We start from the raw sequence: 46117 nt of genomic DNA on the forward strand, positions 1-46117 counted from the left end.
CCGCACCTGCGCCCCGGCGGCCACCAGCGCCCCGGCCCCGGCCCGCGCCGCGCCCCCGGCGCCCAGCAGGGCCACTGTCGCGCCCTGCAGGCTCAGCCCCGGCGCCTGCCGCGACAGGGCGTACAGCACGCCTGCGCCGTCCGAACTGTCAGCGCGCGCGCGTCCCCCGGCGAAGGTCAGGATGTTGGCCGAACCGGTCGCCCGAGCGGTGTCGCTGACCACATCGGCGGCGGCGAAGGCCTGTTCCTTGAACGGCGCGGTGACGTTGAAACCGGCCACCAGCCCGGCGCGCCCGGCGGCGATCAGGGCCTCGAACCCTGCCGCATCGGCGGGGGCGAAGGGGACATAGGCGGCGTTCATCCCCGCCGCCGCCAGCCAGGCGTTGTGGATGACAGGGCTGAGCGAATGCGCCACCGGCTGTCCGGCGACGCCCCCGACCACGGCCGCGCCCGTGACCCGGCTCATGTCAGCAGCACTCCGGCCCGGCGCAACTCGGCCAGCACCGGCCACAAGGGCAGGCCCAGGACGGTGAAGAAGTCCCCCTCGACCGCCTCGAACAGCTGCGACCCCATTCCCTCCAACCGGTAGGAGCCGACGCAGGCCAGCAGGCCTTGCCCCTCGGCCGCCAGATAGGCGTCCAAGAAGGCGTCGGAAAAGTCGCGCATCCGCATCGCGACGCTGTCCACACCCGACCACACCACGGCGCCGTTGACGGCCAAGGCCGCGCCTGAATGCAGATGATGGGTCCGGCCGCGCATGGACTTCAGCCGGTTCCGCGCCTCGTCCAGCGACTTCGCCTTGGAAATCAGGCCGCCGTCGAAGGCCAGGGTCTGGTCCCCGCCCAGCACCCAGGCCTCGGGATCCAGCCGCGACATGGCCAGCGCCTTGGCCCGCGCCAGCTCCACGGCCAATTCAGCGGCGTCCAGATGGGCGTGGGCCCTCTTGATCGCGTCCTCGTCGACCTCGGCCGTGCGGACGGTGAAGTCGACCCCGGCCTCGGCCAGCATGGCCCGGCGCGCGGCGCTGCCGGACGCCAGGATCAGGCGGGTGTCGGTCCGGTCGCTCACCAGGTCGCTCCGATACGGTGGGTGCGGCGTTCGCTCAACAGGTTGACGATGGCGGCGGCCGTCTCCTCGACCGAGCGACGGGTCACGTCGATGGTCGGCCAGCCGCGCCGCTCGAACGCCCGACGCGCCTTGATCGTCTCGTCCCGCACCGCCTCATGGTCCACATAGTCGGACGCCCGGCTGGCGTTCAGCCCCTCCAGCCGGTTGCGGCGGATCTGGACCAGCCGCTCGGGCGACACCGTCAGGCCGATGACCAGCGGGTTCTTCAGCGCGACCAGACGCTCTCCGTCCTCCTGGCCTGGCACCAGCGGCACATTGGCGGCGCGGATGCCCCGGTGCGCCAGATAGATGCAGGTCGGCGTCTTGGAGGTGCGGCTGACCCCGCACAGCACCACGTCGGCGCCCTCCAGCTGTTCGACCGTGCCCTGGCCGTCATCGTGGGCCATGGCGAAGTCCAGCGCCGAGATGCGGTTGAAATAGTCGTGGTCCAGCGTGTGCTGGGCGCCCACGCGCGTCGACAGGCTGGCCCCCAGATAGCGCGACAGGGCCCCGACCAGCGGGTCCAGCGCGCCGATCTGCGGCATATCCAGGCGGCGACAGCCTTCCTCCAGCTGTTCGCGCAGCTCGCGATCCACCAGAGTGTGCAGCACCACGCCAGGGGCCGAGGCGACCTCTTCCAGCACCCGCTCCATCTGTTTGGGCGAGCGCACCAGCGCATAGATGTGCTCGATGGGAATGACGCCGTCGAAACGGGCCGTCACCGCCTTGGCCATGGCGTTCAGCGTCTCGCCGGTGGAATCGGACACCAGATGGACGTGGAAATAGGTCGCCAGCCTCGAGGGGCCTTGGGAACGGGCGGGGCTCATGATCGGGCCTCCCTTGTGGACAGGCGGTGGGCGACGATGAACTTTCCGGGCGCCGGCCTGGGCGCCGAAAGCCCGCGTCTGGGCGCCGATCTCTATAGCGAGGGCAGGGGCGGGCGGCGAGCGGGGATGATGCGGGATGAAAGCCGGGGTTCGGCGCCGGACTGTCCCATGGCCCGAACTGCCCTCTCGAAGCCTTGTGGAGAGTCCTAACGAAACCTTAACGGCGCCCCCGTCCAGGGTCGTCGGCGCCCGTGACGGCGCCCAGGCCGGTCTTGCGTCGAAACGCCGCCCTACCGGGATACGCCCTCGGTTATCCACGCTGTCCACCGGGAGCGCGCAGACCGTCTGAAACCCCGCGCCGGCGGGCGGGGATAACCCGGGAATGACGCGGGATGACCGGGCGTTTGTCCCCGTCATTCCACCCTCCAAGACTCTTCTACAGACCTTCTTTTAATTCTTATTTGAACAGGGAAGAGGGGCGAGGCTTGAGAGGACAGGTCCGGCCCCGTAAGGCATCCGAATGACCAAGCCCGCGCTGATCAGGGTCCTTGAGGGCCAGACGACCGAACGCCCGCCCGTGTGGTTCATGCGCCAGGCGGGACGCTATCTGCCCGAGTACCGGGCGCTGCGGGCGCAGGCGCCGGACTTCATCGCCTTTTGCCTGAACCCGGAAATGGCGGCCGAGGCGACCCTGCAGCCGATGCGGCGGTTCGGCTTCGACGCAGCCATAGTCTTCGCCGACATCCTGCTGATCCCCGGCGCCCTGGGCCAGAAGGTCTGGTTCGAGGCGGGCGAGGGGCCCCGCCTGGGCGCCCTGCCGTCGGTCGAGTCGATGCGTGACCTGGCCGCCGGGGCGGGAGAAGCGCTGAAGGCCGTCGGAGAGACGCTGTCCATCGTCCGGTCCCAACTGGAGCCCGAGCGCGCGCTGATCGGCTTTGCGGGCGCGCCCTGGACGGTCGCCACCTATATGCTGGACGGCGAGGCGCGCACCATCGGCAAGGGCGAGCGCGCCCAGGCCCGCACCTATGCCTATGCCGAGCCGGAAAAGGTCGCGGCGGTGTTGGACGTGCTGGTCGAGGCGACGGCCCATTATCTGAAGATGCAGCAGGACGCCGGCGCCCAAGTGCTGAAGATCTTCGAAAGCTGGGCCGAGGGCCTGCCCGACGATCTGTTCGAAAGCCTGGTGCTGAAGCCGCATCAGAAGCTGGTTGCCCGCGCCCGTGAGCTGGGTGTCACTGTCCCGCTGATCGGCTTCCCCCGTGGTTCGGCGGCCCTGGCCGAGCGCTATGCGACCGAATGCGACGTTCAGGCTGTGGCGCTGGACACCGCCTGTCCGCTGGCGGTCGGCAAGCGCGTGCAGGCGATCAAGCCGATCCAGGGCGCGCTGGATCCGCTGCTGCTGCGCGCCGGCGGTCCGGCCTTGGATCGCCGGGTGGATCAGTTGATTGAGGCCTGGGGCCAGGGGCCGTGGATCTTCAACCTGGGCCACGGCATCCTGCCGGACGTGCCGATCGCGCACGTCGAACAGGTGCTGAAACGGATCGGCGCCCAATGAGCCGCATCGCCGTCGTCCTGTTCAATCTCGGCGGCCCGGACGACCAGGCCTCGGTGCGGCCGTTCCTGTTCAACCTGTTCAACGACCCGGCGATCATCGGCCTGCCCGGTATCCTGCGCACGCCACTGGCCAGGCTGATCTCCAGCCGCCGGGAAAAGAGCGCCCAGGCCAACTACACCCTGATGGGCGGGGGATCGCCGCTGCTGCCCGAGACGCGGAAACAGGCGGCCGCGCTGGAAGGCCTGCTGGCCGCCCGCCGCCCGGTCGACACGGTCCGGACCTTCGTCGCCATGCGCTACTGGAGCCCCTTCGTCGCCGAGACGACGGCCGAGGTCGCGGCCTTTGCGCCGGACGAGGTGGTGTTGCTGCCGCTGTATCCGCAGTTTTCCACGACGACGACTGAGTCCTCGTTCAGGGAATGGCGCCGCACCTATCGCGGCCCGGGCGCCGAACGGGCGGTCTGCTGCTATCCCCAGGCCAGTGGGTGGATTGAGGCCCAGGCGGCCCTGATCCGCGCGGCGCTGGACCAGGCGGGCGACCGACCGGTGCGGGTGCTGTTCTCGGCCCACGGCATCCCCGAGACCCTGGTGACGAAGAAGGGCGACCCCTATCAGGAACAGGTGGAATCGACCGTCGCCGCCGTGGTTGAACGGCTGGGCCTGACCGATTGGGCCATCTGTTACCAGAGCCGCGTCGGGCCGATGAAATGGCTGGGCCCCTCGACGCCCGAGGCGCTGGAACAGGCCGGGCGTGATGGCGTCGGCGTGGTCGTGACGCCCATCGCCTTTGTCTCCGAACACATCGAAACCCTGGTCGAGCTGGACATTGAATACGCCGAGCTGGCGCATCAGAACGGCGTCGCCCCCTATATCCGCGTCCCGGCCGCAGGCGTGACGCCGGCCTTCATCGAAACCCTGGCCGACGCGGCGCTGAACGCCCTGCCGCGCGGCGGGACCGCGCCGTTCGGTCCCGGCTGCCGGGGCGACTGGAAGGCCTGTCCCCGGGATCGCGCCTGCCAAGGGAGCGTCGCATGACCGCCTATGATCTGGCCCGGGGCCTGCACATTCTGGCCGTCATCGCCTGGATGTCCGGCATGCTCTATCTGCCGCGCCTCTACGCCTATGACGCCGAACAGGCGGCCAAGCCCGAGCCGTTGCGGTCCGAGATGCAGGCCCTGCTGCGCACCTGGCAGGCGCGGCTGCTGCGCATCATCATCAATCCGGCGATGATCCTGGCCTTCGTCTTCGGCGGCTGGCTGATCTGGATCGACGGCACGGCGCGCGGCTGGGACGTGTTCCAGCAGCCGTGGATGGTGACCAAGCTGGCCGGCGTTTTCCTGCTGGCCGCCTGGCACAGCTTCCTGGCGGGCCAGCGCAAGAAGATCGCCGCCGGAACCTCGACCCGCTCGGCCCGCTTCTGGCGCATGTCGAACGAGGTGCCGTTCGTCCTGGCCATCGTGATGGTGCTGTCCGTCACACTGGAGTGGACATTCTAGGGCGCCACGCTCGCGACGCGGTCGCTCGCCGCTTGAGCGCGGGCGCGAAGGGCCACAGGCCGTGTCGGGTCGGGAGGTCCCGCAGGGCCGACGACCACGGTCCACTCATAAGCCTCCGCTTGACCTGACGGGGCGTTTCGTGGTTCCGCTGGCGGCGAACCGTGGGGCGTGATCCGCCTGCGGTCCCTCTCTTTTTGCGACGCCTGCCGGTTTGACCCGCGGGAGCCCGTCGTTTCCCCTTCGGCCGCAAGGCCGCGACTTCCAGTCCTGAATGCCCCCGGCGTCCCTTGGCGCGCGGGCGCGAGCGAGCCTGCCATGACCGACATCCGCGACACCGACCCCGATTCGCCGGAAACCGAAAACCTGGAGCCGGCCGCCGAGCCGAAGCGCCGGACCCTGTCGCTGGGCCGTGGCTCGTCCGAGCCCGAGGCCCCCGCGCCGGTGGCCGAGGCCGAGCCGGAGCGGGAAGCCGCCTCGACGCCCCAGGACTTCAGCGGCATCGACACCTCGGCCGAGGAAGACGAGGACGATGATGGCGAACCCATCGTCCCCAATGGCCGCATCACGCTTCAGGAACTGAACGAGAAGACCCCGGAAGAGCTGGTCGCCTTCGCCGAGAGCCTTGAGATCGAGAACGCCGGCAACCTGCGCAAGCAGGACCTCCTGTTCGCCATCCTCAAGACCCTGGCCGACGAAGAGGTCGAGATCATCGCCGACGGCGTGCTGGAGATCCTGCCCGACGGCTTTGGCTTCCTGCGCTCGCCCGATGCCAATTATCTTCCGGGTCCGGACGATGTTTATGTTTCTCCGTCGCAGATCCGCCGCTTCGGCCTGCGCTCGGGCGACACCATCCACGGGGCCGTGCGCGGCCCGCGTGAGGGCGAACGCTATTTCGCCCTGCTGAAGGTCGACACGATCAATTTCGAAGACCCCGAAATGGTCAAGACCAAGGTCCTGTTCGACAACCTGACCCCGCTCTATCCCGAAGAGCGGCTGCACATGGAAATCCAGGATCCGACGCTGAAGGACCGCTCGGGCCGGGTCATCGACATCGTCGCCCCGCTGGGCAAGGGCCAGCGCTGCCTGATCGTGGCGCCGCCGCGCGTGGGCAAGACGGTCATGTTGCAGAACATCGCCAAGTCGATCGAGCGCAACCACCCCGAGGTTTTCCTGATCGTCCTGCTGATTGACGAACGCCCGGAAGAAGTCACCGACATGCAGCGCACGGTGAAGGGCGAGGTCGTGGCCTCGACCTTCGACGAACCGGCCACCCGCCACGTCGCCGTCGCCGAAATGGTGATCGAAAAGGCCAAGCGCCTGGTCGAGCACAAGAAGGACGTGGTGATCCTGCTGGACTCCATCACCCGTCTGGGCCGCGCCTACAACGCCACCGTCCCCTCGTCGGGCAAGGTGCTGACCGGCGGCGTCGACGCCAACGCCTTGCAGCGGCCCAAGCGCTTCTTCGGCGCCGCGCGGAACGTGGAGCAGGGGGGCTCGCTGACCATCATCGCCACCGCCCTGATCGATACCGGCAGCCGGATGGACGAGGTGATCTTCGAAGAGTTCAAGGGCACCGGTAACTCGGAAATCGTGCTGGACCGCAAGGTCGCCGACAAGCGCATCTTCCCGGCCATCGACGTGCTGAAGTCCGGCACCCGCAAGGAAGACCTGATCACGCCGAAGGATCAGCTGACCAAGACCTATGTGCTGCGCCGGATCCTGAACCCGATGGGCCCGCAGGACGCGATCGAGTTCCTGCTCGACAAGCTGCGCCAGTCCAAGAACAACGGCGACTTCTTCCAGTCGATGAACACCTGATCGACATAACCGTGGTATGGCCGGGTGTTTCACGTGAAACGTCCGGCGTTTTCCGGAGCGACGACGATGAAGATGAACGTCGAGATCGACTGCACTCCGGCCGAGGCCCGCGCCTTTCTGGGCCTGCCCGACGTCACGCCGCTGAACGACCATCTGGTCGCCGAAATGCAGAAGCGGATGGAGGCTAATGTCGCCGCCATGCAGCCGGACGAACTGATGAAGACCTGGACCAGCTTCGGCCTGCAGGCCCAGGACCAGTTCCGCCGCCTGATGGAAGCGGCCGTCAAGCCGTAGGCTGAACCGCGACTTCGCCATGACCGACACCATCTTCGCCCTCGCCACGCCTCCCGGTCGGGGCGCCGTCGCCATCCTGCGCCTGTCCGGGCCGGGGGTGGGGGACGCGCTGTCGGCGCTGGGCGCGCGTGGGCTCAAGCCGCGTCTGGCCTCGGTCCGCGACCTGAGGCGCGGCGGCGAACTGATCGACCAGGCGCTGGTCCTGCGCTTCGTTGCGCCCCATTCCTATACCGGCGAGGACTGCGCTGAGCTTCAGCTGCACGGCGGCCGCGCGGTGATCGAGGCGGCCAGTCGCGCCCTGATCGCCCTGGGTCTGCGCCCCGCCGAACCGGGCGAGTTCACTCGCCGCGCCTTTCAGAACGGCCGCATGGACCTGGCCCAGGCCGAGGCCGTGGCCGACCTGATCGACGCCGAGACGACCGCGCAAAAGGCGCAGGCCTTGGGCCAGCTGGACGGCGCCCTGTCCGCCGCCTACGCCGGGTTCCGCCGCGACCTGCTGAAGGCCCTGTCGCTGGTCGAGGCCGAGATCGACTTTCCCGATGAAGAGGTGCCGGACAATCTGGCCCGCACCGCCGGGCCGGTGCTGGACGCCCTGGCCGCCGACCTGCGCGCCGCCCTGTCGGACGCCGATCGGGGCCGGCGGGTGCGCGAGGGCTATCGCATCGTCCTGATCGGCGAGACGAACGCCGGCAAGTCGTCGCTGTTCAACGCCTTGATCGCGCGCGAGGCGGCCATCGTCACCCCGATCGCCGGGACCACGCGCGACGTGCTGGACGCCGACATCATGATCGGCGGCTACGCCGTGACCCTGTCGGACACCGCCGGCCTGCGCGACAGCGACGACGTGGTCGAGGCCGAGGGGATCCGCCGGGCTCGCGTTCGCGCCGCTGAGGCTGACCTGCGCCTGTGGGTGCGCGCCCCGAACGAGGTGGCCAGCGCCGCCGCCGACTATGTCCGACCGGGCGATCTGGTGGTGTTGAACAAGGCCGACCTGGGCGCCGCCCCGCCCGTCGATGGGTTCGAGACCCTGACCCTCAGCACACTGACAGGGCAGGGGATGCCTGCCCTGCACGACTGGATCGCCGCGCGCCTGCAACGCGACCTGTCCGGCGCCGACTTCCCCGCCGTCACGCGCGAACGCCATCGCCGCCGTCTGACCGAGGCGCTGGCCGCCGTCGAGACGGGCCGCCAAGCGCTGGACCGCGCGCCCGAAATGGCCGGCGATGATCTGCGGCGGGCGGCCGACGCCCTGTCCCGCGTCACCGGCGCCATCGGCGTCGAGGATATCCTAGGGGAAGTCTTCTCAACCTTCTGCATCGGCAAGTAGGAACGTTTCACGTGAAACAGAGCGGGCCGCCGAGGTGGCGATCAGGCCCCGTTTCGACTATGTAGCGCCTATGAGTTCCTCCCCCGACTTCACCTTCGACGTCGTCATTATCGGCGGCGGGCACGCCGGTTGTGAGGCGGCCGCCGCCTCGGCGCGGGCCGGTGCGCGCACCGTGCTGCTGACCCAGAAGCTGGAAACTGTCGGCGAGATGTCGTGCAACCCGGCCATCGGCGGTCTGGGCAAGGGTCATCTGGTGCGCGAGATCGACGCCCTGGACGGCGTCATGGGCCGGCTGGCCGATGTGTCCGGCATCCAGTTTCGCCTGCTGAACCGCTCCAAGGGCGCGGCCGTGCGCGGTCCGCGTAGCCAGATCGATCGCCGCCTGTACCGCGAGGCGATGCAGGCCGAGCTGGCTCAAACCCCGAACCTGAGGCTGATGGCGGGCACGGCCGAGGGCCTGATTCTGAGCGGCGACCGGGTGGTCGGTGTCACGACCGGCGCGGGCGAAACGATCCGTGCCGGCGCCGTCGTCCTGACGACCGGCACCTTCCTGAACGGGGTGATCCACCGCGGCGACCTGCGCATTCCGGCCGGGCGCTATGGCGAGGATCCGTCCACCGGTCTGGCCGCCGATCTGCACGGCGCCGATCTGATGATGGGACGGCTGAAGACCGGCACGCCCGCGCGACTGGACGGCCGCACCATCGCCTGGGACCGGCTGGAAATGCAGGCGGCGGACGACGAACCCGTGCCGTTCAGCTTCCTGACCGACCGGATCACCGTGCCCCAGATCGCCTGCGGCATCACCCATACGACCGAAGAAACCCACCGCATCATCGCCGACAATCTGGGCGAAAGCGCCGTCTATGGCGGGCATCTGTCGGGGCGGGGACCGCGCTATTGCCCCTCGATTGAGGACAAGGTGGTCCGCTTCGCCGACAAGACCAGCCATCAGGTCTTCCTGGAGCCCGAGGGGCTGGACGACCCGACCGTCTATCCGAACGGCATTTCGACCTCGGTGTCGGACACGACTCAGATGGCCTTCCTGCGGACCATGCCCGGACTGGCGGCGGTTGAGGTGTTCCGTTTCGGCTACGCCATCGAATACGACTATGTCGATCCGCGCGAACTGACCCCGGCGCTGGAGGTCAAGAAGCGGCCTGGCCTGTATCTGGCGGGCCAGATCAACGGCACCACGGGCTATGAAGAGGCGGGGGCCCAGGGCCTGATCGCCGGGCTGAACGCCGCGCGCGCCGCCGCCGGTTCCGACCCGATCATTCTGGGCCGCGACCAGGCCTATATCGGAGTCATGATCGACGACCTGGTCACGCGCGGTGTGACCGAGCCCTACCGCATGTTCACCAGCCGGGCGGAATATCGCCTGACCCTACGCGCCGACAATGCCGATCAGCGGCTGACGGCCATCGGCGGGGCCGCCGGAATCGTTGGGCCTGAAAGGGCCGCCGCTTTTACCGCCAAGGCCGAAGCTCTGGCGGAAGCGACGCGTGTTTCACGTGAAACCGTCTTCACCCCGAAGGAAGCAGGGGCTTTGGGCGTCACCGTAAACGCCGACGGACAACGTCGCTCGATGCGGGACCTGTTGGCCTATCCCGGTGTTGATCTGACGACGTTTGAAGCTGTCTGCCCCGCCATCGGCGGCTGGAACGCCGCAGTGCGTGAACAGGTCGAGATCGACGCGGGCTACGCTGGCTATCTGGATCGCCAGACGGCCGAGGCCGAGGCCCTGCGTCGGGAAGAGGGGTTGGGCCTGCCCGCCGACCTCGACTACGCCACCATCGGCAGCCTGTCGAATGAGGTGAAGGAGAAGCTGGTCCTGATCCGCCCGCGCACCCTGGGCCAGGCCGGCCGGATCGAGGGCATGACCCCCGGCGCCTTGACCGCCCTGCTGGCCCACGTGAAGCGCACCGTGGAACAGGTTCAGGCGGTCGTCGCGTGAGTGCCGATCCCGTCGCCGCCTTCCGCGCCCAGACCCAGGCCACGGACCAACAGATCGCCGATCTGACAGCCTTCCTCGGCCTGCTGACCGAAGCGAATGAGGTGATGAATCTGGTCGGGCCCGACAGCCTTCCCGACTTCTGGAACCGCCACGCGTGGGACAGCGCCCAGCTGTTAGCGATCCAGCCGGACGCCCTGACCTGGGCCGATCTGGGGGCCGGCGCCGGCTTTCCCGGCGTGGTGCTGGCCATCATGCTGAAGGGGCGACCCGGCGCACATGTCTGGCTGATCGACAGTCTGGGGAAGCGGTGTCGTTTCCTGCAGTACATCGTCGATGCGCTGGATCTTCCGGCCACGGTCATCAACGGCCGGGCTGAGGCCCAGAGGATCAAGGTCGATGTCGTCACCGCTCGCGCCGTGGCGGCGATGGAAAAACTGTTGGGTTATGCACAGCCTTACCTTCAGCGCGGTGCACAAGGCCTGTTTCTGAAGGGAGAGAAAGCCGAAGCTGAGTTGCTAGAGGCGGCCAAGGTCTGGCAATTTGAAAGCGACCTGATCGTCTCGCGCAGCGACCCGCGCGGACGTATCGTTCATATCCGGAGTCTTCGCCGTGGCCGTTGAGAAGCAGACTCGCGTACTGGCCGTGTCGAACCAGAAGGGCGGGGTGGGCAAGACCACCACCGCCATCAACCTGGGAACGGCGCTGGCGGCCATCGGTGAAAAGGTGCTGATCGTCGATCTGGACCCGCAGGGCAATGCCTCCACCGGCCTGGGTGTTCCACGTGAAACGCGTCGGGTGACGATCTATGACGTCATCGTCGATGGCCGCCCCGTGGATGACGCCGCCGTTCAGACGGCGGTGCCGGGCCTGTTCATCGTCGCAGCGGACCCGGACATGTCGGGCGTCGAGATCGAACTGAGCCAGGCGGATCGCCGATCCTATCGCCTGCGCGACGCCTTGGCGAAACAGGGCGGGGATGGCCATACCCGGTACGACTATGTGCTGATCGACTGCCCGCCGTCGCTGAACCTTTTGACGTTGAACGCCATGGCGGCGGCGGATGCGGTGCTGGTGCCGCTGCAGTGCGAATTCTTTGCGTTGGAGGGGCTGACCCAGCTGATGCGGACCATCGACATGGTGCGTCAGAGCCTGAATCCGGCGCTGGAAATCCAGGGTCTGGTCCTGACCATGTACGATCGCCGCAACGCCCTGTCCGGTCAGGTCGCCAACGATGTGCGCAACCATTTCGGCGACAAGGTCTATGAGAGCGTCATCCCCCGCAATGTTCGGGTGTCCGAGGCGCCGTCGTTTGGCAAGCCGGCCCTGATCTACGACCTGAAATGCGCCGGCAGTCAGGCCTATCTGCGCCTCGCCCGCGAGGTCGTGGCCCGCGAACGTCAGCGTCGTCAGGCGCTGGCGGCCTGAAGTAACAGAACGGAATCTGCATCGTGTCCGAACGTCAGCGTGGTCTTGGCCGGGGTCTCTCGGCGCTTCTGGGTGAACCCGTCGCCGAGAGCGCGCCGGTCGACGGCGGCGCTGCGCCTGCGGGCGTGCGCGCCGTGCCGATCGAGAGCCTGAAGCCCAATCCCGACCAACCGCGCCGCCATTTCAGCGCCGAGACGCTGGAGGAATTGACCGCTTCGATCCGCGACAAGGGCGTGCTGCAGCCCATTCTGGTGCGGCCCCAACCGGGCGAGGAGGGGGTCTATCAGATCATCGCCGGCGAGCGCCGCTGGCGTGCGGCCCAGGCCGCCCGGCTCAAGTCGGTGCCGATCATCGAACGGGCCATGGACGACGTCGAGGTGATGGAGGTCGCCATCATCGAGAACGTCCAGCGCGCCGACCTGAACCCGGTCGAAGAGGCCATGGCCTATGCCGCCCTGATCTCGCGCTTCGGCCGCACCCAGGACGCGCTGGCCGGCGTGGTGGGCAAGAGCCGCAGCCACGTCGCCAACACCCTGCGCCTGATGCAGCTGCCGGATTCGGTGCTGGAGCATGTGATGGAGGACCGGCTGTCGGCCGGCCACGCCCGCGCCCTGATCACCGCCCGCGACCCCGAGGCCCTGGCCCGCGAGGTCCTGGCCAAGGGGCTGAACGTCCGCCAGACCGAGGCCCTGGCCCGCCGCTCGGCCGAGGGCCCCAGGCCGACCAAGGCCAAACCTGCGCCGTCGGGCGAGGGCGCCGCCGACATCGCCGCCCTGGAACAGGATCTGGCCGATGCCCTGGGCCTGAAGGTCGCCCTGTCGGACAAGGGCGGCAAGGGCGAACTGACCATCAAATACGCCACCCTGGAACAGCTCGACGACCTGTGCCGCCGCCTGATGCGGGGGTGAGTCCCGGGGCGCGCTAGCCTGCAGAGCAGGGGTCAGAGGGCCAAGCCACAGGCGCCTGGTAGAAGGCGGCGCCGGTTCGCTCGTTCACGACCAGAGCCCCTGATCGTTCCTGAGCACACACAGCGTAGACAACCACCGGGGCGGGGCTTTCCGTCCAGCCTGCGGCCCTGACGACGCGTTCGGCTGTGGCCGCATCCTCAGCCAAGGTCATTGCCCGGACCATCTCGGGAATTTGCGAAGTGGGAAGCCTGAAGCTCAGCGTCTGGGCGTTGCTGTCCAGATCGTGGATGTCATGCAACGCATAGGCGTCTTGCGGCACGAAAGCGGGAATCCAGCCCCTCTTGATAGCGCCGGCGAGGCGCGCGGTTTCGTAGTCGGCATAGCGCTCGTCCTTGACTTCCGAACAGGCGGCGACGGCGATGGTGGCCAGGATGGCGATGGCTCTCATCCCCTCAATCTCGCTCACCGTTCGCGGGTCAGCAATGAGCCGGGTTCGTGCTAGACTGCACTCATGACCGACCAAACCGACAAGACCAGCGCGACCGAAGCTCTGAAACGCGCCCTCGCGGCCAAGAAGGCGGGCGGCGCCGGCGGCCAGCCGGGAAACCAGAACATCGGCAAGGCGCCCGAAAAGGCCATGCAGCGCCAGGCGGCGGCGATGAACAAGCCCGCCTTCCGCAAGGCGTCGAAGCGGGGGTGATGCATACCCTCCCTCTCTCCCGATGGGAGAGGGTAAGGAGCGCTGCGATTGGCAAGGGTGAGGGGCGAAGGCTCAAGCCGACGCACGCCGCCACGCCACGGCTTACGCCGAAGGTCCCGTTGGAACCCTCATCCGGCCCTGTGGGCCACCTTCTCCCTTTGGGAGAGGGGCATGGCCTCTAAAGCCCCATCCGCCGCGCCCGGGCGGAAATCTCCAGCAGCAGGCGTTCTGCAATCAGCTGTTCGGGCATGCCCGTGGTCTTGGTGGCGACGTCGGCGGTGTTGACGCTGTCCTGGACCTCATCCAACGCCTCCAGACGCCAGCTGCGGGCCTGACGCAGCATCTCAGCCTCTTGCTTCCAGAACACGCCGGCAGCCTTGGCGGCCTCTTTGGCGCCCGCGCCGTTCTGCTGCAAGATATTGATCCGGCGCAGTTTCCCCAGGTGGATCGAGGCCATGCGCACGGCCATGACGGCGCTCTCGCCCTCGGCCAGGGCGCGGCGCAGGCCCGATTGCGCGGGCGCCGCCCGGCCGCCGAACGCCTGAAGCGCGGCGTCGGACAGGGAGGCGTCCGGCTCGACGCCCAGATGCTCGTCCAGCTCGGAGATATCGATGGTTCGGCCCGAGCCGGGGCCGATGTACAGGGCCAGCCGCTCGATCTCCTGCCGCATCAGGCCGCGTTCGCGGGGCAGGCGGGCGACGAACCGGTCCAGGGCGTCGCCGGTCAGGCCGACCTTGTCCGCCGCCAAGGCTTCGCGCGTCATCCGGGCGACGTCGCCGACCTCGTCCTCGTAAACGGCGATGCCCACGGCGCCGGACGCCTTTTCCGCCGCCTTGCGCAGGGCGGATTCGCGGCCCAAGGCCCCCGCCTCGATCACCAGCATGGCGTCGGGATTGTAGCCGCCCTCGGCGTGGACGGTCAGGGCGGCGGCCAGCGCCTTGTCCACGGCGGCCTTGGCGTCCGACAGGCGCACGCGCACCAGACGCCGTCCGCCGATCATGCTGAGCGCCGTCAGCGCCTCTTCCAGCTTGATCCCGTCGCTGTCGATGTCGGCTTCGGTCAGGAAGGTGACGTTGAACGGGTCGTTCAGGTCGGGCGTGATCGCCTTCGACAGCTGGGTCGCGCGTTCGGACACGCCGGAACGGTCCTTGCCGTGGATGAGCGCGGCGCGGACGTTGGCGTCCGGGGTCTTCAGGAAGCGGTCGACCTCGGGCCGTTTCGACAGGATCATGGCGTCAGGGCCGCCGCATCAGGGGCGAGCCGCAAGGGTCCGCATCAGGTCCAGCCGGATCAGGCGCGCCAGCTCGGCGGCGGCGCGCTCCTCGCCATCCTGCTGGGCGGCGATGGCGGCATAGGGCTGGTCGGCCGAGGCGTAGGTGACCGTGGCCGTCTGGCGCCCAGTAAGGGCCGTCCCGCCCGCCGTCGGTGTCAGGGTCCAGGCGCTGCGCACCGTCAGTTCGTAACGGGTGGCTGTGTCATCGACCCGGCGACCCAGGGCGCGACGCGACTGCTCGACCTCGGTCGTCAGGCGATAGAGGGGCTGGGCCTGGCGGTTCAGGCCCAAACTGTCCTCCAGCTGTTCGCGCAGGCGATAGCCCAGCCGGTCATCCGGGGTGCTGACCGCGATCCGCGTCAGGTCGCCCGAGACGCCGCCGTCGCCGTACAGGGGCGTGAAGCCGCAGGCCGAGGCCAGCAGGCTCGCGCCGCTCAGCGCCAGCACGACCCGCGGCCGACGCATCAGCCGGCCACCAGATTGACGATACGGTCAGGCACCACGATCACCTTTCGGACGGTCAGGTTGTTGGCCGAAAGGTAGGCCTGAACCGTCGGATTGGCGAGAGCCGCCGCCTCGACCGTCGCATTGTCCGAGCCGCGCGGCAGGACGACCTCGCCCCGACGCTTGCCGCCGATCTGGACGGGCAGGGTGACCTCGTCGTCGGCCGCCAGGGCCGCGTCGAACACCGGCCAGGGCGCGTCCAGCACCATGCCGTCCTGTCCTATCCGGGCCCAGCATTCCTCGGCCAGGTGCGGGGTGAAGGGGGCGATCAGGCGGGCCAGGGCCGACAGGGCGGTCGCCCGGGCCTCGCCGCCGGCCTTGTCGTGCTGACGGATGGTGGCAAGGAAGGCGTACAGCTTGGCGATGGCCGAGTTGAAGCGGAAGCCCTCGACCCCCTCGGTCACGGCCTTGATGGCCTTGTGCGTCTCGCGGATCAGGCTGGTGTCCTGGGCCTCGTCGCCGGCCTGGCCGGGCGCGAAGCCGTCGAATTCGGTCCAGACGCGCTGGACGAAGCGGCTGGCGCCCTCGACCCCGCCGGCGGACCATTGCACGTCCCGCTCGGGCGGGCTGTCGGACAGCACGAACAGGCGGCCGGCGTCGACGCCGTAAGCCTCGATGATGTCCTGGGGCGCGACGACGTTCTTCTTCGATTTGGACATCTTTTCGATGTCCCCGATCGAAACAGCGGCGCCGGTCGACAGGCGGCTGGCGACGCGCTGGCCGTCCACCATCTCGATCCGCACGTCGGACGGTTCGATCCAGCGCGGTTTGCCGCTGTCCTCATGGCCGTCGAAATAGGTTTCGTGGACCACCATGCCCTGGGTGAACAGGCCGGCGAACGGCTCCTTTACGTCCATCAGGCCCGCATCGGTCAGGGCGCGGCTGATGAAGCGGGCGTAGAGCAGGTGCAGCACCGCGTGCTCGACACCGCCGATATACTGATCGACCGGCAGCCACCTGGCCGCAGCGGCCTTGTTGATCGGATCGTCCGCCTTCGGATCGGCGAAGCGGGCGAAATACCAGCTGGAGTCCACGAAGGTGTCCAGGGTGTCCGTCTCGCGCCGGGCCTCGCCACCGCAGGACGGGCATCGGGTGTGCTTCCACGTCGGATGGCGGTCCAGAGGATTGCCGGGCACGTCGAAGGTCACGTCCTTGGGCAGTTCGACCGGCAGCTGTTCGGCCGGGACCGCCACGGGGCCGCAGGCCTCGCAGTGGATGATCGGGATGGGGCAGCCCCAGTAGCGCTGGCGGCTGACGCCCCAGTCGCGCAGGCGATAGATGGTCGCGCCCTGGCCGATGCCGGCCGCCTCGATCCGGCGGATCGCCTCGGCCTTGGCCGCCTCGATGTCCAGACCATTCAGGAAGTCGGAATGGAAGATGGAGCCCGGGCCGGTATAGGCCTCATCCGCCACGGCGAAGTCGTCGCCGGCGCCGTCCGGCCGGACGACCGGGATCACCGGCAGGTCGTATTTGCGGGCGAAGTCCAGGTCGCGCTGGTCGTGGGCCGGGCAGGCGAAGATGGCGCCCGTGCCGTATTCCGACAGGATGAAATTGGCGATCCAGACCGAAACCTCGGCCCCGGTGAAGGGGTGGATGACCTTCAGGCCCGTATCGCGGCCGATCTTCTCGGCCTGTTCGATCTCGGCCTGGGACGCGCCGCCCTTGCGGCATTCGGCGACGAAGGCGGCGACCGCCGGATCAGCCTCGGCCAGCTGTTTCGAGATCGGATGGTCGGGGGCCAGACCCATGAAGCTGGCGCCGAACAGGGTGTCGGGGCGGGTGGTGTAGATTTCCAGCCCGTCGTCGAAGCCGGCCGGCGCAGCGCCCGACCAGGCCCACTTCATCTGCAGACCCCTGGACCGGCCGATCCAGTTTTCCTGCATCAGGCGGACCTTTTCAGGCCAGCGGCCTTCCAGTTCCGACAGGCCGTCGATCAGATCATCGGCATACTGAGTAATGCGCAGGAACCATTGATTCAGCTTGCGCTTCTCAACCAGCGCGCCGGATCGCCAACCGCGCCCGTCGATGACCTGCTCATTGGCCAGAACCGTGTTGTCGACCGGGTCCCAGTTGACGACCCCGTCCTTGCGATAGACCAGACCACGCCGATACAGCTCCAGGAACCAGGCCTGCTGCTTGCCGTAATAGGCCGGATCGCAGGTGGCGAACTCACGCGACCAATCCAGCGACAGGCCCAGGAGTTTCAGCTGCTCGCGCATGTTGGCGATGTTGGACCAGGTCCAGTCGCCGGGGTGGACGCCGCGTTCCATGGCCGCGTTCTCGGCCGGCATGCCGAAGGCGTCCCAACCCATCGGATGCAGCACGTCGAAGCCTTGGGCCCGCTTGTGACGCGCCACCACGTCGCCCATCACATAGTTGCGGGCGTGGCCCATGTGGATGTTCCCGGACGGATAGGGGAACATTTCCAGCACATAGTATTTCGGACGGCCGGTGTCGGCGTTCGACACCGAAAAGGCGTCGGCGGCCGCCCAGCGGGCCTGCTGGCGGGGTTCGGCGGTCTTGGGCTCGTAACGGGCCACGGGCGGTCCTTGCGCCCGGCGCGCGGGCCTTGAAGTCAGGGGAGGAGGGGCGGACGCAAGCGCCGCCCCATCGGTCTTAGCGCGTGCGGGCCAGGTTCAGCTGACGCGCCTTGGTCAGGATGGCGTTTTCCAGATCCGTCTCGGTCTGGGCGGCCACCGGGGCGGCGGTCCATTCGCCGGTCTCGGTCTTGACCTGTTTGGCGATCGACACGTTCAGGGCGTCGGCGCGCAGGCGGCTGTCCAGAATGAAAACGGTGGCCTTGAACCGCTCGTTCGGGGTTTGCGGATTGGCGTACCAGTCATAGTTGATGACGCCGCCCCACGGGTCGGCGTTCAGCAGCGGCATGAAGGCGAGCGTGTCGAGCGAGGCGCGCCACAGGAAGCTGTTCACGCCGATGCTCTGGGTCTGTGCGGGCGCCTTGGCCTCGCCGCGACCGACGAAGGGCAGGCCGCCGCAACCGGCGAGCATCAGACCCGAGGCGATCAGGACGATCGCAGCGCCGCCACGGGCAGCCGACTTGGGGGCCATCAAGGATAATCTCCATTCAGGTGGAACGCGGCTGCAACCGTGCATGGATGACGGCTGCGCGCCAACGCCGCAACAGGCTCTATAACACGGCGAAAAGGGGCGATGACAAGGCGAAGGCGCCGCTTGATCGACCCTGATGCGGCCTTCGCGTGTCGGGCGAGCGGCCGGGCGCCCAATTCCCGTGACGCCCGAGCCACAGGAGTCGATGAAGAATCGCTGGAACCGCGACTATACGACCGCGTTGCGTTGACCGGGCGGACTTTGGGTGTCTAATCGCAAGGTCCACAGCTTTCGGGCTGGTTCAGGTTGAAGATCGCGGTCGTTTTTAAAGCCGCGGCGAAGGGTTGGGAATGCGTTTCGGCGCCGTCATCGCTGGAGCTTTGGGCGCGCTGGTCGTCGTCGGCATGGCCGATGTGGCCGCCGCGCAAACCCGCGCGCGTGCACCTGCCGTCAACCTGAGCGAAGCCGCCAACGCTTCGCAGCGTACCGGCGCCCAGCCGGCTCCAGCCCGTCGTGGCCTGCGTTTCAACGAAAACGGCCGCTGGGGCCTGAACCTGAACTTCAGCCAGCCGGTCGGTCGTGAGACTGAACTGGGGGATGTCGAGGCCGGGGCCTATTACCGTCTCAGCCCGCGCCTGCGCGTCGGCGCCGCCGCCGGCCTGGCCGCGCCTGAAACCGACCCGGCCCGCGCGCCGGAAACGGATCGCCGCACGCAACCCCGTCTGCGGTTGGAATCCATTTTCAAATTCTGACTACACAATGATGGCTGGTCAGGTCGCGAAGGCGGCCTGGATCGCGCCGACGCCCGCCAGGCCGCATGCGCCCGTGCCGATCAGCGATGGCGCATTTCCCGCCTCGATCCCCCCCAGGGCATAGACCGGCCGCCGCGCGGCCGCGACCAAGGCCGTAAACCGCGCCATCCCCAGCGCCGGCCGCGCGGCCGAGGCGCCGCCGGCCGAAAACACGGGCGACAGGACCAAGGCGTCCACCGGCGCATCCGCTTGCGGTCCGCCATGCCAGGCCCCGGTGATCAGCCAGTCCGGCCGTCGGGCGCGCAGGGCCGCCGCCTGATCCACCGCCCGCTCGGGCAGGTGCGCGCCATCAGCGCCGACCGCTTCCGCCAGATCGGGGTCCAATGCGATCAGCAGACGGACGCCCGCCGCCGCCGTCGTTTCGCGCAGCCGCCTCGCCATTTCCCCCGCGTCGGCCGCGCCGAAATGGCGATGGATCACCGCGGCCCCGGCGGGCAGGCGTCCTGCCGTCTCCCACGGGCGCGGGGTTCGCGCCGGATCGGTCAGGAACAGCAGCGGCGGCAGGCTGACAGCGGGGTTCGCGCGGTCTAGAGCGACAGCCGTCTCCCACAGAATCTTCGCCTCTGGCGTCAGGGTCATGACCATCTCATCCTCCGCTTCCGCCGCCCCGTCCATCGCCGACCGCTTCGCCGCCGTGCGAAAGCGGATCGACAAGGCCTGCCGCATCGCCGGGCGCGCGCCGGGCTCGGTCGTCCTGACCGCCGTGTCCAAGACCCAGCCGGCCGAAGCCATCGCCCAAGCCCTGGCCGCCGGTCAGCGGGTGTTCGGCGAGAATCGGGTGCAGGAGGCGCAGGGGCGCTGGCTGAATGACGGCTTCGACCGGTCCGCCGTCGAACTGCGCCTGATCGGTCCGTTGCAGTCGAACAAGGCCGCGGACGCGGTCGCGCTGTTCGACGTGATCGAGACGGTGGATCGCCCCAAGCTGGTGCTGGCCCTGGCCGAGGCGGGCCGCGCGCTGGATCGGACGCCGCGGGTGCTGGTTCAGGTCAACACCGGCGCTGAGCCCCAGAAGGCCGGGGTTCTGCCCGCCGAGGCCGACGCCCTGATCGCCTCGGCCTGCGAGCAGGGCCTGACGGTCGAGGGCCTGATGTGCATTCCACCGGCGGACGAGGAGCCCTCGCCCCATTTCGCCCTGCTGAAGAAGATCGCCGACCGCAACGGGCTGTCGGTCCTGTCGATGGGGATGAGCGGCGACTATGAGGCGGCGATCCGCCACGGCGCGACCCATGTGCGGGTCGGTTCGGCGCTGTTCGGGGAACGAAAGTCGCCGCAAACACCCTCTAAGGACTGACCATTCGCCGCATTTTTCCCGTCGCGCCTTGCGGTTCGCTCCAGCCTAGCCATTCTGGTGTCCATGCCCAGCCCCAAGACCATCCTGATCATCGACGACGACGACGACCTGCGCGAGGCGTTGGCCGAGCAACTGGATCTGCATGAGGAGTTCCGCACCCTGCAGGCCGCGACGGCGACCGAGGGCGTCAGAATGGGCCGCGAGGTGCGTGCCGACCTGATCCTGCTGGACGTTGACCTGCCTGATATGGACGGGCGCGAGGCGTGCCGCCTTCTGCGCAAGGACGGGGTTTCGACGCCGGTCATCATGCTGACGGGCCAGTCGGCGGACGCCGACGCCATCCTGGGTCTGGACGCGGGGGCCAATGACTATGTCACCAAGCCCTTCCGCTTCGCCGTGCTGCTGGCGCGCATCCGCGCCCACCTGCGCAGCCACGAACAGTCCGAGGACGCGGTCTTCCGCATCGGCCCCTACGACTTCCGCCCGGCCGGAAAGATGCTGGTCGACGACAAGGGCAAGAAGATCCGCCTGACGGAAAAAGAAACCAACATCCTGAAATACCTCTATCGCGCCGGGGCCAAGGCCGTGTCGCGCGAGGAACTGCTGACCGAGGTCTGGGGCTACAACGCCGGCGTCACCACCCACACGCTGGAGACCCACATCTATCGCCTGCGCCAGAAGATCGAACCCGAGCCCGGCCAGGCGCGCCTGCTGCTGACCGACGCGGGCGGGTACCGGTTGCAGCCGTGAGGATCAGCCGCCTGTCGGCCGCCACTCGCTGAGGCGTTCGCCCGACACGGTCTCGAACGCCACCACGTCCAGCCGCACCGCCGCGACGCAGACTGGCCGCCGGTCGGGGTCGTCGCCGATGCAGTGGATCACGCGTCCATCCGGGAAACTGTCGAACCGGCCCTCCAGCGCCAAGCGGTAGCCGCCCGGCGCGGGGGCGGCCGCCTTCTCGCCCTGGCCCCGCACGGTGAACCGATACGCCTGGCCGGGACGGCGCCCCAGTCGCGAGGCCCCGGTTTCGCGCAGCACGGCGAGTCCCGCCGAATAGGCCAGGGGCGCAGATTGAGGCGCAGGCTGGGGCACAGGTTGGGCTGGCGGCGGCGGGACGACCTCGTCCGCCAGTGTGTCGGACGCCGCCTTATGGGGCGCGACGACCGGAACGCTCACCCGCAAGACCGGACAGGCGTTGTCGCGCAGCCATGGCCGATCGATCCACAGACCTTCTACCGCCTCCCATTGGTCGGCGGCCTGGCCCACCAGCGGCGCGTTCATCCAGTCAGCGGGGATCAGCGTCAGGGTCAGGCTCGTGGCGTCGCTCCATACCGCGCGGGCCAGGCCCTCGGGAGCGACCGAACCCAAGGCGTCGGGTCCGAAGCAGGAGAAGGGCAGCCGCACGTTTAGTGTCCGGCCAGTCAATCCATTGGAGGGCGCGCGCCCGATCGCATGCGCGGACGCCGCTTCATCCAGGGCTGACAGCAGTTCGGCTCGGCCTACCGACGCCGGGGCGGGCGCTTCACGCACGTGCGGGGCCACCAGGCCAGAGTCCTCGGCCCGCTGCTCACAACCCGCAATCGAGGTCAGGGCAAGGCCGCAAAGCAGGGTGACTCGCCTGGGAAACGCCTTCATGAAACCACCTTAGCATATCGACCGCTGTACATGCGGCGCCGACACAGGAACGCGTCGGACCGGATTCGGAAACGCATGACTTTCGATCAGATCATCGCCCTGGCCGTTCTGGCGGCGGTTATCGGCGCGCTGGTGCACGGGCGGTTGCGGCCCGATGTCGTCGCGCTGACGGGAGCGGCGGTGCTGCTGATGCTGGGCGTGGTGCGCCCGGTCGAAGTTCAGGGCGCTTTCGCCAGCCCGGCGGTGATCGCGCTGGCTGGCCTGTTCGTCATCGCCTATGCGATCGAACTGTCGGGCTTGCTGGCCCTTTTGATCCGCCAGGCCACCCGGCTGACCCGCGTGATGAAGGCGCAGGGGATCTGGCTGGTGATCTTCCTGTGCGGCTCTGTGGGTGGTTTCCTGAACAATACGCCGGTCGTGGTCCTGGCCGCGCCTGTCGTGCGGGACATGGCGACCAACTTGGGCCTGTCGCCCAAGCGCTTCCTGATGCCGCTTAGTTTCATCGTCATCATGGGGGGCTTGCTGACGCTGATCGGCACCTCGACCAACCTGCTGGTCAACGACATGGCGCGCAATGCCGGACAGCCGGTATTCCGTCTGTTCGACATCACCGGCGTCGGGCTGATTATCGGTCTGTCGGGGGCGGCCTATCTCTATTTCATCGGCGCCCGGCAGCTGGACCGCACCGCCTCGGCGGAAGAAGCCGAGATGGCCCAGTTGACCCAGGCGGAACGTCAGCGGTCTGCCGGACCCCGACGGGGCTTGCTGCGTCTGCTGGCGCTACGCCTGCCGCGTTGGGGTGAAGCGCGCAGCCATCCCGACGGATCGGGTGACGCCGTCCTGGGCGACGTCAACCTGTACGAAGACGGCAAGTCCCGCCCGTTCGAGGCGCGCCGCGCCTTCATTTCGCTGGCCGTGTTTGTGGCGGTTATCGTCGTCGCCGCGACGGGTCTGGCGCCTATTGCGGCCTCGGCCTTCGCCGGGGCGGTGCTGCTGATTCTGCTGCGGGTCATCACGGCGGACGAGGCCTATGCCGGGCTGCGGCCCGAGATCCTGCTGCTGATCGCCGGGATGGTGGTGGTCGGTATGGCCATCGAGGTCACCGGACTGGCGGCGCAGGCAGCGTCGGGGCTGATCGGCATGGTGCGGCCGCTGGGGCCCTTTGGCGCGCTGGTGATCTTTTACGGCGTGACCTTGTTCGCGACCGAGCTTCTGTCCAACGCCACCGTGGCGGTGCTGATCACCCCGGTCGCCGTGGCCCTGGCAGAGGCGCTGGGCGTCGATGCACGACCGTTCCTGGTGGCTGTGATGATGGCCGCCTCGGCCGCCTTCGCCACGCCGTTCGGCTATCAGACCAATGTCTTGGTGTTCCAGATGGCCGGCTACACCTACATGGATTTCGTGCGGGTCGGGGTGCCGCTGAACCTGGTCACCTGGGTGGCGGCCATGATCGCCATCCCGATCTTCTTCCCGTTCTGAAGGCTCGGGTCAGACGTCCAGATCGACGGTGACCGGGGCGTGGTCGCTGGGCCGCTCCCATTCGCGCACATCGTCATGGATGCGGGCGGTGTCGGGCACGACGGCGGGTGTCAGGCCGGGCGAGGTCCAGATGTGGTCCAGGCGCAGGCCGCGGTTCGACTTGCGGAAGTCGGCGGCGCGATAGCTCCACCAGCTGGCCAGCTTCTGCGGTTCGGGGAAGCGGTCACGCAGCACGTCGGCGAAACCACCTGCGTCCTGTAGCCGGTTCAGGGTCTCGACCTCGATCGGGGTGTGGCTGACGATCCTGGACATGTAGCGGTGGTTCCAGACGTCGTTCTCGCCGGGCGCGATGTTGAAATCGCCGGCCAGGACCAGCGGCGCCGACTTGTCTCGCGTGGCGATCTCGGCGGTCAGCCGCTCGTAGAAGTCCATCTTGTGGTCGAACTTCGGGTTCAGGGCCCGGTCGGGCACGTCGCCGCCGGCCGGGATGTAGAAATTCTGGATGTCGACGCCGGCCACCTTGGCCGAGACGCAGCGGGCGTGGCCCAGCTTGCAGACCTCCAGCGTCGTATTGTCCGCGATGGGCAGGCGGCTGGCGATGGCCACGCCGTGCCAGCCCTTTTGACCCGCCACCCGCAGGTGCGGCAGGCCCATTTCCTCGAACGCCTGACGCGGGAACTGGTCCGTGGTGCATTTGATCTCCTGCAGCAGCAGGACGTCGGGCGAGCGCTCGGCGACGAAGCGGGCGACCTGGTCGATGCGCAGACGGACGGAGTTGATGTTCCAGGTGGCGATACGAAGGGTCATGGGGCCGTCCTAGCGGGCCATGATCGCCACCGCCATGGTTCTGGCGCTCAAGCAGTGAGCGACCGCGTCGCGAGCGATAGCGCCCTCTTCATCAAAAAGCGCTCAAGCAGTGAGCGACCGCGTCGCGAGCGATAGCGCCCTCTTCATCAAAAATCGCTCAAGCAGCGAGCGACCGCGTCGCGAGCGATAGCGCTCTACAAACAAAAAAGCGCCCGGCGGGGGCCGGGCGCTGAAAAGGTGTCTCTCTCGCCGCCGGGAGGGGGATGAAATCCGTAGCGGACAGAGGGCTCGCACCGCTCTGTGTGTTCACAATGTCACAATGACTGAAAAAGTCAAATGACCGTCGTGTGAAATTCCACCGTCGGGCGAATCAGCTGCGGCCCGGGCGACGCGTGGGATCGCGCAGCTGGAACAAGCTGGCCGACAGACCCGAGGCGGCGCGCAGATTGGTCAACTGGGTGCGGGTGCGCGCGCCCTGCGGATCGATGATGGTCCATTCGACCAGCCGCATCGGCGACCCGGCGAAGGCCAGCACCACGGCGCCGTCATTGGGGCGACGCGAGTCACGCGCCGTCAGGGCGAAGCCGTCGCTGGTGCGGGTCACACGATCGATACGGACGCCCTGGTCCAGCCGAACGTTGCGCGCCAGGAAGGTCGACAGCGGCGTCTGGCCCAGCGGCACCTGACGGAAGACGTCCAGGCGGGGGTCATAGCGTTTCACGTTCGAGCCGTCCGACACGACCAGCAGACCTTCGGGGCTGGTGTATTCGAAGCGCAGCTTGCCCGGGCGCTGCAGATAGAATTTGCCCGAACGACGCTGACCGCCGGGGCCGGTCTCGACAAAGTCGCCCTGGGCCGAGGTCAGGTTCTGCAGATAGGTCTGGGCCTGGGTCAGGACAGCGCGATCCTCGGCCGACAGGCTGGATTGCGCGGCGGCGGGCATGGCGGATCCGGCGGCGATAGAGACGAGGCCGAGGCCAAGGGCGCGACGAGAAACGGTCATGGGAGTCCTCCCGTTCGGGATGGTTGTCGATGATCGCCTTATGACGCGGCTGCGCGGCAAGGGCATGACGCGAGCCTGACCATATTCCGGCGGCCGGATGAAGCGCCGTTCATAGCGCGGGAGTTCCCGCGCCATGGCTTTTTCCCCTGACGCACGCCGCGCGGCGGCTTGCTGCTTGAGGGCGAACCGCGCCACGGCTGGCCGCTGAAGCAGCGAGGCTCCGTGAGCCGAGCGTGAGCGGCTCTAAACAATGGGCGGCGGGCCGGCCAGGATGTCGCGCTTGCCCGCGTGGTTGGCCGGACTGACGACGCCTTCCTGCTCCATTCGCTCGATCAGGGTGGCGGCGCGGTTATACCCGATCTGCAGGCGGCGCTGGATGTAGCTGGTCGAGGCCTTGCGGTCGCGGGTGACCACGGCCACGGCGCGGTCATAGAGGTCGTCGCCCGACATGCTGTCGCCGTCGCCGCCCATGGCGCCGTCGCCATCGCCGTCCGGTTCGTCGGTGATCAGGTCGAGGTAATCCGGCTCGGCTTGGGCGCGCAGGTGTTTGCACACCTCCTCGACCTCGGTGTCGGTCACGAACGGACCGTGCAGGCGGGTGATGCGACCGCCGCCGGCCATATAGAGCATGTCGCCCTGGCCCAGCAGCTGCTCGCCGCCCTGTTCACCCAGGATGGTGCGACTGTCGATCTTGGACGTGACCTGGAAAGAGATCCGGGTCGGGAAATTGGCCTTGATGGTGCCGGTGATGACGTCGACCGACGGGCGCTGCGTGGCCATGATCAGGTGGATGCCGGCGGCGCGGGCCATCTGGGCCAGACGCTGCACCGCGCCTTCCACGTCCTTGCCGGCGACCAGCATCAGGTCGGCCATCTCGTCCATGACCACGACCAGATAGGGCATGGGCTCGGGGCGGATCTTTTCGGACTCGTAAACCGGGCGGCCCTGATCGTCGAAGCCGGTCTGCACCGTGCGTTCGAAATGCTCGCCCTTGGCCTGCGCCTCACGGGCCCGGTCGTTGTAGCTGGCGATGTTGCGCACCCCCAGCTTGGACATCCGGCGATACCGATCCTCCATCTCGCGCACCGTCCATTTCAGGGCGACGACGGCCTTTTTCGGATCGGTGACGACAGGGCTCAGCAGGTGCGGGATGCCGTCATAGACCGACAGCTCCAGCATCTTGGGGTCGATCATGATGAAGCGGCATTCGGCGGGCGAATGGCGGTACAGGATCGACAGGATCATGGCGTTGACCCCGACCGACTTGCCCGAGCCGGTGGTGCCCGCGATCAGCAGGTGAGGCATGCGCGCCAGGTCGGCGACATAGGGCTCGCCGCCGATGGTTTCGCCCAGGGCCAGGGGCAGCAGATGGCTCTTTTTGTCGTATTCGCCGCTGGCCAGCAGGTCGCGCAGGTAAACCGTCTCGCGCTTGGCGTTGGGCAGTTCGATGCCGATGGCGTTGCGGCCCTGGACCACGCTGATGCGGCAGGCGCGGGCCGACATGGAGCGGGCGATGTCGTCGGCCAGGGCCACGACGCGGCCGTGCTTCACGCCCGGCGCGGGGACCAGTTCGTACAGGGTGACGACGGGGCCGGGGCGGATCTGGTCGATCACGCCGCGCACGCCGAATTCCTGCAGTACGCCCTCCAGCATCTTGGCGTTCTGCTTCAGCGATTCCTCGTCAACCGAGGCGGTGCGCTGCTGCGGCTTGGCCAGGATGCCCAGGGCGGGCAGTTCGAAGCCGTCGCCGCCTTCGAAATTGAAGGCCTGCTGGTCGGTGTCGGTGCGGGCGGGCTTGGGCGCCTTGGCGGCGGCGACCCTGGGCTCGAGCGGGCGCGGCGCGGCGGCGCGCGGCGCGGGCGCCGGGGTGTCATCCTCCCACGGCGGCGGATCGAAGGCGGCGGGCTCACCCGGCTCGAACTCGGGCTCGGGCGCGGGGCGCGCGCGCGGCTTGCGCACCGGCCTGGAGGTCTCGGCCAGCGGCGGCGGAGCGACGGAGGCGCGACCGGATCGCAGCGATCCGGCCCAGCCGGCCGCCTCGGTGAAGTCCGAGGTGCGAAGACCGACAGTGTAGGCCAGGGCCCACAGGCCGATCAGCAGATAGATCAGCCCGACCACGCCGCGCGCGCCGGGAATATGGATGGCGGCCAGCAGGTTGGCGCTGACGCCCGTCACCGCATCGCCCCACAGCCCGCCCAGACCGGCCGCCAGCGGCCAGCGCGCCGGCGGCGGCAGGGCCGACAGGGCGGCCGAGACCAGCAGCACCCCGGCCACGGCGCAGAAGGCCTTGAAGGCGGTCGGCTTCAATCGCCGTTGGATCGTCTCGCCCACCGCCCCGGCCAGGCCAAAGGCGATCAGCAGGAGGGCGGCCAGAAAATCGGCCAGGCCCAGAGACTGGCGGAACAGGTCGGCGAACAGGGCGCCGGGCCCGCCCAGCCAGTTCTGCGTATCACCCGTGCCCGAGGCGTTCAGGCTAGGATCACCGGGATTCCATGACGCCAGCGCGACCAGCAGTAAGGTCGCCAGCACTGCCTGCACGATCCCGCGCACGCGCACGACGAACGGCGCCCCCCAGACAATGCGGGCGGTGGTCCAGGCGCGGTGGCCGAGCGCGAGGGCGGCGGACATGAAGGCGAGCCTCCGGAAACGATACTGCGCCCCTTGTCGCCCGATCAGGGTTAAGGGGCTGTTTACCAGCCGCGACCTTGCGCCTCTGACTTCGCCTCTGGACGCGCGGCCTCGGCGGCGCGACACAGGAGCCATGGCCGAGACCGAATACGACCTGATCATCGCCGGCGCGGGACTGGCGGGCGCGACGTTCGCGCTGGCGGCGGCGCAGGGCGGGCTGAAGTCCGTGCTGGTCGATCCGCAGCCGTTCGACGCGCAGCTGGCGCCGACGTTCGACGGGCGGTCGACGGCGATCGCCTATTCGACGTTCCGCATGCTGGACGCGCTGGGCCTGGGCGAAAGCCTGCGGCCCCACGCCTGCCGGATGGACCGCATCCTGGTGACCGACGGCAAGCGGCCGGGCGCGGCCAGCAAGCCGCCGTCGCCGGCCTTCATCCGCTTCGACGCCGACGAGATCGGCGACCGCAACGGCGGCGAGCCGCTGGGATACATGGTCGAGAACCGCCGTATCCGTGTAGCTCTGGCCGAGGCGGTGACGCGGGCCGGGATTGAGGTGCGGGCGCCCGCCGCCGTGGCCACGGTCGACGTCGGGCCGGGCCGGGCCGTGGTGACGCTGAAGGACGGGGGGGCGATCGCCGCGCCATTGGTGATCGGGGCCGAGGGCCGCGGTTCGACCGTGCGCCGCGCCGCCGGGATCGAGACGGTCGGCTGGGACTATGGCCAGAGCGGCGTGGTGGCGACGGTGAAACTGGGCCGCGACCACGGCGGCGTCGCCCACGAATATTTCCTGCCCGACGGCCCGTTCGCCATCCTGCCGCTGACGGAGCAGCGCGCCAGCCTGGTCTGGACCGAGAGCACCCGTCGGGCCGAGGCGTTGAAGGCCGCATCCGATGACGCCTTCCATGCCCATCTGATGCGCCGGTTCGGCGAGTTTCTGGACGGGGTCGAGGTGGTCGGGCCGCGCTTTGTCTATCCGCTGTCGCTGCAGATGGCCGAGAAGCTGACCGCGCCGCGCATCGCCATCCTGGGCGACGCCGCCCATGGCGTGCATCCGGTCGCCGGTCAGGGGCTGAACATGGGGCTGAAGGACGCCGCCGCCCTGGCCGAGGTGCTGACCGATGCGGTGCGGCTGGGCGAGGATATCGGATCGGAGTTGGTGCTGGAGCGGTACGCCCGCTGGCGCCGGTTCGACAATGCGGCGCTGGCCGCCGGGTTCGACGGGTTCGTGCGCCTGTTCTCCAACGATTTGCCGCCGGTGCGGCTGGCGCGGGACGTGGGCATGGCGGTGGTCAATCGGATCGGACCGCTGCGCCGCGCCTTCATGCACGAGGCGGGCGGCGCGACGGGCGATCTGCCGAAACTTCTGCGCGGCGAGGCGCTGTGACCGGCGCTATTGCGCCGTCATGCCCCCGTCGATTTTGAACTCGGCGCCGGTGACGAATTTGCTCTCGTCCGAGGCCAGATAGAGGACGCACCAGGCCACATCGTCCGGTTCGCCGATCCGCTTCAGCGGGATACCGCGGGCCAGCTTTTCGTGGGCGGTGGTCTCATTCCCGCCGGCCATGGCGACATAGGGATCCAGGATCGGCGTCTTGATGAAGACCGGGTGCACCGAATTGGCGCGCACGTTCCAGCCGGCCTTGGCGCATTCCAGCGCCACCGTCTTGGTATAGAGCCAGACCGCCGCCTTGGTGGCGTTATAGGCGCCCATGCCCGGCGCGGCGGCCAGCCCTGCGATCGACGAGATGTTGATGATCGACCCGGCGCCCGAGGTGCGTAGATGCGGCATGGCGTGCTTGCAGCCCAGCATGACTGATTCCTGGTTGATCGCCTGAACCTTGCGCCAGTTCTCCAGCGTGTCCTGCTCGGCGAAGACCAGCATGCCGCCGATGCCGGCGTTGTTCACCAGGATCGACAGGCCGCCCATGTCGGCGGCGGCCGCCGCGACGACGCGGATCCAGTCGGCCTCGTCCGTCACGTCGTGGGCATAGGCGAAGGCCATGCCGGGATGGTCGGCGTTGATGGCGTCGGCCAGCGCCTGGGCGCCCGCGTGGTCGATGTCGGTGACGGCGACCTTGGCCCCTTCGCGGACCAGCATGCGGGCCATGGCCTGGCCCAGGCCCCCGGCCGCGCCGGTGATCAGGGCGGCCTTGCCCGCGACGCGCCCGGTCATTGCTCCGTCCCGAAGGCGGCCGCCGCCTCATCGATGAAGCGGGCCATGGCCAGGTCGCGCTCGGTCACCCCGTCGGCGTCGTGGGTGGTCAGCAGAACCTCGACCCGGTTGTAGACGTTCGACCATTCCGGATGATGGTCGGCCTTCTCGGCCAGCAGGGCGACGCGGGTCATGAAGCCGAAGGCGGCGTTGAAATCGGCGAATTTCAGCGACCGTTCGATGGCGATGCGCTCGCCGTCGTGGCGACGCCACAGCGGCAGCTGGGCCAGGACCTGATCCGGGTCTAGGGCGGTGATGGCCATGAACGTCTCCCCTTTGTTGCGACAGGCCTATCGCGCGCGGCGGGGTGCGACAAGCGTGCCCCGACGTCAGCTTCAGCATCGGCGTGACGCCGCTTTCAGGACGGGCTAAACCGCTGGCATGACCGACGCCTCCCCCGACGCCCCTTCCGAAAAGACCTCGTCCTTCGGCTTCCGCGATGTGGAGGCGAAGGAGAAGGTGCGCATGGTGCGCGGCGTGTTCGACAGTGTGGCGTCGAACTACGACCTGATGAACGACCTGATGAGCGCGGGCGTGCACCGGGTGTGGAAGGACGCGGCGGCGTCCAAGCTGAACGCCCGGCCGGGCGAGACCATCCTGGACGTCGCGGGCGGCACCGGCGACATGGCGCGGCGCTATTCGAAGATGGCCCGCGCGGCGCAGGAACGGCGCGGGGGCGAGGACGCCTCGGTCATCGTGCTGGATTATAACGCCGAGATGATCCTGAACGGCGTCGCCAAGGGCGGCGAGCCGGAGATGCAGTGGACGGTGGGCGACGCCATGGCCCTGCCGCTGCCGGACGCCTCGGTCGACGCCTATTCGATCAGCTTCGGCATCCGCAACGTGGCCGACGTGCCCCAGGCCCTGCGCGAGGCGCGGCGGGTGCTGAAGCCGGGCGGACGGTTCATCTGCCTGGAGTTTTCGCGCCCGACGACCGGGGTGATGCGCAAGGCCTATGACGCCTGGTCCTTCCACGCCATTCCGCGCATCGGCCAGTGGGTCGCCAAGGACCGCGACAGCTATCAGTATCTGGTCGAGAGCATCCGCCGCTTCCCCGACCAGCAGACCTTCAAGCGAATGATCGAGGACGCCGGCTTCAGCCGCGTCACCGTCACCAACCTGACCGGCGGTGTGGCCGCGATCCACCACGGGTGGGCGATCTGAGCCGGCTGACCGTCCACACGCCGCCCCCGGCGCCGACGCCCGAGCCGGTGCGCGATCCGCTGGGCGCGGCCCTGCGTCTGATCGGCTGGGGCTGGGTTCTGGCGCGGCACGACGCCCTGATCCCGCGCGAGGTGACGCCGCTGCTGCCGGTGTGGACGCGGCCGTTCGCGGGCTTCGTCCAGATGTTCGCCAGCCGGAAACTGAAGGCCGGGCGGCCGGGCCAAAGGGTCGGCGCGGCGTTCGAGCATCTGGGTCCGGTGGCGATCAAGCTGGGTCAGGTGCTGGCCACCCGCGCCGACATTTTCGGCCTGCAGTTCGCCCAGGATCTGGGCCGGCTGAAGGATCGCCTGCCCGCGTTCTCGCTGGCCGAGGCCAGGGTCGAGATCGAACGGTCGCTGGGCCGCCCGGCCGAGAGCCTGTTCATCGATCTGGGCGAACCGGTCGCCGCCGCCTCGCTGGCGCAGGCGCATCCGGCATGGCTGGCCGACGGCCGCAAGGTGGCGGTCAAGGTGCTGCGCCCCGGGGTCGAGCGGCGGGTGTCGCGCGGGCTGGATTCCATGCGTCTGGGCGCCAAACTGGTCGAGAAATTCGTCGAACCGGCCCGGCGGTTGGAGCCGCAGGCCTTTGTCGAGATCATCGCCCGTTCGCTGCAGCTGGAACTGGACATGCGGCTGGAGGCGGCGGCGGCGTCTGAATTGGCCGAGGTCATGGCCAAGGACGGCTATATGTCCGCGCCCGGCGTCGTCTGGGACGGGGTGGGCAAGCGGGTGCTGACGCTGGAATGGGCGCCCGGCCTGCCGATGACCGATCCGGCGCTGGTCGAACAGCCGGGGCTGGACAAGGACGCCCTGGCCGACAAGGTCGTGCGGGCGTTTCTGGTGCAGGCGCTGGACCATGGCGTGTTTCACGCCGACCTGCACGAGGGCAATCTGTTCGCCCGCGCCCCGGCTGAACTGACGGCGGTGGATTTCGGCATCGTCGGCCGTCTGGGCCCGGCCGAGCGGCGCTATCTGGCTGAAATCCTGTGGGGCTTCATCAGCCGCGACTATGACCGCATCGCCCGGGTGCATTTCGAGGCGGGCTATGTGCCGCCGCACCATTCGGTCGACACCTTCGCCCAGGCCCTGCGCGCGGTAGGCGAACCGGTCATCGGGCGTCAGGCCAGCCAGGTGTCCATGGGGCGTCTGCTGGGCCAGCTGTTCGAGATCACTGCCCTGTTCGACATGCACATGCGGCCCGAACTGGTGCTGCTGCAAAAGACCATGGTCTCGGTCGAGGGCGTGGCGCGCCGCCTGAACCCCGACCACGACCTGTGGGAGGCGGCCAAGCCGGTGGTCGAGCGCTGGATCCGCCGCGAACTGGGCCCCGCCGTCCAGGCGAAGGAGACGGTCGAGGAAGTGGTGGCGACGCTGAAGGCCCTGTCCCGCCTGATCCAGAACCCGCCGGAAAACCAGACCGTGGTGGTGACGCAGAACCGTCTGCCGACTTGGGCCGTTGTCGGTCTGACCCTGAGCGGCGCGGCCTCGGCCGCCGCCCTTCTAATGTCGCTTTGGCCGCACATCGTGGGCTGAACCCACCGGAGACGACCGTATGAAGACCCTGCTGATCGCGCTTTCGGCGTCCGCCCTTCTGGCCGTGCCGGCGCTGGCCTCGGCCCAGGCCGCTCAGGACAAGCCGACCGCCGCCGCGACCCTGCCCAACGCCTTTGACGGCCCGGCCCCGCGCCCGTCCGCCGCGCCGCCCGTCGCTACGGCCAGCGCGACCGCCGATTCCCGGTCGGAGCCGACGCTGCGCGCCATCGTCGGCGCGATCCAGGCGGGCGAGCCGGACTATGAGGTCTTCAGCCCCGATCTGGCGGCCAAGATGCGCGAGATGGCGCCCCAGGTGACGCCGCTGGTGCAGCAGTTCGGCCCACTGAAGACCGTCGCCTATGAGGGTGAACAGAACGGCGCCGACATGTTCCGCCTGACGTTCGACAAACAGGCGACCCAGTGGCTGATCGGCTTCAACGACGCGGGCAAGGTCGCCGCCCTGCTGTTCCGCCCGGCGGAATAGGGGCGTCAGTCCAGGCTGGGCTTGCCCCGGCCGCTCTTGACCGATGACCGCGTGGTCTTGGCTTTCAGGCGACGTTCCTTTGACGCGCGGGTCGGTCGGGTCGGGACGCGATAGGTCGGGGCGATCATCGCCTTGGCCACCAGCTCGTCCAGCCGTTCGATGGCGTCGGCGCGATTGCGTTCCTGCGTCCGATAGCGGACGGCGGTGATCAGGATGACCCCGTCCAGCGTCAGCCGACTGCCCGCCAGCTTCATCAGCCGCGCCCGCACCGGCTCGGTCAGGCTGGGCGAGTTCCTGGCGTCGAACCGCATCTGTACGGCGGTCGAGACCTTGTTGACGTTCTGGCCGCCGGGGCCGCCCGCGCGGAAGAAGCGGAACTCCAGCTCGTCCTCGGGGATGCGGCTCACGACGCGGCCTTGCGCGCCCGGACTATGGCGGTGTCCAGCGCCTGCAGGAAGCGCGAGCGGTCGGCGGCCGAGAACGGCGGCGGGCCCGAGGTGGCGACGCCCATCGAGCGCAGGTGTTCGCCCACCATCCGCCCGGCCAGGGCCGAACCGATGGAATCCGGCGTGAACGGCTGACCGTTCGATTTCAGCGCCTGCGCCCCGGCCTTCAGACAGCGGTCGGCCAGCGGGATGTCGGCGGTGATGACGATGTCGCCGGTCACGGCGCGCTCGGCGATCCAGTCGTCGGCCACGTCCGGTCCGGCGTCGACGACGATCTGTTCGATCAGGCTTTCGCGCGGGACATTGATCCAAGCGTTCGACACCACGAACACCTTCAGCCCATAGCGCCGCGCGACGCGGTAGACCTCTTCCTTCACCGGGCAGGCGTCGGCGTCGATGTAGAGCGTGGAAGGCATGAGTCTGAATAGCGCCGTCGAAGCAAAAGGGGGAGCCGCCAACTCCCCCTTTATCGGATCAGCGGCTGTAGGCGGGGGGCAGGGCGCCCTCGCCCCCGTCCTTGTAGCGATCTCGCAGCAGCAACTGACGGCTGGTCAAAGGCTGTTCCTGACCGTCGATGAAAACGGCCGAGGGTTGGCTGAGCGGCTCCAGCGGGTCGCCGGACCAGACCACGACGTCGCCCGCCGCGCCGGTTTTCAGCTCGCCGAACTGGCCGTCGAAGCCGAAGATGCGGGCCGGGTTGACGGTGATGGCCGCGACCGCCGCCGCATAGGGCAGGCCGTGCGAGACGGCGTTGCCGGCGTTGTAGCGGGTCTCGCGGGCGCGGTGGTTCGAGCCCTCATTGCCCTTGATGGCGATCAGAACCCCGGCCGCCTGAAGCGCGGCGGCGTTTTCGGCCCGGGCGGCGCGCATTTCGAAGTTTGCGGGCAGATTCGAGGTCGGGTTCAGCAGGACAGGAACGCGGGCCGCCGCGATCTGGTCGGCGACCAGCCAGCCTTCCTCGGCGCCGTCCAGGATCAGTTTGACGCCTTCCTCGCGGGCCAGGCGCAGCACCTGCTGGATGTCGGCCGCGCGACGCACGGTGACGATCAGCGGCATCTGCCCGTTGGCGACCGGGATCAGCGCCTCGAGATCGGCGCGTGACAGCGACAGGTCGCGCAGGCCGGCGCGGTCATAGGCGGCCTTGTTGCGGGCATAGAGGCGGACCTCGGCCAGGGTTTCCTTGAACTGGGTGAACTGCGCGCCGCGCGCGCCGCCGGCGACGCCGGCCCCGGCCTCGCCGAACGGAGCCAGCATGGCCACGCGCGGCTTCATCAGGATGTTCTGACCCTGGGCCAGATGGATCACCGCCGCCTGGCCCGCGAACAGGCCGGGCGACTGGAAGCCGGCATGGCCGACGCCGGCGAAGTCGGAATCGTCATGGCTGTGGCCGCCGCCCGAGCCGGGGTGCTGGGGCGTGACCACGGCGCGGGTCACGCCGCCCAGCCGGGCGACCGGCAGGGTAAAGGACCACGGGTCCAAGCCATAGGACAGGTCGAAGGCCGCGCTCAGGCTGTTGGCGCTGTTGCGCAGGTCGTCCGAGCCGCCGACCGAACTGACTTCCGAGCCGCCCAGGCCGGAGTCCACGGCGACGAAGCCGGGAGCCACGACCTGGCCCGTCGCGTCGATGATGCGGGCGCCCGCCGGGGCGGGACCGGTTCCAACCGAGGCGATACGGCCGTCGCGGATCACGACGGTCCCGTTCTCGATGACGGAGGTTCCGGTCAGCACCTTGCCCCCGGTGATGGCGACGGTTTGGGCCAGAGCGGCAGCCGGGGCGAGAACCAGGGCCAGGGCGGCGCCGGCGAGGAAGGTCTTGAGGCGCATCAGCGGGCTCCTGCACGGACGTTGGCGGCGCTCAGGCCATAGCCGGGCTGGCCCAGCTCGAAGTCGGACACCGGCTGGCGCGCCGGGTTCATGCGGTCGAAGGCCAGGCCGCCGTCGATGAAGACCTGGTCGGCGCGGGCGTAGACGCTGAACGGATTGGCGCTCCAGATCACCACGTCGGCGCGTTTGCCGGCCTCCAGAGAGCCGGTCTCCTTGTCGATGCCGATGGATTTGGCGGCGTTCAGCGTGATCCAGCTGATCGCGTGCTCTTCCGAGATGGTCATGCCCGCGCGGCGACCGGCCGAGACGGCGGCGGCGGCTTCCTGATTGAGGCGTTGGGTCAGCTGGTCGTCGTCGGAGTGGATGACGGCGCATGACCCCTGAGCGGCATCGACCAGGGCAGCGTTTTCCTCGATCCCGTCCAGGGCCTCCATCTTGAAGCCCCACCAGCCGGTCCACATCGCAGCGCAGACGCCTTCGCGGGCCAGACGCGGGGCCAGTTTGTAGGCCTCGACCGCGTGGTGGAAGGTGGTGATGCGGTAGCCGAACTCCTTGGCCACATCCAGCATCACGGCCATTTCATCGGCGCGATAGCAGTGGTTCTGGATCAGGATCGAGCCGTCCAGCACGCCCGCAAGGGTTTCATTCTGCAGGTTGCGGGTGGGGGGCGAACCCTCGCCCGTCTCGCGCCACTTGTCCCACTTGTCCTTGTACTCGCGCGCGGCGATGAAGGCGGCGCGATAGCCGGCGACATTGCCCATGCCCGTGGCCGGGGACTGGTTGCGGCCGCCATAGACGCGGCTGGGGTTTTCGCCGCAGGCCATCTTCAGGCCATAGGGCGCGTTCGGGAATTTCATCCCCTGCATGGTGACCGACGGCACGTTGCGCACGGTGACGCCACGCCCGCCGAACAGATTGGCCGAGCCGGGCAGGATCTGAAGCGTGGTCACCCCGCCGGCGCGGGCGGTGTTGAAGCCGGGATCCTGGGGCCAGATCGAATGTTCGGCCCAGACCTGGGCGGTGTTCGGGCCGGTGATCTCGTTACCGTCGCTCATCCCCATGACGCCGGGCGAGGGATAGACGCCCAGATGGCTATGGATGTCGATGACGCCGGGCGTCACATAGCGACCGCGCGCGTCCACGACGCGGTGACCGGCAGGAACCGGGGTGTCGGCGCCGCCGACCGCGGCGACCTTGCCGTCGGTGACGATGACCACGCCGTTGTCGATCTTTACGCCCGCGCCGGTCAGGACCACGCCGCCGACGATGGCGATGTTCTCCTGCGGCAGCGGCCGATAGGTCGAGGGGTAGGGGTCGGGATTGGCGGCGACGTCCAGACCGGCGGGCAGGGCGCGCGGCGCCTTGGCCTCGGCCTTGTCGCCGCCTGTGTCGGTGGTGGCGCAGGCGGAGACGCCGATCAGGGCGCAGGCGAGAACCGCGAGGCTGGCGCCCCGCAAGCGGTCGATGGACATCGGTAACCCCCAAGGCGCCCGGACGGGCGAAACGGCGGCGGCATCAAAGCGGCGCCCGCGCGGGGGGTAAAGCCGGAAACGTCAGCCGCCGGACAGCCGCGACCTTAAATTTTCGTCATCCAGGCCAGCGACCTCGATCATCTTGAGCCGCGACTGGCCGCCGCGCGCCAGGGTCACGTCGCGTTTCGGCACGCCCAGCGCCCTGGCCAGACAGGCGACCAGCGCCGCATTCGCCTCGCCCTCGACCGGCCGGGCGCGGACGCGAACCTTCAGGATCGGCCGCCCATCGGCATCCACATCCCATCCGTCGATGCGATCAATGGCGGCGCCGGGCTTCAGCCTGACCGGAAGTCTGGACACGGAAACCCTCCGGATCAGGCCGCCGTCGTCCGATCCCGCAGGGACAGGCAATAACCGATCGAGACGGCCAGACCCGCGATCACCGCGCCGCATCCGACGAACACGGCGGTCGAGATGGGCGCGAACACGAAAGCCCCCGCATAGATCAGCCCGCTGATCACCATCGCCCAGGCGGTGACCCGCTGGGCCTTGCGGGCGCCCGGGCCCCTAGCGAGGGTTTTGGGGATGCGATTGCCGAATGAAGCGACCATCAGACCGGTGGCGCCCAGAACGATGCGCAGCGTCGTCTCCTGATCGATATAGCCCAGGTTCTTCGCCAGACTCGCGCCCAGCGCCAGCACGACAATGCCGCCGCCCCAGGCCAGGCTGTTGGTCAGGTCCTTGGTCATTTTACAGGCTCCTTCCTCGGATCGGACGTTTCCGATCCCAGGCCAAATGAGTGAACGAAGCTCAGCAGAGCCTCTTCGAGCACCGAGAGCTTCAGGTGATAGATGACCGCCTTTCCCGCCCTCTCGGCGTGCACCAGGTCGGCCTCCTTCAGCACGGCGAAATGGGCCGACATGGTCGGCTTGGAAACCTGGAACTGGTCGCTGATCTCGCCGGCTGTCATCGGCCCCTCGCGAAGAAGCTGAAGAACCCGGCGCCGGGTCGGATCGGAAAGGGCCCTGAAGACGTGACTCATGATGCGACAATTAGCTAATCGTCGAAACGAGTCAAGCGCCGGGATGGCGCGCACAAAAGAAAGGGGCGCGGACCTTTCGGCGCCGCGCCCTGCATTCAGACGGAAAACGTCAGGCCTAGCCCAGCGCGGCCATCAGGTCCGGCACGGCGGTCTTGTAGTCGGCGACCAGGCCGTAATCGGCGATCTGGAATATCGGGGCGTCGGCGTCCTTGTTGATCGCGACGATCACCTTGGAGTCCTTCATACCGGCCAGATGCTGGATGGCGCCCGAAATGCCGATGGCGATGTAGAGGGCCGGGGCGACGACCTTGCCGGTCTGACCGACCTGATAGTCGTTGGGGGCGTAACCGGCGTCGACGGCGGCGCGCGAGGCGCCGATGGCGGCGCCCAGCTTGTCGGCCAGCGGCTCCATCACCGCATGGAACTCTTCAGCCGAGCCCAGGGCGCGGCCGCCCGAGACGATGATCTTGGCGGCGCCCAGTTCGGGGCGGTCCGACTTGACCATTTCTTCGGAGACGAAGGCGACCTTGGGCGCTTCGCCCGCGGCGACGGTTTCGACCGGGGCCGAGCCGCCTTCGCCGGCCGCCGCGAAGGCGGTCGGGCGCACGGTGATGACCTTTTTCGCATCGGCCGACTGGACCGTCTCCAGCGCGTTGCCCGCATAGATGGGGCGTACGAAGGTGTCGGCCGAGACGACCTCGACGATGTCCGAGATCGGGGCCGTGTCCAGCCTGGCGGCGATGCGCGGGGCGAAATTCTTGCCGTCGGTGTTGGCGGGCGAGAGGATGGCGTCGTAGTTCCCGGCCAGCGGCAGGACGGTGGCTTCAACCGCTTCGGCCAGACCGTGGGCGACGGCGTCGCCTTCGGCCAGCAGGACCTTGCGCACGCCCGTGATTTTGGCGGCGATATCGGCCACGCCCTCGGCGCCCTTGCCCAGGACCAGAACGTCCACGTCGCCCGACAGGGCCAGAGCCGCCGTCACGGTCTTGTGGGTGGTGTCGCGAACGGCCGTACCGTCGTGGTCGGCGATGACGAGAACGGCCATTTACAGGACCCCCGCGGACTTGAGCTTGGAAACCAGTTCGGCGGCGTCGGCCACCTTGACGCCCGCCGAACGCTTCGGCGGCTCCGTCACCTTCAGGACCTTCAGCCGGTCGGCCGTGTCCACGCCATAGTCGGCGACCGCCTTGACCGCGATCTCCTTCTTCTTGGCCTTCATGATGTTGGGCAGGCTGGCGTAGCGCGGCGTGTTCAGGCGCAGGTCGGTGGTGACCACGGCCGGCAGGGTCGCCGACAGGGTCTGCAGACCGCCGTCGACTTCACGGGTGACGACAGCCTTGCCGCCTTCGATGACCAGCTTGCCGGCGAAGGTGGCCTGGGGCCAGTCCAGCAGGGCGGCCAGCATCTGGCCGACGGCGTTGTTGTCGCCGTCGATGGACTGTTTGCCCATCAGCACCAGGTCGGGCTTTTCCTCGTCGACCACGGCCTTCAGCAGCTTGGCGACGGCCAGCGGCTCCAGATCGGCATCGGACTGGATCAGCAGGCCGCGATCCGCGCCCATGGCCAGGGCGGTGCGGATGGTTTCCTGGGCCTGCGTCACGCCGATTGAGACGACGACAATCTCGGTCGCCGTGCCTGCCGCGTGATGCTCCTTGCCTTCCTTCAGACGAACGGCCTCTTCGACGGCGATCTCGTCGAAGGGGTTCATGCTCATCTTGACGTTGGCCAGATCAACGCCGCTCTGGTCCGCCTTCACGCGAGCCTTGACGTTGGAGTCGATAACCCGTTTGACCGGGACGAGAACCTTCATGGGTCTATCCGTGAAATCGCCTGAATGTTGCGATGCAATGGATCGCCTAGACAGGCCTGTCAACGTAACGCCGGGTCAAGCCGATCCGCTTCCGGCCATTTTGGACGACCCGCGACGATGCATCGTTTGCTGACCTTTCGCCGACTGGGCCTGATGTTCCTGGCCGTTTTTGCGGTCGCCGTGGGCGGGCTGGTCATATTCCAGAACGTCTGGCTGGCCCCGGGCGAGCGCTGCGAGGCGGCAGGTAAATGGTATGATCTGGAGACGCGCACCTGCGCCCAGCCCATCTCCATCGCCGAGATCACGGGCCGGCCGATCGAGGGCCGGCGGGCCGAGGCTTCGGCCGAGAAGAATCGCGAGCTGGTGCAGATCGAGCGCCGCCTGACCGCCGAGAAACACGCCCGCGACGCTGCGGTCGAGGCCGAACGCGCGCGGCTGAGAGAGCGGTAGAGGCCTAGCGCGTCGCGCCGGGCCTCCACAGGACATCCCCGGCGCCGTTGGCGTTGGCGCGGCGGGCGGCGACGAACAGGTGGTCGGACAGGCGGTTCAGATAGCGGACCGCGTCAGGGTTCACGCCCTCGCCGGATTCGACCAGCCGCACGGCGTCGCGCTCGGCCCGGCGGCAGACGGTGCGGGCCAGATGCAGATGGGCCGACAGCGGCGAGCCGCCCGACAGGATGAAGCTGTCCAGCGGCTTCAGGCTTTCGTTCATCCAGTCGATCTCGGATTCCAGCCGTTCGACCTGGGTCGCGATGATGCGCAGCGCCTCCCATTTCGGGGCCGGGTCCATCGGCGTAGCCAGGTCGGCGCCCAGGTCGAACAGTTCGTTCTGAATGCGACCCAACATGGCGTCGATACGGTCGTTCTGGCCGCTGTGCAGGCGGGCGACGCCGATCACGGCGTTCAGTTCGTCCACGGCGCCATAGGCCTCGACCCGGCGGTCGGTTTTGGACACCGGGGCGCCCGAGGCCAGACGCGTCTGACCGGCGTCGCCCGTGCGGGTGTAGATCTTGTTCAGCGTGACCATGACATTCAGCCCCCGTGGGTCGATTTCCACCACACGCCGGCGACCAGCAGCACGACCGCCACCGCCTGGAGCGCAACGCGCAGACGCATCAGCCTGTTGGAGTGCGAGCGCGCATAGTCGCCGCCGCGGTACAGCGAATAGATGCCGAAGCCCAGGGTGATCGCGACCGCGCTGACCGCGAGCAGGATGAGAATGTCGAACAGGTCCATACCGCACTTCTAGGCCCAGGCGAGGCGACGCGCCAGCAAGGTGGGCGTGTGTCGATATTGCGACCTATTCGCACACCCCATTGTAGCGCTGCCATAATTGATGTTGAGAAGCGCTCGCAACTCCCCGGGGCTATTCCACACCATGACGACCCATTCTCGCCGACGCCTGATGCTGACGACCGCCGCCATCGCCACGGCGCTGTGCACGCCCGCCCTGGCCCTCAGTGGCCTGGCCTTCAATGACCCGGCGTTGACGGATACGCAGCAGGCGACGCGTGTGGACGACGTGGTCGTCACGGCCGCCGGCTTTGAGCAGAAGATCGTCGACGCCCCCGCAAGCATCAGCGTTATCACCGTCGAGGAACTGCAGACGCGCCCGTACATGACGTTGCTGGACGCGGTGCGTGATCTGGAGGGCGTCGATATCGGCGAGACCCGCGACAAGACGGGCCAGGGCACCATCTCCATGCGCGGCATGGGGTCGGACTATACCCTGATCCTGATCGACGGCCGCCGCCAGAACAACCACGGCGACATCTATCCGAACAGCTTCGGCGGCAACCAGTTCAACCACATCCCGCCGCTGGATTCGATCGAGCGGATCGAGGTCATTCGCGGCCCCGCCTCGACCCTGTACGGCGCCGACGCCATGGGCGGGGTGATCAACATCATCACCAAACGCACGCTGGATCGCTGGAGCGGCTCGGTCACCACGGCCCGCACCTTTGAAACCAGCGACGAGTATGGCGACGACCAGACCGTCGACGTCTACGCCAACGGGCCGATCATCTCCGGCCTGCTGAACCTGAGCGTGCGCGGCAGCTGGTACACGCGCGACGCCTCCAACCCGGTCTATGAGAGCATTCGCGATCCGAACGGCGTCGAGCTGGACCGGTCGCTGGGCTTCGGCGGCGGCGGCAAGACGGTGAACAACGAGAACCTGGCCGGCGGCCTGAGCCTGACCTTCACGCCGACCGACAACCAGACCCTGACGCTGGACTACGACACCTCGCATCAGGAGTATGACAACGCGATCCGTCTGAACGACAGCGGGGCCGAGGAGTATCCGGTCGGCACAGTCGACAACTACGGCGCCATGCTGCGGATCGGAGCCAACGGCCGCATCGAGCCGCGCGCCGGCTATGCCCCGACGCAGGAGTTCACCCGCGACAGCTGGGCGCTGACCCATCAGGGCCAATGGTCGTTCGGCAATAGCCGGGTGAGCCTGTCCCACGTCGCGACCAACAACGACGGCCGCACGCTGCCGTTCTCGGTGGCCGAGCGTCAGGACCTGCAACTGCTGTGGAACGCCGCCTGCGCCAACCTGGGCGGAACGGTCAACGGGGGCACCGGCTACTGCCCGATCAACGGCACCGGCTACGCCAACGTCAATGCGTGGAACAACCTGTCAGAGGCCGCCAAGCTTCAGGTCATGCAGGCCAACCTGACCACGGCCCAGTATGACGCCCTGCTGGCCGACCTGCCGCGTCCGAAGCGGACGCTGGAGAGCGCGCAATATACGCTGGACGCCCAGATGGACATGCCGTTCCAGCTGGCGGGCGAGCATGTCGTCGTCATCGGCGGCCAGGTCATTCGCGGCGAGCTGACCGACGGTGTCTTTGGCCTGCAGGACGGCCAGACCGGCCTGAAGCAGGAGCACAACATGTACTCCCTGTTCGTCGAGGACACCTGGCGGGCGGTCCCGTCGCTCGCCGTCACGGCGGGTGTCCGGTATGACGATCACGAGGTTTTCGGCAGCCATTTCAGCCCGCGCCTGTACGGCGTCTACACCCTGAATGACCAGTGGACGGTCAAGGGCGGTGTCAGCACCGGTTTCAAGACGCCCAAGACCACCCAGCTGTATGACGGCATCACCGGTTTCGGTGGGCAGGGCACCTCGCCCATGTTCGGCAATCCGGACCTGAAACCGGAAACCAGCGTCAGCACCGAACTGGCGGTTTACTGGGAGCATCCGTCGGGCCACAGCCTCAACGTCACGGCCTTCAACAATACGTTCGAGGACAAGATCTCGAACCAGCCGTGCGGCGGCGCCCTGACGCTGGCCTGCGCCAGCACCGGCGACTATGGCGATCTGGGCTACACCACCAGCACCCGCGCGACGAACATCGACGAGGTGGACATCCGCGGCGTCGAGGTGGCCGGTCGCTGGAAGGCGCTGGAAACGGTCAGCGTGCGCGGCAACTACACCTTCACCGACAGCGAGCAGAAGAGCGGCGTCGACAAGGGCCTGCCCCTGGGCGAAAGCGCCCGTCACATGGCCAACGCCTCGGTCAGCTGGCAGGCGACCGACCGGCTGAACCTGCTGCTGACGGGCGAGGCGCGGGCAAAGCGCTATGCCGGCAAGCACGCCGTCACCAGCGAGGCGATCTACTACAAGGACTACGCCGTGCTGAACCTGGGCGGCGCGTATGAGGTGAACAGCTGGCTGACGGTCAATGCGCGGGTCAACAACCTGCTGGATCGCGACTTCACCACCTATGACGCCGAGTTCCGCGACCTGAACAATGACGGCGACTATCTGGACACCAACGAGGCGCTGTTCTTCGATCACTACAACAACAAGGACAAGGGCCGCAGTGTCTGGCTCAGCCTGAACGCCCGGTTCTGATCGCACCTCCCCGATCCTGACCGGACCTGCGGGCCGCCTCCTTCCCCGGGGCGGCCCGTTTTCGTAGGCGCCCAAGGCGCGGCTAAGCCGTTGGTCATCTTTGCATGACAGGGTTCGTCAGACGGGGACCCACATGACTGACCGCGCGATCCGCAATCTGGCCCATCTGAAACGCTCGGCCTCGACCGCGCGGGTGCTGAACCTGCTCAAGGTGGCGGACGAGCACGACCGGACGGGCGACTGGGCGGCGCGGCCGATGTTCCAGACCCCGGCGCTGAACGCGTCGCTGATCATCAAGCATCGCCTGCGCAGGAACGAGATCGACGCCTTCGCCAGTCGCCGGCAGGTGGCGACCAAGGTGGTCATCCCGATCGACAGCGAGGATCTGAAGAGCGGCGGCCGCTATGTCTTCGTCAACCAGCGCGGTTTCGAGGCGGCGCTGCAGGAAACGTTCGGCGTCGACGCCGACCATCCCGATGTGCGGGTGCTGCGGTTGATGGACGAACTGCCGTCGCTGGACCCGTTCCTGCTGCGCGAGCAACTGCGCCGCGCGGGGGTCGATCCGGCACCCTGCTATTTCGCGCTTAGCGAGGCCGATCTGGACCGGATGACGGCCTTCGTCGAGGCCGAGATTGAACCGCTGGTGACGCTGAGCCTGGGGCCGGACGTGGTGGCGGTCGGCTCGGCCCGGAAGATGGCCGCGACCATCCTGTCGAACCGGTCGGGCGCGCGCATGGAGGCGCTGCGCCAGACCCTGCGTCTGGACCCGGAGCAGTACGAGGAGGGCGTCTTCTGCTGGAAGGGTTTCCTCTATTACAAATGGGCGCTGAAGAGCCTGATGGCCGAGGTGGTGGCTGTGGCCGACGCGGTCTGGACCGCGCGACCGGTCGGGCCTCTGGACGACCAGTCGCGCGAATATCTGGACCGGGGTCGCGAGGTGTTGCGTCGCCGGATTCTGAAGACCTGCGAGGACGCCCACGCCACCCTGGCCATCTATGACCGAGCCTATGCGGCGATGACGGTGGACGGCCAGCCGACAGCCTTCCGCGACTTCCTGCTGGAGGCGCCGACCATGTTCTCGAGGCTGGGCGAACAGCTGGGCGCGATCCAGCATGTGGTCAGCTTCTGGCGGTTCCGGTTCGCCCCCGGCGCGGCGCACGTCAGCGTCGAGGAGCTGATCGACATCTTCATGGATTTCGAGACCGGCCTGCGCGGTCGCGAGGATCCGGCGCTGGAATACGGCGCGGCGGCATAGAAAAAGGCCGGAGAGGCGAGCTCTCCGGTCTTTTCTTTATTGGGCGCTACGCTCGGCTCGCGGAGCGTCGCTGCATGAGCGCGCGGTCGCGGACGATGCCGCGGCTGTGGTGCGCGCCTAGTAGCGATAGTGTTCCGGCTTGAACGGGCCTTCGGTCGGGACTGAAATGTAGTCGGCCTGTTCCTTGGACAGGGTCGTCAGCTTTGCGCCCAGCTTGGCCAGGTGCAGGAAGGCGACCTTTTCGTCCAGGTGTTTGGGCAGGGTATAGACCTGGTTCTGATAGGCCTTGGCGTTGGTCCACAGTTCGATCTGGGCCAGCGTCTGGTTGGTGAAGGACGCCGACATCACGAAGGACGGGTGGCCCGTGGCGTTGCCCAGGTTCACCAGACGGCCTTCGGACAGCAGGATGATCTTTTTGCCGTCCGGGAACTCAACGTGGTGGACCTGCGGCTTGATCTCGTCCCACTTGAAGTTTTTCAGGCCAGCGACCTGAATCTCCGAGTCGAAGTGACCGATGTTGCAGACGATGGCGTTGTTCTTCATCGCCCGCATGTGTTCGACGGTGATGACGTCCTTGTTGCCGGTGGCGGTGACGAAGATGTCCGCGTCGCCGGCGGCCTCTTCCAGGGTCACGACCTCATAGCCTTCCATCGCGGCCTGCAGGGCGCAGATCGGATCGACCTCGGTCACCTTCACGCGGGCGCCGCCCTGGCGCAGCGAGGCGGCCGAGCCCTTGCCCACGTCGCCGTAGCCGCACACCACGGCGACCTTGCCTGACAGCATGACATCGGTGCCGCGACGGATCGCGTCGACCAGCGATTCCCGGCAGCCGTACAGGTTGTCGAACTTGGACTTGGTGACGCTGTCGTTGACGTTGATGGCGGGGAAGGGCAGTTCGCCGCGCTCGGCCATCTGATACAGGCGGTGAACGCCCGTGGTGGTCTCTTCCGACACGCCGCCGATGGCGTCGCGGATGGCCGAATAGAAGCCGGGCTTCTCGGCGATGTAACGCTTCATCACCGCGAACAGGGCTTCTTCTTCCTCGTTCTGCGGGTTCGA

Annotated in this window: 48 protein-coding genes and 1 pseudogene; 22 read left to right on the forward strand and 27 right to left on the reverse strand. The window is 68.2% G+C overall.

Annotation, left to right across the window (positions count from 1 at the left end; translation table 11 throughout):
* The 3 genes and pseudogenes from EON91_RS05995 to EON91_RS06005 all read right to left on the reverse strand — a co-directional run.
* Positions 1–465 (reverse strand): annotated as a pseudogene (locus EON91_RS05995) (shikimate dehydrogenase); the annotation flags it as partial.
* Positions 462–1067: a nucleoside triphosphate pyrophosphatase gene (locus EON91_RS06000; RefSeq protein ID WP_366250167.1), complete on the reverse strand. Its 606-nt coding sequence runs from the start codon at positions 1065–1067 to the stop codon at positions 462–464. The gene EON91_RS06000 and the pseudogene EON91_RS05995, both read right to left, overlap by 4 nt.
* Complete coding sequence (locus EON91_RS06005; RefSeq protein ID WP_292092464.1) at positions 1064–1933, reverse strand: pyruvate, water dikinase regulatory protein; 870 nt, start codon at positions 1931–1933, stop codon at positions 1064–1066. The genes EON91_RS06000 and EON91_RS06005 overlap by 4 nt, the downstream gene beginning before the upstream one ends.
* A 520-nt stretch (positions 1934–2453) precedes the next feature.
* On the opposite strand from EON91_RS06005, the gene hemE reads away from it, so the two are divergent.
* The 10 genes from hemE (at position 2454) to EON91_RS06055 (ending at position 12712) form a co-directional block, all read left to right on the forward strand.
* Complete coding sequence (hemE, locus tag EON91_RS06010; RefSeq protein ID WP_292092466.1) at positions 2454–3488, forward strand: uroporphyrinogen decarboxylase; 1035 nt, start codon at positions 2454–2456, stop codon at positions 3486–3488.
* Positions 3485–4522 (forward strand): ferrochelatase, encoded by a 1038-nt coding sequence (gene hemH, locus EON91_RS06015; protein ID WP_292092468.1) that lies wholly within the window; start codon positions 3485–3487, stop codon positions 4520–4522. The genes hemE and hemH overlap by 4 nt, the downstream gene beginning before the upstream one ends.
* The gene (locus EON91_RS06020) at positions 4519–4983 is read left to right on the forward strand and encodes a CopD family protein (protein WP_292092470.1); all 465 of its coding nucleotides are present in this window, start codon (positions 4519–4521) and stop codon (positions 4981–4983) included. The genes hemH and EON91_RS06020 overlap by 4 nt, the downstream gene beginning before the upstream one ends.
* 315 nt (positions 4984–5298) lie before the next feature.
* Complete coding sequence (gene rho, locus EON91_RS06025; protein ID WP_292092474.1) at positions 5299–6801, forward strand: transcription termination factor Rho; 1503 nt, start codon at positions 5299–5301, stop codon at positions 6799–6801.
* A 66-nt stretch (positions 6802–6867) separates the two neighbouring features.
* On the forward strand, positions 6868–7095 hold the full coding sequence (locus EON91_RS06030) for a DUF6489 family protein (protein WP_292092477.1): 228 nt from the start codon (positions 6868–6870) through the stop codon (positions 7093–7095).
* 19 nt (positions 7096–7114) lie between these two features.
* Entirely contained in the window at positions 7115–8422 is a 1308-nt protein-coding gene (gene mnmE / locus EON91_RS06035; protein ID WP_292092480.1) for a tRNA uridine-5-carboxymethylaminomethyl(34) synthesis GTPase MnmE, read from the forward strand.
* 70 nt (positions 8423–8492) lie between these two features.
* Positions 8493–10379 carry a tRNA uridine-5-carboxymethylaminomethyl(34) synthesis enzyme MnmG gene (mnmG, locus tag EON91_RS06040; protein WP_292092483.1) on the forward strand — a complete coding sequence of 629 codons (1887 nt, stop codon included), beginning with the start codon at positions 8493–8495 and terminating at the stop codon, positions 10377–10379.
* Entirely contained in the window at positions 10376–10999 is a 624-nt protein-coding gene (gene rsmG / locus EON91_RS06045; protein WP_292092484.1) for a 16S rRNA (guanine(527)-N(7))-methyltransferase RsmG, read from the forward strand. The genes mnmG and rsmG overlap by 4 nt, the downstream gene beginning before the upstream one ends.
* On the forward strand, positions 10989–11804 hold the full coding sequence (locus tag EON91_RS06050) for a ParA family protein (protein WP_292092486.1): 816 nt from the start codon (positions 10989–10991) through the stop codon (positions 11802–11804). Before rsmG ends, EON91_RS06050 begins: the two co-directional genes overlap by 11 nt.
* A gap of 23 nt (positions 11805–11827) precedes the next feature.
* Complete coding sequence (locus EON91_RS06055) at positions 11828–12712, forward strand: ParB/RepB/Spo0J family partition protein (protein WP_292092488.1); 885 nt, start codon at positions 11828–11830, stop codon at positions 12710–12712.
* A 13-nt stretch (positions 12713–12725) separates the two neighbouring features.
* Here the strand turns inward: EON91_RS06055 and EON91_RS06060 are convergent, their stop codons facing one another.
* The gene (locus EON91_RS06060; protein ID WP_292092489.1) at positions 12726–13160 is read right to left on the reverse strand and encodes a hypothetical protein; all 435 of its coding nucleotides are present in this window, start codon (positions 13158–13160) and stop codon (positions 12726–12728) included.
* Between the two features lie 63 nt (positions 13161–13223).
* Between EON91_RS06060 and EON91_RS06065 the strand changes: the two genes are divergently transcribed.
* A complete protein-coding gene (locus EON91_RS06065) occupies positions 13224–13412 on the forward strand; it encodes a hypothetical protein (RefSeq protein ID WP_292092491.1) in 189 nt (62 codons plus the stop codon).
* Between the two features lie 178 nt (positions 13413–13590).
* Here the strand turns inward: EON91_RS06065 and holA are convergent, their stop codons facing one another.
* The 4 genes from holA to EON91_RS06085 form a co-directional block, all read right to left on the reverse strand.
* A complete protein-coding gene (holA, locus tag EON91_RS06070; protein WP_292092492.1) occupies positions 13591–14643 on the reverse strand; it encodes a DNA polymerase III subunit delta in 1053 nt (350 codons plus the stop codon).
* 18 nt (positions 14644–14661) lie between these two features.
* Complete coding sequence (gene lptE, locus EON91_RS06075; RefSeq protein WP_292092495.1) at positions 14662–15150, reverse strand: LPS assembly lipoprotein LptE; 489 nt, start codon at positions 15148–15150, stop codon at positions 14662–14664.
* Positions 15150–17729, reverse strand: a complete 2580-nt coding sequence (gene leuS / locus EON91_RS06080; RefSeq protein ID WP_292092497.1) for a leucine--tRNA ligase — start codon at positions 17727–17729, stop codon at positions 15150–15152. The genes lptE and leuS overlap by 1 nt, the downstream gene beginning before the upstream one ends.
* 76 nt (positions 17730–17805) lie before the next feature.
* Complete coding sequence (locus EON91_RS06085) at positions 17806–18258, reverse strand: DUF3576 domain-containing protein (protein WP_292092500.1); 453 nt, start codon at positions 18256–18258, stop codon at positions 17806–17808.
* Positions 18259–18608: 350 nt separating this feature from the next.
* Here EON91_RS06085 and EON91_RS06090 point away from each other — a divergent pair, with 350 nt between their 5' ends.
* A complete protein-coding gene (locus tag EON91_RS06090) occupies positions 18609–19010 on the forward strand; it encodes an NtrZ family periplasmic regulatory protein (protein ID WP_292092501.1) in 402 nt (133 codons plus the stop codon).
* An 18-nt stretch (positions 19011–19028) separates the two neighbouring features.
* Here EON91_RS06090 and EON91_RS06095 read toward each other — a convergent pair whose 3' ends face one another.
* Positions 19029–19649: a thiamine phosphate synthase gene (locus EON91_RS06095; protein WP_292092502.1), complete on the reverse strand. Its 621-nt coding sequence runs from the start codon at positions 19647–19649 to the stop codon at positions 19029–19031.
* Here EON91_RS06095 and EON91_RS06100 point away from each other — a divergent pair.
* Entirely contained in the window at positions 19648–20361 is a 714-nt protein-coding gene (locus tag EON91_RS06100) for a YggS family pyridoxal phosphate-dependent enzyme (RefSeq protein WP_292092503.1), read from the forward strand. The two genes, EON91_RS06095 and EON91_RS06100, sit on opposite strands and share 2 nt — an antisense overlap.
* Positions 20362–20424: 63 nt before the next feature.
* The gene (locus EON91_RS06105; RefSeq protein WP_292092555.1) at positions 20425–21111 is read left to right on the forward strand and encodes a response regulator transcription factor; all 687 of its coding nucleotides are present in this window, start codon (positions 20425–20427) and stop codon (positions 21109–21111) included.
* A gap of 3 nt (positions 21112–21114) precedes the next feature.
* Here EON91_RS06105 and EON91_RS06110 read toward each other — a convergent pair whose 3' ends face one another.
* Positions 21115–21765 (reverse strand): hypothetical protein, encoded by a 651-nt coding sequence (locus tag EON91_RS06110; RefSeq protein WP_292092504.1) that lies wholly within the window; start codon positions 21763–21765, stop codon positions 21115–21117.
* 306 nt (positions 21766–22071) lie between these two features.
* On the opposite strand from EON91_RS06110, the gene EON91_RS06115 reads away from it, so the two are divergent.
* Positions 22072–23475 (forward strand): SLC13 family permease, encoded by a 1404-nt coding sequence (locus EON91_RS06115; protein ID WP_292092506.1) that lies wholly within the window; start codon positions 22072–22074, stop codon positions 23473–23475.
* Positions 23476–23484: 9 nt separating this feature from the next.
* Here EON91_RS06115 and EON91_RS06120 read toward each other — a convergent pair whose 3' ends face one another.
* The 3 genes from EON91_RS06120 to EON91_RS06130 all read right to left on the reverse strand — a co-directional run bounded on the left by EON91_RS06120 (position 23485) and on the right by EON91_RS06130 (position 27913).
* Entirely contained in the window at positions 23485–24282 is a 798-nt protein-coding gene (locus EON91_RS06120; RefSeq protein WP_292092507.1) for an exodeoxyribonuclease III, read from the reverse strand.
* Positions 24283–24652: 370 nt separating this feature from the next.
* Positions 24653–25285, reverse strand: coding sequence for an outer membrane lipoprotein carrier protein LolA (locus EON91_RS06125; RefSeq protein WP_292092508.1), 633 nt, complete (start codon positions 25283–25285; stop codon positions 24653–24655).
* A gap of 243 nt (positions 25286–25528) precedes the next feature.
* A complete protein-coding gene (locus EON91_RS06130; RefSeq protein ID WP_292092510.1) occupies positions 25529–27913 on the reverse strand; it encodes a DNA translocase FtsK in 2385 nt (794 codons plus the stop codon).
* Between the two features lie 133 nt (positions 27914–28046).
* Here EON91_RS06130 and EON91_RS06135 point away from each other — a divergent pair, with 133 nt between their 5' ends.
* Positions 28047–29297: a UbiH/UbiF/VisC/COQ6 family ubiquinone biosynthesis hydroxylase gene (locus EON91_RS06135; RefSeq protein ID WP_292092511.1), complete on the forward strand. Its 1251-nt coding sequence runs from the start codon at positions 28047–28049 to the stop codon at positions 29295–29297.
* A 6-nt stretch (positions 29298–29303) separates the two neighbouring features.
* Here the strand turns inward: EON91_RS06135 and EON91_RS06140 are convergent, their stop codons facing one another.
* The gene (locus tag EON91_RS06140; RefSeq protein ID WP_292092513.1) at positions 29304–30086 is read right to left on the reverse strand and encodes an SDR family oxidoreductase; all 783 of its coding nucleotides are present in this window, start codon (positions 30084–30086) and stop codon (positions 29304–29306) included.
* Positions 30083–30388, reverse strand: a complete 306-nt coding sequence (locus EON91_RS06145) for a 4a-hydroxytetrahydrobiopterin dehydratase (protein ID WP_292092515.1) — start codon at positions 30386–30388, stop codon at positions 30083–30085. The genes EON91_RS06140 and EON91_RS06145 overlap by 4 nt, the downstream gene beginning before the upstream one ends.
* A 118-nt stretch (positions 30389–30506) precedes the next feature.
* Between EON91_RS06145 and ubiE the strand changes: the two genes are divergently transcribed.
* Genes ubiE through EON91_RS06160 form a run of 3 tightly spaced genes read left to right on the forward strand, consistent with a single transcriptional unit; the run spans position 30507 to position 33344 of the window.
* Positions 30507–31289: a bifunctional demethylmenaquinone methyltransferase/2-methoxy-6-polyprenyl-1,4-benzoquinol methylase UbiE gene (ubiE, locus tag EON91_RS06150; protein ID WP_292092518.1), complete on the forward strand. Its 783-nt coding sequence runs from the start codon at positions 30507–30509 to the stop codon at positions 31287–31289.
* Positions 31277–32860, forward strand: coding sequence for a 2-polyprenylphenol 6-hydroxylase (gene ubiB, locus EON91_RS06155; RefSeq protein ID WP_292092521.1), 1584 nt, complete (start codon positions 31277–31279; stop codon positions 32858–32860). Before ubiE ends, ubiB begins: the two co-directional genes overlap by 13 nt.
* 19 nt (positions 32861–32879) lie before the next feature.
* Complete coding sequence (locus tag EON91_RS06160; RefSeq protein ID WP_292092523.1) at positions 32880–33344, forward strand: hypothetical protein; 465 nt, start codon at positions 32880–32882, stop codon at positions 33342–33344.
* A gap of 5 nt (positions 33345–33349) precedes the next feature.
* On the opposite strand, the gene arfB is transcribed toward EON91_RS06160, so the two are convergent.
* The 9 genes from arfB to EON91_RS06205 all read right to left on the reverse strand — a co-directional run bounded on the left by arfB (position 33350) and on the right by EON91_RS06205 (position 39938).
* Positions 33350–33751 carry an alternative ribosome rescue aminoacyl-tRNA hydrolase ArfB gene (gene arfB / locus EON91_RS06165; protein WP_292092526.1) on the reverse strand — a complete coding sequence of 134 codons (402 nt, stop codon included), beginning with the start codon at positions 33749–33751 and terminating at the stop codon, positions 33350–33352.
* Positions 33748–34206, reverse strand: a complete 459-nt coding sequence (locus EON91_RS06170; RefSeq protein WP_292092527.1) for a YaiI/YqxD family protein — start codon at positions 34204–34206, stop codon at positions 33748–33750. Before EON91_RS06170 ends, arfB begins: the two co-directional genes overlap by 4 nt.
* Before the next feature lie 58 nt (positions 34207–34264).
* Positions 34265–35614 carry an amidohydrolase family protein gene (locus tag EON91_RS06175; RefSeq protein ID WP_292092529.1) on the reverse strand — a complete coding sequence of 450 codons (1350 nt, stop codon included), beginning with the start codon at positions 35612–35614 and terminating at the stop codon, positions 34265–34267.
* The gene (locus tag EON91_RS06180; RefSeq protein ID WP_292092531.1) at positions 35614–37086 is read right to left on the reverse strand and encodes an amidohydrolase; all 1473 of its coding nucleotides are present in this window, start codon (positions 37084–37086) and stop codon (positions 35614–35616) included. The genes EON91_RS06175 and EON91_RS06180 overlap by 1 nt, the downstream gene beginning before the upstream one ends.
* An 81-nt stretch (positions 37087–37167) precedes the next feature.
* Complete coding sequence (locus tag EON91_RS06185) at positions 37168–37446, reverse strand: DUF167 domain-containing protein (protein ID WP_292092532.1); 279 nt, start codon at positions 37444–37446, stop codon at positions 37168–37170.
* Between the two features lie 14 nt (positions 37447–37460).
* Entirely contained in the window at positions 37461–37835 is a 375-nt protein-coding gene (locus EON91_RS06190) for an ammonium transporter (RefSeq protein ID WP_292092535.1), read from the reverse strand.
* Entirely contained in the window at positions 37832–38128 is a 297-nt protein-coding gene (locus EON91_RS06195; RefSeq protein ID WP_292092537.1) for an autorepressor SdpR family transcription factor, read from the reverse strand. Before EON91_RS06195 ends, EON91_RS06190 begins: the two co-directional genes overlap by 4 nt.
* Positions 38129–38243: 115 nt before the next feature.
* A complete protein-coding gene (locus EON91_RS06200; protein ID WP_292092538.1) occupies positions 38244–39173 on the reverse strand; it encodes an FAD-binding protein in 930 nt (309 codons plus the stop codon).
* Positions 39174–39938 carry an electron transfer flavoprotein subunit beta/FixA family protein gene (locus EON91_RS06205; protein ID WP_292092540.1) on the reverse strand — a complete coding sequence of 255 codons (765 nt, stop codon included), beginning with the start codon at positions 39936–39938 and terminating at the stop codon, positions 39174–39176.
* A gap of 117 nt (positions 39939–40055) precedes the next feature.
* Here EON91_RS06205 and EON91_RS06210 point away from each other — a divergent pair, with 117 nt between their 5' ends.
* A complete protein-coding gene (locus tag EON91_RS06210) occupies positions 40056–40388 on the forward strand; it encodes a hypothetical protein (RefSeq protein WP_292092541.1) in 333 nt (110 codons plus the stop codon).
* Positions 40389–40392: 4 nt separating this feature from the next.
* Here EON91_RS06210 and EON91_RS06215 read toward each other — a convergent pair whose 3' ends face one another.
* Positions 40393–40965: a cob(I)yrinic acid a,c-diamide adenosyltransferase gene (locus tag EON91_RS06215; RefSeq protein WP_292092543.1), complete on the reverse strand. Its 573-nt coding sequence runs from the start codon at positions 40963–40965 to the stop codon at positions 40393–40395.
* Between the two features lie 5 nt (positions 40966–40970).
* Positions 40971–41174, reverse strand: coding sequence for a twin transmembrane helix small protein (locus EON91_RS06220; RefSeq protein WP_292092545.1), 204 nt, complete (start codon positions 41172–41174; stop codon positions 40971–40973).
* 142 nt (positions 41175–41316) lie between these two features.
* Between EON91_RS06220 and EON91_RS06225 the strand changes: the two genes are divergently transcribed.
* Entirely contained in the window at positions 41317–43803 is a 2487-nt protein-coding gene (locus EON91_RS06225; protein ID WP_292092546.1) for a TonB-dependent receptor, read from the forward strand.
* A 133-nt stretch (positions 43804–43936) separates the two neighbouring features.
* Positions 43937–45058 (forward strand): hypothetical protein, encoded by a 1122-nt coding sequence (locus tag EON91_RS06230; protein ID WP_292092548.1) that lies wholly within the window; start codon positions 43937–43939, stop codon positions 45056–45058.
* 117 nt (positions 45059–45175) lie between these two features.
* Here EON91_RS06230 and EON91_RS06235 read toward each other — a convergent pair.
* Positions 45176–46117 (reverse strand): adenosylhomocysteinase (locus EON91_RS06235; RefSeq protein WP_292092550.1); only part of this gene is annotated, 942 nt, incomplete at its 5' end.

It is taken from the genome of Brevundimonas sp., assembly GCF_004210735.1.
In the GTDB taxonomy this organism is placed as follows: Bacteria; Pseudomonadota; Alphaproteobacteria; order Caulobacterales; family Caulobacteraceae; genus Brevundimonas.

Excerpts from the sequence above, each read along its gene's own strand:
- EON91_RS06005 (WP_292092464.1), bottom strand. The coding sequence starts at position 1,933 with ATGAGCCCCGCCCGTTCCCAAGGCCCCTCGAGGCTGGCGACCTATTTC.
- hemE (WP_292092466.1), top strand. The coding sequence starts at position 2,454 with ATGACCAAGCCCGCGCTGATCAGGGTCCTTGAGGGCCAGACGACCGAA.
- hemH (WP_292092468.1), top strand. The coding sequence starts at position 3,485 with ATGAGCCGCATCGCCGTCGTCCTGTTCAATCTCGGCGGCCCGGACGAC.
- EON91_RS06020 (WP_292092470.1), top strand. The coding sequence starts at position 4,519 with ATGACCGCCTATGATCTGGCCCGGGGCCTGCACATTCTGGCCGTCATC.
- rho (WP_292092474.1), top strand. The coding sequence starts at position 5,299 with ATGACCGACATCCGCGACACCGACCCCGATTCGCCGGAAACCGAAAAC.
- EON91_RS06030 (WP_292092477.1), top strand. The coding sequence starts at position 6,868 with ATGAAGATGAACGTCGAGATCGACTGCACTCCGGCCGAGGCCCGCGCC.
- mnmE (WP_292092480.1), top strand. The coding sequence starts at position 7,115 with ATGACCGACACCATCTTCGCCCTCGCCACGCCTCCCGGTCGGGGCGCC.
- mnmG (WP_292092483.1), top strand. The coding sequence starts at position 8,493 with ATGAGTTCCTCCCCCGACTTCACCTTCGACGTCGTCATTATCGGCGGC.
- EON91_RS06060 (WP_292092489.1), bottom strand. The coding sequence starts at position 13,160 with ATGAGAGCCATCGCCATCCTGGCCACCATCGCCGTCGCCGCCTGTTCG.
- EON91_RS06065 (WP_292092491.1), top strand. The coding sequence starts at position 13,224 with ATGACCGACCAAACCGACAAGACCAGCGCGACCGAAGCTCTGAAACGC.
- holA (WP_292092492.1), bottom strand. The coding sequence starts at position 14,643 with ATGATCCTGTCGAAACGGCCCGAGGTCGACCGCTTCCTGAAGACCCCG.
- lptE (WP_292092495.1), bottom strand. The coding sequence starts at position 15,150 with ATGCGTCGGCCGCGGGTCGTGCTGGCGCTGAGCGGCGCGAGCCTGCTG.
- EON91_RS06085 (WP_292092500.1), bottom strand. The coding sequence starts at position 18,258 with ATGGCCCCCAAGTCGGCTGCCCGTGGCGGCGCTGCGATCGTCCTGATC.
- EON91_RS06090 (WP_292092501.1), top strand. The coding sequence starts at position 18,609 with ATGCGTTTCGGCGCCGTCATCGCTGGAGCTTTGGGCGCGCTGGTCGTC.
- EON91_RS06100 (WP_292092503.1), top strand. The coding sequence starts at position 19,648 with ATGACCATCTCATCCTCCGCTTCCGCCGCCCCGTCCATCGCCGACCGC.
- EON91_RS06095 (WP_292092502.1), bottom strand. The coding sequence starts at position 19,649 with ATGACCCTGACGCCAGAGGCGAAGATTCTGTGGGAGACGGCTGTCGCT.
- EON91_RS06105 (WP_292092555.1), top strand. The coding sequence starts at position 20,425 with ATGCCCAGCCCCAAGACCATCCTGATCATCGACGACGACGACGACCTG.
- EON91_RS06115 (WP_292092506.1), top strand. The coding sequence starts at position 22,072 with ATGACTTTCGATCAGATCATCGCCCTGGCCGTTCTGGCGGCGGTTATC.
- EON91_RS06120 (WP_292092507.1), bottom strand. The coding sequence starts at position 24,282 with ATGACCCTTCGTATCGCCACCTGGAACATCAACTCCGTCCGTCTGCGC.
- EON91_RS06125 (WP_292092508.1), bottom strand. The coding sequence starts at position 25,285 with ATGACCGTTTCTCGTCGCGCCCTTGGCCTCGGCCTCGTCTCTATCGCC.
- EON91_RS06130 (WP_292092510.1), bottom strand. The coding sequence starts at position 27,913 with ATGTCCGCCGCCCTCGCGCTCGGCCACCGCGCCTGGACCACCGCCCGC.
- EON91_RS06135 (WP_292092511.1), top strand. The coding sequence starts at position 28,047 with ATGGCCGAGACCGAATACGACCTGATCATCGCCGGCGCGGGACTGGCG.
- EON91_RS06140 (WP_292092513.1), bottom strand. The coding sequence starts at position 30,086 with ATGACCGGGCGCGTCGCGGGCAAGGCCGCCCTGATCACCGGCGCGGCC.
- EON91_RS06145 (WP_292092515.1), bottom strand. The coding sequence starts at position 30,388 with ATGGCCATCACCGCCCTAGACCCGGATCAGGTCCTGGCCCAGCTGCCG.
- ubiE (WP_292092518.1), top strand. The coding sequence starts at position 30,507 with ATGACCGACGCCTCCCCCGACGCCCCTTCCGAAAAGACCTCGTCCTTC.
- EON91_RS06160 (WP_292092523.1), top strand. The coding sequence starts at position 32,880 with ATGAAGACCCTGCTGATCGCGCTTTCGGCGTCCGCCCTTCTGGCCGTG.
- EON91_RS06170 (WP_292092527.1), bottom strand. The coding sequence starts at position 34,206 with ATGCCTTCCACGCTCTACATCGACGCCGACGCCTGCCCGGTGAAGGAA.
- EON91_RS06175 (WP_292092529.1), bottom strand. The coding sequence starts at position 35,614 with ATGCGCCTCAAGACCTTCCTCGCCGGCGCCGCCCTGGCCCTGGTTCTC.
- EON91_RS06180 (WP_292092531.1), bottom strand. The coding sequence starts at position 37,086 with ATGTCCATCGACCGCTTGCGGGGCGCCAGCCTCGCGGTTCTCGCCTGC.
- EON91_RS06190 (WP_292092535.1), bottom strand. The coding sequence starts at position 37,835 with ATGACCAAGGACCTGACCAACAGCCTGGCCTGGGGCGGCGGCATTGTC.
- EON91_RS06195 (WP_292092537.1), bottom strand. The coding sequence starts at position 38,128 with ATGAGTCACGTCTTCAGGGCCCTTTCCGATCCGACCCGGCGCCGGGTT.
- EON91_RS06200 (WP_292092538.1), bottom strand. The coding sequence starts at position 39,173 with ATGGCCGTTCTCGTCATCGCCGACCACGACGGTACGGCCGTTCGCGAC.
- EON91_RS06205 (WP_292092540.1), bottom strand. The coding sequence starts at position 39,938 with ATGAAGGTTCTCGTCCCGGTCAAACGGGTTATCGACTCCAACGTCAAG.
- EON91_RS06210 (WP_292092541.1), top strand. The coding sequence starts at position 40,056 with ATGCATCGTTTGCTGACCTTTCGCCGACTGGGCCTGATGTTCCTGGCC.
- EON91_RS06215 (WP_292092543.1), bottom strand. The coding sequence starts at position 40,965 with ATGGTCACGCTGAACAAGATCTACACCCGCACGGGCGACGCCGGTCAG.
- EON91_RS06220 (WP_292092545.1), bottom strand. The coding sequence starts at position 41,174 with ATGGACCTGTTCGACATTCTCATCCTGCTCGCGGTCAGCGCGGTCGCG.
- EON91_RS06225 (WP_292092546.1), top strand. The coding sequence starts at position 41,317 with ATGACGACCCATTCTCGCCGACGCCTGATGCTGACGACCGCCGCCATC.
- EON91_RS06230 (WP_292092548.1), top strand. The coding sequence starts at position 43,937 with ATGACTGACCGCGCGATCCGCAATCTGGCCCATCTGAAACGCTCGGCC.